Below are 56255 nucleotides of genomic sequence, written 5' to 3' on the forward strand. Positions count from 1 at the left end.
GGTGGCCAACATGCAGCAGGCCGCTGCGTGGATCGGCCGCAATGCGAAGATGGGCGAGGAAGTGATCATCACCGCGCTGCCGCTCTACCACATCTTCGCGTTGACGGCGAACTGCCTGGTCTTCATGAAGTTCGGCGGCCACAACTACCTCATCACCAATCCGCGGGACATGCCCGGGTTCGTGAAGGAAATCAGCAAGGTGCCGTTCACCGCCATCACCGGCGTCAACACCTTGTTCAACGGACTTCTCAATACGCCGGGTTTCGACAAGATCGACTTCTCGCACCTCAGCCTTTCGCTGGGCGGTGGCACGGCCGTGCAGCGTTCGGTGGCCGAACGCTGGAAGCAGGTCACCTGCTGCACGCTCGTCGAAGCCTACGGACTGACCGAGACCTCCCCGGCCGCCTGTATCAACCCGATGGATCTCGCGGCGTACAACGGCTCGATCGGATTGCCCATTCCCTCGACCGACGCCTGCGTGGTCGATGCGGACAATGCGCCCCTCAACGGTGGCGAAATCGGCGAGCTGTGCATTCGTGGCCCGCAGGTGATGAAGGGATACTGGAATCACCCCGAAGACACGGCGAAGATGATCGACGCCGATGGCTGGCTGCACACCGGTGATATGGCGCGCATGGACGAGGCAGGATTCTTCTACATCGTCGATCGCAAGAAGGACATGGTCCTGGTCTCGGGCTTCAACGTGTATCCCAACGAGGTCGAGGATGTCATGGCGCTCATGCCCGGCATTCTCGAAGTCGCTGCGGTCGGCGTGCCTGATGAGAAGTCGGGCGAAGCGGTCAAGGTGGTCATCGTGAAGAAGGACCAGAGCCTGACCGTCGAACAGGTGAAGGCACACGCGCGCGCGAACCTGACGGGCTACAAGCAGCCCAAGTACATCGAGTTCCGGACCGAGCTGCCCAAGAGCAACGTCGGCAAGATTCTGCGCCGCGAACTGCGGGACGAATCGAAGACGTCCTGATCGATCCATCCGGTTTGCGGGTTCTTGACGCAGGCCACAGAAACCAGCGGGAAATCAGGGCGTAATATCCAGATGTGCAGGCTTGCGGGCCTGCACATCCACCCACCTGCGGCGGTCGGTGACCTGACCGCCATATTCGAATCCACGCAGCGGCGCTTTTTTTTAGGCCGAAAATTGAATCAAACGCTTGAATTAATTCCGCCTGCCGAACTTCCAGTTACGGGCATCCGCGTCACGCCCGTGCTCGCATCGACGACAAGGAATCACGATGCCCCAGCACGCAGTCCACGCTGCATCATCCACAGCCGAACTGGCACGCATCGACGAAGATCCGGTCTTCGCGTCCCGGATGGCCCAGCTGATCCGCCTGTCGCGCGACCGACACGTCAACAGTTTTTCGCAGATCGAGTGGCCCGACAGTCTGCCGGACGACGCGTGGTGGCTGTCCCCGGAGCTGTTGAGTGTCCACGGCACCGAGTACGCCGACACACTGTCCGAAGCGCAGCTCAAGCGACTCTCCAAATGGGAGTGCATCAACGCCTTCAGTCTCAATGTCGAGGGTGAGCGCGAGCTGATCCACATGCTGGCTGCCCGGCTGTACGCACCGGATCTTCCGGACATCGATGCCTATATCCATCACTTCATCGACGAGGAGAACAAGCACCTCTGGTTCTTCGGCGAGTTCTGCCGGCGATACGCCGGAAAGATCTACTCGAGCAAGAAGGTCAGCATTGCTGACGAGACGTTCGGCAACGAGATGTCGTTCTTCCTGTTGTTCGCAAGGATCTTCATCTTCGAAGAGATCGGCGGCTACTACAACGTGATCGCCGGCGGAGACGAACGCGTGTCGCCGTTTGTCCGTTCGATCCACCAGATCCACCATGCTGACGAAGCGCGGCACATCACCTTCGGGCGCGCGATCCTCGCGCAGACGAAGGAGATCGCATTCGCAGCCAGTGACGAAGACACACGCGCGGCTGCGGTCGCCCATCTGCAGCGCTATGTACAGATCTCCATCGAGTCCCTGTACCAGCCTGCCATGTATCGCGACAGCGGCATCGAGGGTGGCGTCGCGCTGCGCCGTGCGCTGCTGGCGCACCCGGCGCGACGCGAACACCATGCGGCCGCATTGTTGAAGCGGCCGCTGCGGTTCCTGGCGGATCTTGGAATTCCACTGAAAGGTGATCCTTCGTGAGCGCTGCCACCGCGGGGATCGAAACCTTGCGTGCATGGTTGCTCGCCGTGCATCCCGATCTTGCCGCGATCGACGACGACACCGACCTCTTCGAGCAGAAGCTGATCGATTCGATCAACTTCGTGGAATACATCCTGATCATCGAAGAACTGATCGATCGGGAAATTCCGGTGACACCGGATCTGATTCCCAAGACATCCACGCTTGGACGCGTCCGCGAGCACTTCCTCGCGGACAGCTGATCGACGCACCGGGCACCTGCATGTCCGCCGCGGCATGCAGATCCAGCGCACACCCTACAAGGAGTTCTCCATGCCGCATCCGGTCATTTCCGATCCCACCAGTCTGGTGCCCGCACGCGACGTCGCGCCGATCGTACTCACCGGCGCAACCGGCTTCCTCGGTGGTCATTTCCTGCTGAGGCGGATCGAATGGCCGGGCACGGTCTACGCCATCGTGCGCGGCGAAACGGAAGCGGCTGCCCGCGCCCGGGTGTACGCGCATCTGGCGGAATGTGCAGCCTCGTACCGGAAGATCCTGCCCAAGCACCTGCTCGACACGCGATTGCAGGTGCTGACCGGCGACATCACTCTGCCCCGCTGCGGGCTGTCGGACACTACGATCCAGACGCTTCGCGAGGCCGGGGTCGGCGAGTTCTGGCACTGTGCGGCCAGCCTCAAGTTCGAAGACCGGCACCGCCGGGAGATCTTCGATCAGAACATCGGCGGCACGGGCAACATGCTCGACCTGTTCCACGCCGTATGCCCCCCGTCCCCTACCGGCGATCGCAGGGGCGCGGAGTTCGTGCACATCTCGACGGCCTACACCGCCGGCAAGGCCCAGGGCGACATCGAGGAGGCCCTGCATTCGCTGGAGCGCGAATACAACAACGTCTACGAGGAGAGCAAGAACCTCGCCGAGAACAAGGTCGTCGAATTCTGTGACGGTCATGGTCACAGCTACCGGATCCTGCGCCCCACCGCGGTCATGGGACCTCTGGCGACCCACCACAGCGGCACCACGCGCTTCGGCGTCTACGGCTTCATGAAAGAGGTGTACCGGCTGCGCGAGACCCTGGCCCGCATGCAGCATCCGCTGGAACTGCTGGGCAAGCCGCGCGCCACGATGAACCTCACGCCGGTGGACGCATGCGTCTACGACATGCTCCGGCTGTCGTCGGAAGGCTTCGGCGATCGTCGCTTCGTGCACCTCAGCAATCCCGAAGGCGCGAACATGGCCGAGCTCATCGGCAAGGTCGACCGCAAGACCGGGGCCAATCGCCTTGCCTTCGTAACCGAACGCAGTCCCGACCCGAGTCCGCTGCAGGATCTCTTCGACGAGCGGACGAAGTTCTACGCCGGCTACTACAACGCCGAGAAGACCTTCCTCCGCCACGGGCCACCGCAACCACAGGTGGACTGGGACGATGTGGATGCCTACCTCGAGTCGTTCCTGCAGGAGTTGCAGCAGGAAGAGTCGCGCGGCGTGGGGTTCCGGTCCCAGAATGTCACCGTGCGCGACGGCATCGCGCTGCGGGTGTCCTACTGCGGCAACCCCACACTGCCGCCGCTGTTCCTGGCCAACGCCTACGGCATGCCCGCAGAGTTCATGTGGCCGCTGGCGCAGCGCCTGCAGGACGTCTTCCACGTGGTGACGTGGGAATGCCGCTGGGTGCCAGGCCTCGAGCATCCATTCCCGCCGGAGGATTGCGGATCGCTCGTCCATGCGCAGGACATGGTCGACATTCAGGGCGCGCTCGGTCTGGACACTGCGGTCGTCGTGGGCTGGAGCAGCGGCGCACAGGTCGCATTGCGCGCCATGGGGGCATTCCCCGGGAACATCCGGGCAGGCGTGCTGCTCAACCCCGGCGTTTCGATCAGTCCGTCGGACACCGTCCGGGTGACGCGTTTCGAAGCCGGCATCCGCTCGCTGTTCGACAAGATCGCCGGCAATTACCGCATGGCGGAGAAGTACTGCGAGCTGATCTACGGCGCCACGTCGGCGGATGCCGGTGACAACCGGATGCTCAGCACCATCCTGACGAGCACGGATCCCTATCTGCTCTACATGACCAGCAAGCCGTTCCGCACGCCGGAGTCGCTGTTCCGGTACGCCAACATGATGCGCACGCTGTTCGCGGAGCGGCCTGATGCGTGGACGCACGACGTCGCGCAGCCTGTGCAGGTGTACGTCGGCGACCAAGACGTCGTGACCCATCCCGATATCGGCAAGGCGCTCTGCGACGGGCTGCGCAATGGCGAACTGCAGCGGGATGCCGAAGGCGACCACTTCAGCCATTACTACGATCAGGGCGTCGCAGACCTGATACGCCGTCACCTGGTCCCCGAGCGCAGGATCGTCGCCTGAGCCGGGCGCCATGACGACACCCAACGCGGCCGGGCACTTTTTCGACGCGGTGGCCCGCCATCCCGATCGACCCGCGCTGTGGATCGACGGGGTCACCTATTCCTATCGCCAGTTCGCGGCACAGGTAGAGGCGCTCGCCGCGCGTCTGCGTGCCGTCGACGGCCCCGTCTGCGCAACCGTCGCGGACCGCAGCCTGGTCGCGTACTGCGCGCCTCTGGCCTGCATGCGTGCGGGCAAGATCCATGTACCGCTCGGCACCGGTTTCCCGCACGCACGCATGGTCGACATCCTGTCCAGGACACGGCCGGCGGCCCTCATCTGCGATACCGGCGGTCAGGCGCTCGTGCCGGCGCTCCTGGCCGCGCTCGATGGCCCGGTCGCAGTTCTCGGCCCTGATGCATCTGCGGTGGCTTCGCTCAGCGACCCGGAGATACAGGCCTGCATGCGGGCAGTCGATCGGGCGGGTGACCGGCCCGCCGTCGATCGTGCGATCGGCTCCGGACTTCCCGTCGACGATCTCGATATCGCCTACGTCCTGTTCACTTCGGGCAGTACCGGTCGTCCGAAGGGCGTGGCCGTCGGCCACCGCGCGCTGATCGCCTACGTCGACGCGGTGCGCGCACGCTATCCGGAGCTCGACGCGCACCAGCGCTGCACGCAGCTGTTCGAATCGACCTTCGATCTGTCCATGCACGACATGTTCGTGACCTGGGCCGCAGGTGCGTGTCTGTACTGCGTGCCGAAGACGGCGCTGCTGATGCCGACCGGGTTCGTCAACACGCATCGCATCACCGTGTGGTTCTCCGTGCCATCGCTCGCGGCCACCCTGCAGCGTTACCGGTTGCTGGAGCCCGGCAGCCTGCAGACGCTGGCACTGGCACTGTTCTGTGGGGAGGCATTGCCCGGGCCGCTGGCCGGTGCGTGGCTGGCCGCTGCGCCCAACGCCCGCTGCGAGAATCTCTATGGCCCGACCGAGGCCACGATCGCCTGCACCGCCTACCGTTTCGACACGGCGGACGCGGAGTCCCCCGTCATACCCATCGGCGCTGCGTTCCCGCAGATGGAGATCGCCGTGGTCGACACCGACCGGGCACCCTGCACGGCAGGCACGGCGGGCGAACTCTGGCTTGGCGGCGCGCAGCTCGCGGCGGGCTACTGGCAGGATCCTGCGCAGACCGCATCGCGCTTCGTGGATGTCCGGCTCGACGGCATGCAGGCGTCGCGCTGGTACCGCACGGGCGACCTGGCAAAAATCGGATCCGATGGCGTGGCGATGTTCCTCGGCCGCGTCGATCGACAGGTCAAGCTGCGCGGGTACCGCGTCGAACTGCAGGAGGTCGAAGCGCACCTGCGCGAGGTCTGCGCGTCACCGGGCCACGTCGCAGAGGTGGCGGTGGTGGCGATCGCGAGCGAGGGCAAAGCGCCCACGGGCATCGCGGCATTCGTGGTCTGCGCAACGTTCGATGCGCGCCAGGCACGCGCAGACATGAAGCTGCGGCTGCCTGCTTACATGGTGCCCGCAGAGTTCCACACGCTCGACGCGCTGCCGCTCAACAGCAACGGCAAGGTCGACTATCCGACCCTGGCCGCTCTGCAACGCGCGCGCGCGCCTGAACCCCGCACGCGGCGCAGCGCCGCGACTTCCAGCGCAACGGAGGCATGACCATCGATACGACCCATACCGACTGCATCTTCTGCAAAGTGTCCAGCGGGGATCTCCCGGCCAGCGTGGTGCATGACGATCCTGACTGGCTCGTGGTCATGGATATCCATCCGATCCGCGAGGGCCACGTACTGATCATCCCGAAACGTCATGTCGCGGGACTCTCCGAACTCGCGCCGTCGGCACAGCAGACACTGTTCGTGCTGGCCGAACAGGTGATGCGCGCGCAGTCGTCCACCGGGTATGCCGTGGGTGGTGGCAACCTGCTGTTGAACGACGGCGTCGCCGCGAACCAGCACATCCCGCATCTGCACCTGCACTGCATCCCGCGTCGTCGTGGCGACATGGCAGTATTCGGCCTGCGCCTGCTGGCACGCACCTTCGGCCTGTTCGGGCGCACGCGCGATCGCAAGGCGCTGGATGCCAACGCCAGCGCGCTCGCCCCACATGTCGGATCACAGACAGGTCGAGACGCGACCGCCGTGCCCGGCTGAAGCGGGTCGCGCACGGACACGTACGCGCCGCCGGCATCGCAGATACGAAAAACCCGGCCGGAGCCGGGTTTTTCGCGAACATCGACCGCTGCCGTCAGGTCAGGCAGCGGTCTTCTCGCCCGCGTCCACGTATTCCGGGATCTGGTCGAAGTTCATGTAACGGTAGATCTCGGTCGCCGACGCATCCAGCACGCCGACGTCGGCCATGTACTCGGCCTTGGTCGGAATGCGGCCGAGACGCGAGCAGATCGCGGCGAGCTCGGCCGACCCCAGATACACGTTCGAGTTGCGGCCCAGACGGTTGGGGAAGTTGCGCGTCGACGTGGAGAACACAGTCGCGCCTTCCTTCACCTGCGCCTGGTTGCCCATGCACAGCGAGCAGCCCGGCATTTCCATGCGCGCACCGGCCGCGCCGAAGGTGCCGTAATGGCCTTCCTTGGTCAGCTCGGCGGCGTCCATCTTCGTCGGCGGTGCGACCCACAGCTTGGTGGGAATGTCGCGCTTGCCTTCCAGCAGCTTGGACGCGGCGCGGAAGTGGCCGATGTTGGTCATGCACGAACCGATGAACACTTCGTCGATCACCGCACCCGACACGTCCGACAGCGTCTTGACGTCGTCCGGATCGTTCGGGCACGCGACGATCGGCTCGTGCACGTCGGCCAGGTCGATCTCGATGACCGCCGCGTAGTCGGCATCGGCGTCGCCCTTGAGCAACTGCGGATCTGCAAGCCAGGCTTCCATCTTCTCGATGCGGCGCTGGATCGAACGCGCGTCGGCGTAGCCTTCGCTGATCATCCACTTGAGCATGACGATGTTCGAGGTCATGTATTCGATGATCGGCGCCTTGTCGAGGTGCACGGTGCAACCCGCCGCGGAACGCTCGGCCGAGGCATCGGACAGTTCGAACGCCTGCTCCACCTTCAGATCCGGCAGGCCTTCGATCTCGAGGATGCGGCCGGAGAAGATATTCTGCTTGCCGGCCTTGGCGACGGTCAGCAGACCGGCCTTGATCGCGTACAGCGGAATCGCGTTGACCAGGTCACGCAGGGTCACGCCGGGCTGCAGCTTGCCCTTGAAGCGGACCAGCACCGATTCCGGCATGTCGAGCGGCATGACGCCGGTCGCGGCCGCGAATGCGACCAGACCCGAACCCGCCGGGAACGAGATGCCGATCGGGAAGCGCGTGTGCGAGTCACCGCCGGTACCGACGGTGTCGGGCAGCAGCATGCGGTTGAGCCAGCTGTGGATGATGCCGTCGCCCGGACGCAGCGAGATGCCGCCACGCGTGGAGATGAACTCCGGCAGCGTGTGGTGGGTCTTGACGTCGACCGGCTTCGGATAGGCCGCGGTGTGGCAGAACGACTGCATCACCAGATCGGCGGAGAAACCCAGGCACGCGAGATCCTTGAGCTCGTCACGGGTCATCGGACCGGTGGTGTCCTGCGACCCCACGGACGTCATCTTCGGCTCGCAATAGGTGCCCGGACGCACGCCCTGGCCTTCCGGCAGACCTATCGCACGGCCGACCATCTTCTGCGCCAGCGAGAAGCCCTTGCCGGTGTTGGCCGGCTGCTGCGGCAAGCGGAACAGTTCCAGCGTCGGCAGGCCCAGCGACTCGCGCGCCTTGGCGGTCAGGCCGCGGCCGACGATCAGCGGAATGCGGCCACCGGCGCGCACTTCGTCGAACAGCACTTCGGACTTGACCTGGAATTCGGCAATGACGCTGCCGTTCTTGAGCGCCTTGCCGTCATACGGACGCAGTTCGATGACATCGCCCTGCTCCATCTGCGACACGTCGAGTTCGATCGGCAGCGCGCCGGCGTCTTCCATCGTGTTGTAGAAGATCGGCGCGATCTTCGAACCCAGGCACACGCCGCCGAAGCGCTTGTTCGGAATGAACGGAATGTCCTCGCCGGTCCACCACAGCACGCTGTTGGTCGCCGACTTGCGGCTCGAACCGGTGCCGACCACGTCACCGACATAGGCGACCAGATGGCCCTTGTCCTTGAGGTCGCGGATGGCCTGGATCGGGCCGCGCTTGCCGTCTTCTTCCGGCACGAACGGCGCGTCGTCGCGCCTGTTCTTCAGCATCGCCAGCGCATGCATCGGGATGTCGGGACGCGTGGTCGCATCGGGCGCCGGCGACAGGTCGTCGGTATTGGTCTCGCCCGGCACCTTGAACACCGTCAGCGTCATCGACTGCGGCACTTCCGGCTTGCTGGTGAACCATTCGGCATCGGCCCAGCTCTGGATCACGCCCTTGGCGTTGGCATTGCCGGCCTTGGACTTCTCTTCGACGTCGTGGAACGCGTCGAACACCAGCAGCGTGTGCTTCAGGCCTTCGGCGGCGATCGCGCCGACTTCGGCATCGTCGAGCAGATCGACCAGCGGCTGCACGTTGTAACCGCCGAGCATCGTGCCCAGCAGCTCGGTGGCGCGCGCGCGGGTGATCAGCGCGCTGCGCTCGGTACCGAATGCGATCGCGGCGAGATACGACGCCTTGACCTTGGCAGCGTCGTCGACGCCGGCCGGTACGCGGTGGGTCAGCAGGTCGAGAAGAAACGCGTCTTCACCGGCCGGCGGATTCTTCAGCAGTTCGATGACGGCAGCGGTCTGCTGCGCATCGAGCGGCAGCGGCGGGATTCCCAGCGCTTCGCGCTCGGCAACGTGGTGGCGGTAGGCTTCCAACATGCGGGCAACTCCAGAGTCTTGTTCGTGTAGTACCGGGAAAACCGGTCTCAGGCCGACGGTACGATCAGCTTGAGACCCTTGAAATAGGTGCGGAAAAACGCGTCGTCGCGGGTGATCAGGCCATTGCACTGCAACAGCGCATGCGCCCCGACGAGGAAGTCGCGCGACGGCCGACCGGCGATGTCGCCGCGCTGCCAGGAGCGGCGCTGCATCTCGCCGGCGCGCAACGCGGACTTCGCCTCGATCGCCGAGAACCGCACGCCCATGTCCTCGAGCACGGACATGGTGTCGGCGCCGTCATGCAGCGCGCCGCAGATCTCGGCCAGTGCGACGTCGCAGACGACGACCGGCCCGGCGCTCAGGTACTGGCGCAGGCAGGCCTCGGCGGCGTCGGCCTGCGGGCCGTCGGCCAGCAGGTCCACCAGCACGGGCGCGTCGACGGCGATCACCGGTCGGCGTCTCCGTCAGCAGTGGCGTCGGCGCCGGTTTCACTGTCAGCGACCGGCTGGCCACGCACCGCGCGCATCGCGGCGTCGGTATCGTCGAAGCCTTCCAGCCTGAACCGGCCGCGGGCGCGCGAGACCGCGTCGTCCACGCTCTTGCGCAGCACGATGCGACTGCCTTCCAGCTCGACCTTGAGGATCGTGCCCTTGCTCAGGCCCAGCGCGTCGCGCACGGCCTTGGGCAGGGTGATCTGGCCGCGTTCGGCGACGGTGGCTTCCATGGCGGGCTCCGCTCAAGTATGCGTGAATTATACATACCGGGTCCGACATACCCTAATCCGCCAGCCGTCCGCCGCCCATGTCGGTGCTGCCACGCAGCGGGCGCGGAAGGGCGAAACGCAGCGTCCGGCCGGTATACGGCTGTCATCCCGATGCGATGACATAGTCGCTACGGGCTCCGGCCTACACTTAGCTGAATCGGTTCGGCCGGCAGACCTTCCTGCGGCGGAGCCGACGCGACACCCAGACAGCGCGCACGGCCGCTACCGGCCCTCGCCAGCCACCTGCGACAGGAGCCCCTGCATGACCGATTCCTTCTCCACCCATACCGAGCTCGAGGTTGGCGGCCGTCGTTACGCCTATGCCAGCCTGCCGGCGCTGGGCAAGCAGTTCGACATCGCCCGCCTGCCCTACTCGATGAAGATCCTGCTCGAGAACCTGCTGCGCCACGAGGACGGCGAGACCGTCGCCGCGCACCACATCGAGGCCGTCGCGAAGTGGGACCCGAAGGCCGAACCGGACACCGAAATCGCCTTCATGCCGGCGCGCGTGGTGCTGCAGGACTTCACCGGCGTACCCTGCGTCGTCGACCTCGCCGCGATGCGTGATGCCGTGGTGCGCCTCGGCGGTCGTCCGGAGCAGATCAATCCACTGATCCCGTCGGAACTGGTGATCGACCACTCCGTGCAGGTCGACGTGTTCGGTCGCCCGGATGCGCTGGATCTCAACGGCAAGATCGAATTCCAGCGCAACAAGGAACGCTACGGCTTCCTGCGCTGGGGCCAGAAGGCCTTCGACAACTTCAAGGTCGTGCCGCCCAATACCGGCATCGTCCACCAGGTGAACCTCGAGCATCTCGCCCGCGTGGTGATGACCGCCGAGCGCGACGACGGTGTGCAGTGGGCCTATCCGGACACCGTGTTCGGCACCGATTCGCACACCACGATGATCAACGGCATCGGCGTGCTCGGCTGGGGCGTCGGCGGTATCGAGGCCGAGGCCGCGATGCTCGGCCAGCCGTCGTCGATGCTGATTCCGCAGGTCGTCGGCTTCAAGCTCACCGGCCGCATGCCGGAAGGCGCGACCGCGACCGACCTCGTGCTGACCGTCACCGAGACGCTGCGCAAGCATGGCGTCGTCGGCAAGTTCGTCGAGTTCTTCGGCGAAGGCCTGCAGCATCTGCCACTCGCCGACCGCGCGACGATCGGCAACATGGCGCCCGAGTACGGCGCGACCTGCGGCATCTTCCCGATCGACCAGGAATCGCTGAACTACCTGCGCCTGTCAGGTCGCAGCGAAGACCAGATCGCGCTCGTCGAGGCCTACGCCAAGGCGCAGCAGCTGTGGCACGAACCCGGCGCACCGGAAGCCGAATACAGCAGCGTGCTGGAACTCGACATGGCCGACGTGCGCCCGTCGCTGGCCGGTCCGAAGCGTCCGCAGGACCGCGTGCTGCTGGAGAAAGTGCAGCAGAATTTCCGCGACAACGTCGGTCCGCTGGTCGCCAAGCGCAACAAAGCGAGCGCGGAAGATCCGCAGGTCGACCGTTTCGAGAAGGAAGGCGGCGGACAGCCGCAGGCCGAGCGCCTCGCCGCGCGTCCGGTGTCGAAGATCACGCTCGATGATGGCGAGCACGAATTGACCGACGGCTCGGTGGTCATCGCCGCGATCACGTCGTGCACCAACACCTCGAACCCGGCGGTGATGCTCGGCGCCGGCCTGCTCGCGCGCAACGCGGCAGCCAAGGGCCTGAAGGCCGCGCCGTGGGTCAAGACCTCGCTCGGACCGGGTTCGCTGGTGGTCACCGATTACCTCGAGAAAGCGGGCGTAATGGACGATCTGGAGAAGCTCGGCTTCTACGTCGTCGGCTACGGCTGCACGACCTGCATCGGCAATTCCGGCCCGCTGCCGGACGCGGTGTCGAAGGGCATCGCCGAGAACGATCTCGCGGTCGCCGCTGTGCTGTCGGGCAACCGCAATTTCGAAGGCCGCATCCACGGCGAAGTGAAGATGAACTATCTCGCCTCGCCGCCGCTGGTCGTCGCTTATGCGATCGCCGGTACGGTCGACATCGACCTGACCGACGATCCGCTGGGCAAGGACCAGGACGGCAACCCCGTCTACCTTCGCGACATCTGGCCGACCAACAAGGAAATCGGCGACTTCATCGCCAAGACGATCGGGCCGGAGATGTTCGCCAAGAACTACGCCGACGTGTTCAAGGGCGACACCCGCTGGAACACGATCGAATCGCCCGATGGCGATCTCTACGCGTGGGACGAAGCGTCGACCTACATCAAGAACCCGCCCTACTTCGACGGCATGACGATGGACGTCGGCAGCATCGACGACATCCACGGCGCGCGGATCATGGGCCTGTTCGGCGACTCGATCACCACCGACCACATCTCGCCGGCCGGCAACATCAAGGGCGACTCACCGGCCGGCCGTTTCCTGCAGGAACGCGGCGTGCAGCCGACCGACTTCAACAGCTACGGCTCGCGCCGCGGCAACGACGACGTCATGGTGCGCGGCACCTTCGCCAACATCCGCATCAAGAACCTGTTCTTCGGCGGCGAGGAAGGCGGCAACACGCTGTACTTCGGCGACGGCGAACCGGAGAAGCTGTCGATCTACGACGCGGCGCAGAAGTACAAGGCCGCTGGCGTGCCGCTGGTGGTGTTCGCAGGCAAGGAATACGGCACGGGTTCTTCGCGCGACTGGGCGGCCAAGGGCACCAACCTGCTGGGCGTGAAAGCCGTGATCGCCGAGAGCTTCGAGCGCATCCACCGCTCGAACCTCGTCGGCATGGGCGTGCTGCCGTGCAGCTTCCGCGACGGCGACAACGCGCAGAGCCTGGGCCTGGACGGTTCGGAGACGGTCGAACTGACCGGCCTCGCCAACGGCAAGTCGAAGACCGCGCAGATCGTCGCCAAGCGCGCGGACGGCACCGAGATCCGTTTCGAAGTCGACGTGCTGCTGCTGACGCCCAAGGAAGTCGAGTACTTCCGACATGGCGGTCTGTTGCATTACGTGCTGCGGCAGTTGGCGGCGAAGAAGACCGCCTGACTGTGTAACAGGTGGAATCCCGGCCCGCCGTAGCGAGGCGGGCGTTCGACGACATCGCGCGGCAGGGCCGCGCGATGTCGTTTTTTCCGGACGGTCTGATGGCTCGACGCCTGTCGAAACCGGTAACCACGAAACGTTCCTGAAGTCGCCGACGGTGGAGCGGGCGAGACGCTACAGCGCCGCGACCCACTCCGCGTCCAGATGCAGATGCGGCACGCTGCCGTCGTGCAACGCATCGACGAACGGCAGCACACCCAGGCAGGGCGCGGGGAGCGCGGCCTCGAGCAGACCGATGTAATCGTCGGCACGGCCGAAGTCGGGATCGATGCGGTTGCCGACCCATCCCACCAGACGGCACCCATCGGCGGCAATCGCGCGCACGGTCAGTCGCGCGTGGCTCAGGCAACCGAGTTTCAGGCCGACCACCAGCACCACGGCGCCGCCGAGGTGATGCGCCAGATCGCGATGCTCCAGACCCTGCGCCAGCGGCGCGTCCCAGCCGCCTGCCCCTTCGACAAGCACCACATCGGCGCCTGCCGCCAGCCGCGCATGCGCGGCGAGCAGTGCGGCGATGTCGACCGTCACACCGGCAGCGATTGCGGCCAGTGTCGGCGCAGTCGGTTCGGGCAGCGCCACCGGATTGACGTCCGCATAGGCGGGTCGCGGATCGCTGGCGCCCTGCAGCGCCAGCGCGTCCTCGTTTCGCCAGCCACCGTCCCGCCAGTCGCAACCGCTGGCGATCGGCTTCATGCCGACCGCGCGCAGCCCGCTGGCGCGCAATGCGTGCAGCAGTGCGACGCTCGAATGGGTCTTGCCGATGCCGGTGTCGGTACCGGTCACGAGAAAACTGCGGGCGCTCATCCGGCCTCGACTCCAGCGCGGACGCGCGCGAGCTCGCGGGCGCTGCGCACGCCGTACCACGGCATCAGCACGGCCAGCGTGCAGTAGACGATGCCCGGCAGCCCCTGGAACAGGGTGCGTGGCGGCATCGGCAGCAGTGCGAGCACGATCGATGCGACCGTGGGAATCAGCAGCCATGCCATCGCGCCGGCGTCCTGGCGCAGCAGGCAGCGTTCGACCGGATCGAGTCCGAGCATGTCGGCGCGTGCGAGGCCATGGCGGTTGAGCAGCAGCATCGTGATGCACATCGCAGCGAAGCCGAGCCCGTAGATCACGTACAGACTGCGGAATTCGCCCGCATTGAATCCGATCGGAATCGGTGAGGGTGCCCAGCCCGCGGTCAGGAAATGCAGGCCGACGCCCATGATCAGACGCAGCGGATACACGTACAGCAGCGCAACCGCGATCAGCAGCAGGCCGAGCGTGGTCACCCGCGCATCGCTCAATCCGGTGCGGCGACTGAAGCGATGATGGGTGGCCCAGAACATCGCGAGGATCGCGAAGCCTGCGAGGAACGCAGGCGCGCGTCGCAGCGCCTCGTGCAGTTCGGGCAGGCTGGCCGGCATCGCGTCGAACGACACCACCAGCAGCGTCACCGCGAAGGCGAATGCCGCATCGACGAAGGTCTCCAGACGCGAGGCCTGCGTGCCGCGGAGGCGGAAGCCGTCGGCATCGCGCGGCAATGCGTCCAGGCGGTCGGAGCCCGATGGGGCCGCTGCTACACTGCGTGGCATGTTCACGTCCTCACCCCTCGACGGCCCGAAGCCGGAACAGTATGCCGCGCTCGCGGCGCAGGCACGCGCCCTGATGCACGGCGAACGCGATGCGATCGCCAATGCGGCGAATCTGTCGGCGCTGGTCTTCCACGCGTTGCCGGACCTCAACTGGGTCGGCTTCTATCTGTTCGACGGTACCGAACTCGTCGTCGGTCCGTTCCAGGGGCTGCCGGCCTGCGTGCGCATTCCCCTCGACAAGGGCGTGTGTGGTGCAGCGGCCCGCACGCGCGAAACGCAACGCATCGACGACGTCCACGCGTTCCCGGGACACATCGCCTGCGACAGCGCATCGCGCTCCGAACTGGTGGTGCCGCTTTACGTCGGTGAGCGTCTGGTCGGCGTGTTCGACATCGACAGTCCGCTGCCCGCGCGTTTCGACGTTGAAGACCAGGCCGGCATCGAAATCCTGGCCTCCCTTTACCTCGAATCGCTGCAATGACCGCACCGACGCCGCTCAAGCTGCGCAACATCGGACCCAAGTCCGCAGCCTGGCTGCGTCAGGTCGGTCTGCGCACGCGCGAGGATCTGCATGCCGCAGGCGCCGTGGACGCGTTCGTCAAGGTCCGCCGCGCCGGCTTCAAGCCCAGCCTCAACCTGCTGTACTCGCTGGAAGGCGCCCTGCTCGACTGCCATTGGCAGGACGTGCCCGAGGCCCGTCGCCTGGAACTGGTCGAGGCCGCGGAGGCGGCGACCGCACTGCTGCCCGACCCGCGCGCGCGCCAGGCTGCCGGCCCGGTCACGACGACCGTCACCGCGACGGTCGAAACCGATTCGCCGCTCGACAGCCTCTTCGACCGTCGCGACGACTGATCGCAGCGCACCGCTGCCTGGCTGCGCTGCAGCCTCCCCGCTCACGTACAATCCGCGCCAGCTTCATGGTGACCCCGACAGCGGAATGCCGTCCGGGTTTAAACGGGAAGCCGGTGACGCGCCTCTGGCCGCCAGTCCGGCACTGCCCCCGCAACGGTAAACGTGTTCAAGCGTCGCATCCGCCACTGTGCTCCGGCATGGGAAGGCGCGACGCCCGGGAGCCCTGCTCCCACGCGCAAGTCCGGAGACCGGCCACGAAGTCTTCCTCGATTGCGATGCGGCGGGCATTGCGGCGGCGTTCCGGACGGCTTCGTGCCTGACCGGTCGGCAGCCTGTGTCCGCCTTCGCGATCTCCAGACCGACCGATCCGCGTGCGTGGGTGCACGCGCCAAGGAGACCGCAATGCCGTTCCGAATTCTGACCGTGGCGATCGTCGCTGCCCTCGCCTCGCCATTGGCCGTCGCTGCGACCGCTACCGGTGCGCGCGATCTCGACACTGTGCTCGTCACCGCCAACCGCGGTGAGAGCACGCTCGGCGACACCATCGTGCCGGCCCAGGTTATCGACCGCGCCGAAATCGAGCGCACCCAGGCGCGCGACCTGCCCGAACTCCTGCGCGGTCGCGCCGGCATCCAGATCGGCAACTCCGGTGGTCCCGGCAAGCAGACCTCGATCTTCATGCGCGGCAGCGAATCCGACCATGTGCTGGTGCTGGTCGACGGCGTGCGCATCGGTTCGGCGACGGCCGGCCTCGCCGCGTTCCAGGACATTCCGGTCGACCAGATCGAGCGTGTCGAAATCGTCCGCGGCCCGCGTTCGAGCCTCTACGGTTCGGAAGCCATGGGCGGCGTCATCCAGATCTTCACCCGCCGCAATACTGGCGCGATCAGCCCGCACGCGCGTATCGGTGTGGGCAGCCACAACCTGCGCGAGGCCAGCGCCGGCATCGGTGGCCGCGCCGGCCGCGGCTGGTTCGGCGTCGACGCCGCATTCCAGCGCACCGACGGCATCAATGCATGCCGGGGCCGCGGTCCGCTGAACGATGACTTCGGCGCCGGCTGCGGCGTCGACGAGCCCGATCGCGACGGGTATCGCAACGCCTCGCTCAACCTGCGTGGCGGCGTGGAGCTCGCGGACGGGCTCACGCTCGAGGGCAATGCACTGCATGCCAGCGCCTTCAACGAGTACGACGGCGGCCCCTTCGGCGGCAACGAAGCCGACATCGTGCAGCAGGTCGCAGGCGGCAAGCTGACCTATGCGCCGACCGATGTGGTCACGCTGACCGCCCAAGCCGGCCGCAACTACGACAAGGCGAAGAACTACTACCGCAACCAGGACACGCTGGAACGCAGCGACGTCAGCCGGTTCGACACCCGACGCGACACCGCGTCGCTGCAGGCGGACTTCGGTCTCGCGCCGGCACAGCGTTTCTCGCTCGGCTTCGACTGGATGTCCGACAACGTCGAAAGCACCACTGCGTACGCCCTGACCGCGCGCGACAACTTCGCGGTGTTCTCCGAGTACGCAGCCCGTTTCGGCGCGCACCGCGTACAGGCCGGCGTGCGTCACGACGACAACGAACAGTTCGGCGGCCACACCACCGGCAGCCTCGGCTGGGGCCTGGATCTCGCCCACGGCCTGCGCCTCAATGCCAGCGCAGCGACCAGCTTCAAGGCGCCGACGTTCAACGATCTCTACTTCCCCTGGGGCAGCGGCAACCCGGAGCTCGAACCCGAGCGCGCGAAGACCGCCAATCTGGGCCTCGCGCAGTACGGCGACACCTGGAACTGGTCGATCAACGCGTTCGAAAGCCGCGTCGACGATCTGATCTTCCTCGACGGCAACTTCGTGCCGCAGAACATCCAGGAAGCCCGCATCCGCGGCGCCGAGCTGACCTTCGCGACCACGCTCGCCGGCTTCGAGCTGTCGACCGAACTGAGCCATGTCGATCCGCGCGACCGCAGCGACAATGCCAACCACGGCAACCTGCTAGCCCGTCGCGCGCGCAACAGCGGTCGTTTCGACATCGACCGCAGCTTCGGCGATGTCCGCATCGGCACCACGTTGCGCGCCAGCAGCAGCCGCTTCGACAACGCCGCCAACACCGCGCGCGTCTCCGGACACGGCACGCTGGATCTGCGTGCGGCCTGGGCGTTCAACCCCGACTGGACCCTGGAAGCCCGCGCCACCAACGTGCTCGACAAGCACTACGAGACCGTGAACTGGTACTACCAGCCCGGCCGCGAGTACGGTCTGGCACTGCGCTGGTCGCCGGTCACGCGCTGACGCATGCGCCGGCACAGGGCTTCGGACGAAGCCAGGCCCTTGCCGACCGCATCGCCTGACGAACAAGCCCCGCATGGCGGGGCTTCTTTTTTGCGGCAACGCGCTGGACCGTGCGGCAACGGGGATGTCCGTGCGGTCAGTCTCCGGACCGCGCAGCCGGGCACGCCGCACGCCGTTCGCTCATGCCGCGAGCAATGCGCGCAGCAGGGACGGAATGCCGGAGGACGCCGCCGCGACGTTGTCGAGCACGTCTTCGAACGTGATCACTTCGTCCACCTGCGGGCCGGCACCGGCCGCCCAGTTCGCGACGATCGCCAGGCAGGCGTAGTCGAGTCCGAGTTCACGCGCGAGGCCCGCTTCCGGCATACCGGTCATGCCGACGAGGTCGCAGCCGTCGCGACGCATGCGCGCGATCTCGGCACGCGTCTCCAGGCGCGGACCCTGCGTCGCGCCGTAACAGCCGCCATCCACGAGCGCGACGCCGGCGGCGCCGGCCGCATCCAGCACGCGCCTGCGCAGCGAGGGCGTGTAGGGATCGCCGAAGTCGACGTGCATCACATCGGTGCCCTCTTCCTCGCAATAGGTCGAGACGCGGCCCCATGTGTAATCGATCAACTGGTCCGGACACGCCAGCACGCGGGGTCCGAAGCGTTCGGTGATGCCACCCACGGTATTGAGCGCCAGCACCCGCGTCGCGCCCAGCGCCTGCAGCGCCGAGAGATTGGCCCGGTAGTTCACCCGGTGCGGCGGCACCGAATGCCCCTCGCCATGCCGCGCGAGAAATGCGACGCGCCGGCCATCGAGCATGCCGATGCGGACGGGGCCCGACAGCGCGCCATAGCGCGTGACCGGCTGGTGCGGTTCGACGTGCTGGAGGTCGGCCAGCTGATACAGGCCGGTACCGCCGATGACGGCGAGGTCGATGTCCAGTTTCATGGGCGTCTCGGAACCAACTGAAAGGGATGGCTGCCATTGTCGGCGGTGGCGCTGTGAAAGGGCAGTGCGCCGTGAGGTGCCCCGTCCAATCGCACACCGGGCTGTCGACAACCGGCCCAAGAAAAAACCCGGCTTGCGCCGGGTTTCTTCCTGCTCCGGACCAGTGAGGTCAGAGCGGCGTGACAGCGTCGGCCTGCAGGCCCTTCTGGCCCTGCACGACTTCGAACGAAACCTGCTGGCCTTCCTGCAACGACTTGAAGCCGGTGCCTTGGATGGCGCGGAAATGCACGAACACGTCTTCACCACTCTCGCGGCTGATGAAGCCGAAGCCCTTGGCGTCATTGAACCACTTGACGGTACCGGTCTCGCGATTTGCCATGTTGCTCTCTCTCCCTGGAACGATTCGATTGCTGATCGATGGAACGCCTGTCTAGGCGGCTGGTTGCAAGGAGAACACGGGTGCGACGATGCAGCGGACCGGGTGGCACAAGCCGACACGAATCTACTTCATGCAGGGTCACGGTTCACGGTGACCTTGACAAACACAGCGATCGCAAAGTACCCCGCTGTTTATGAAAATGCAATCCGGGGTCTCCCCATCTTTTACCGACCGTCGAAGCCGTGTTCCGGCACCGTCACACGAGGCTGCAACATGGAAATGACCGCGCTGTTCTACGTCCTTGCGACACTGCTGGTGCTGGTCGGCCTGGCCGGTGTGGTGCTGCCCGCCCTGCCCGGTGTGCCGCTGATGTTCGCCGGCATGCTGCTCGCCGCGTGGGCCGATGGATTCGAGCGCGTCGGGGTCTGGTCACTGGTGACGCTCGGCGTGCTGACGGTCGTGTCGTTCGTGGTGGATTTCTGGGCGACGGCCGTCGGAGCCAAACGCGTGGGCGCCAGCCGGCTGGCGTTGATCGGCACCATCGTCGGCACTTTTGTGGGTCTGTTCTTCGGTCTGCCCGGACTGTTCGCCGGCCCGTTCGTCGGTGCGGTGGCCGGTGAACTGATCAGCCGCCGCGACCTGCGTCCGCGCGGACTGGGCCAGGCAACGCGGGTCGGCATCGGCACGTGGATCGGCATCGCACTGGGCGTGGCGCTCAAGCTCGCGCTGGCCGTGCTGATGCTCGGCATCTTCGCATTCGCGTGGTGGTGGTGAGTGCACTATCGTCGCGCCTGAGCCTCATCAAGACCGCCCGCGACATGCCTGATTCCGAACTGCGTTCCGCCGCCCCGCCCCGCGTCATGTCCATGCTCGCCGGCCTGTTGCTCGCCCTCGTGGCGTGTCTCCCCGTCGCGTCGCTGCATGCGGCCGCGCCCGTCGCGCAATCCGCACCGGCCGCAGCGGACGTCGCGTCACCGGCCGCGACCGCGCCGGATACCGCGGTGGCACCGGCGGACACCATCGAGGAGATCGACGTGCGCGGTCGCTTCGATCGGGTCTACGACGAAGCCGAGGCCCGCGTCCTGCGTCTGGTCGCGAATCTGCCGCTGCTGTTCGCCGCTGCGCTGATCGTCTTCATCGCGTCGTGGATCGGCGGCTTCGTCTCGCAGCGGCTGCACTGGTTGCGGCTGCGCACGCGCAACCCCTATCTCGACGGGCTGATCCGGCGCGCGGTGCGGGCGGTGATCCTGCTGATCGGCATTCTCGTCGCCCTCGACCTGCTCAACGCGACTGCGCTGGTCGGCGCGATGCTCGGCTCGGCCGGCGTGCTGGGCCTGGCGCTGGGCTTCGCGTTCAAGGACATCGCCGAGAACTACATCGCCGGCATCCTGCTGAGCCTGCGGCGTCCGTTCGAACCGGGCGAGATGGTCAAGATCGACAGCTACGAGGGCAAGGTCGCCGCGCTCAGTGCACGGGCGATGACGCTGATCACGCTGGAGGGCAACGAACTGCGCCTGCCCAACGCGCTGGTGTTCAAGGCGGTGATCCTCAACTACACCAGCAATCCGAAACGCCGCTTCGATTTCACCTTCAACATCGATGCCAGCCAGTCGATCCGCAGGGCGCATGCGATCGCCATGCAGGAGATCGCCAGCATCGACGGCGTGCTCACCGATCCCGGCCCGTCATGGACGGTCGTGGAGTTCGGCGCCAATGGCAGCGTGCTGCGCTTCTTCGGCTGGGTGGACCAGCGCCACAGCGATCTGGGCAAGACCCGCAGCGAGGCGATCCGCCTTGTGAAGGGCGCGTTCTGGCGCGAAGGGATACAAGGGCCGAAGACCACGACACATGTGGTGCTGGCCCGGGAAGAGGAGACCGCCACACCGACGGCCATCGACCACGAGCCGGCCACCAGCGCCGGCGTCGATACCTCGGTCAACCGGGATATCGACCGCCAGGTCGCCGAGGTGCAGAGTACCGACGAAAGCAACCTCCTCACGCTCAAGGACGCGACCTGATCATGCGACCCGCTTATCTCCTTCCTGCCGCTCTGGCCGCAGCCACGGGCCTTGCCCACGCGCAGACGCCCGAGGTGCCGACCGCCGCGCCGAATGCGCCCGCGACCATGGAAGCCTGCGTCGCGCTCGAGCAGGACGCCCAGCGTCTGGCCTGCTTCGACTCGATGACCGGCCGCGGCGCGCGCACGCCGCAGCAGGCCGACACCGAGGCTGCCGTGGCGCGCGAGCTGCGCAGCAACCCCGCGGTGCGTGCCGACGCGCTGGCCGAAGGCACCGCCTCGCGCAGCCTGTATGCCCACGATGGCGGCGACCGGCTGACTGATGCGATCGCCAATGCCGGCCAGGGTTCGCTGCTCGACAGCCGCTGGGAACTGGCCAAGGATTCCAAGCTCGGTATCTTCAATTTGCGGGCCTACAAGCCGGTCTATCTGCTGCCGGCGTTCTGGACCTCGGACGTCAACCAGACGCCGTCCTCGCCCAACCCCGACAACACGGTCACCACGTCGCAGGGCCTCGACAGCCTGGAAGCGAAGTTCCAGCTGAGCTTCAAGACCAAGGCGGTGGAGAACCTGTTCGGCACCAATGGCGACATCTGGATGGGCTACACCCAGAGCTCGCGCTGGCAGGTCTACAACACCGAGGAATCGCGCCCGTTCCGCGAGACCAACTACGAACCCGAAGTGCTGATGGTGTTCCGCAACGGTTACAGCCTGCCCGGCGGCTGGCACGGCCGCATGGCCGCGATCGGCGTCAACCACCAGTCCAACGGCCGCGGCGATCCGCTGTCGCGCAGCTGGAACCGGGTGATGTTCAACTTCGGTTTCGACCGCGAGGACTGGGCGCTGGTCGTGCGCCCGTGGGTGCGCATCTCGGACGGCAGCGAGGACGACAATCCGGACATCGAGGACTACATTGGGCGTGGCGACATGACCCTGACCCACGTCCGCGGTGGTCACGTGTACACGCTGATGGGCCGGCACACGCTGCGCGGCGGCGAGCGTTCGCGCGGCGCGCTGCAGTTCGACTGGGGCTTCCCGATCCACCGCAATTTCCGTGGCCACCTGCAGGTGTTCAACGGCTACGGCGAAAGCCTGATCGACTACAACCACAAGGCCACCTACGTCGGCCTGGGCATCTCGCTACTCGACTGGTTCTGAGTCCGACGGCGCGTCGCGGCGGGGCCGCGGCGCGCGTCAGGTCCAGTCGGTAAGGCCTTCGCGCCGGTAGACCTCGGCAAACGATGGACGCGTCTTCATCAGGCGCGCATGCACTGCGAGCGCAGGCCAGTCGTCGCTGGGTCGCGGCATCGCACGCGACCAGCGCATCAGCATCGTCAGCACGAAATCGGCCGCCGACACCGCATCGCCGAGCAGGTACGGCCCCTGCGCATCGAGGTGGTCGGCAATCTGCTGCCAGGCGGCCTCGATCTGGATGCGCGCGCGGTCCTTGACCGCGTCCGCGTGTGCCTCACCGGCGGGTTCATGCGGATAGAACCAGGCACGGTAGGCCGGCATCAGCGTGTACACGCAGATGCACATCCAGCGGTAGTAATCGCCCCGCGCAGGCGCGCCGGGCGGCGGCGCCAAGCCGGTCTCCGGATACAGGTCGGCAAGATGCATCGCGATCGCGGCCGACTCGGTCAGCACCTGACCGTCGATCACGAGCGTCGGCACACGGCCGGCAGGATTGAGCGCCAGATAGGCGGCCGACTTCTGCGCCTGCACCGCGAAATCCAGCTGATGCAGTTCGTGTTCGATCTCCAGCTCGATCAGCAGCCAGTGGACCACCAGCGACGCGGTGCTCGGGGCACCGTAGAGCACGACGGACATGACGACCTCCGGTCTGGAGCTGGAATGCACCGCCGGCGATGTGGCCGGCGGTGCGCGTGGATCAGGCGATCTCGACTACCGGAATCCCGCCGATGCGCGCCTTCCACTCTTTTGGACCGGTCTCGTGCACCGAGGTGCCGGCCGAATCGACGGCGACGGTCACCGGCATGTCCTGCACTTCGAACTCGTAGATCGCTTCCATGCCGAGGTCTTCGAACGCGAGCACCTTTGCCGCCTTGATCGCCTTCGACACCAGATACGCCGAGCCGCCGACCGCCATCAGATACACCGACTGGTGCTTCTTGATCGCCTCGATCGCGGTGGGCCCGCGCTCGGCCTTGCCGACCATGCCCAGCAGGCCGGTCTGTTCGAGGATCTGGTCGGTGAACTTGTCCATGCGCGTCGCGGTGGTCGGGCCCGCGGGGCCGACGACTTCGTCGCGCACCGGATCGACGGGGCCGACGTAATAGATGAAGCGGCCCTTGAGATCGACCGGCAGCGTCTCGCCGCGGTCGAGCATCTCGACCATGCGCTTGTGCGCGGCGTCGCGGCCGGTCAGCAGCTTGCCGTTGAGCAGCAGCACCTCGCCCGGCTTGAAGGTCGTGACCTCTTCCGGGGTGATCGTGTCGAGATCGACGCGGCGCGCGCCGGTCGGGTTGTAGGTCAGCTCAGGCCAGTCGGCCAGCGACGGCGGATCGAGCATCACCGGGCCGCTGCCATCGAGCGTGAAATGTGCGTGGCGCGTGGCCGCGCAGTTCGGGATCAGCGCGACCGGCAGATTCGCCGCGTGGGTCGGGAAATCCTTGACCTTGATGTCGAGCACCGTGGTCAGGCCACCCAGGCCCTGCGCGCCGATGCCGAGCGCATTGACCTTGTCATAGAGCTCAAGACGCAGTTCTTCGGCGCGGTTCGACGCGCCACGGGCCTGCAGCTCGACGATGTCGATCGGCTCCATCAGCGCTTCCTTGGCCAGCAGCATCGCCTTCTCGGCAGTGCCGCCGATGCCGATGCCGAGCATGCCCGGCGGGCACCAGCCGGCGCCCATCGTCGGCACGGTCTTGAGCACCCAGTCGACGATCGAGTCGGAGGGATTGAGCATTGCGAACTTCGACTTCGCTTCCGAACCGCCGCCCTTGGCCGCGACGATCACGTCAACTTTGTTGCCCGGCACGATCTTGACGTTGACCACGCCCGGCGTGTTGTCCCTGGTGTTGATGCGCTTGCCGGCGGGATCGGCCAGCACCGAGGCGCGCAGCTTGTTGTCCGGATGGTTGTACGCGCGGCGCACGCCCTCGTGGACCATGTCCTCGACGCCCATCGTCGCGTCATCCCAGCGCACCGACATGCCCACTTCGAGGAACACGGTGACGATGCCGGTGTCCTGGCAGATAGGCCGGTGGCCCTCGGCGCACATGCGCGAATTGATCAGGATCTGCGCGATCGCGTCCTTCGCTGCCGGCGACGCCTCGCGCTCGTAGGCGGCGGCGAGGTTCTTGATGTAGTCGACCGGATGGTAGTAGCTGATGTACTGCAGGGCGTCGGCGACGGACTGGATGAAGTCGTCCTGGCGGATCGACACGGGGGTCGACGACACGAAAGAAGCGGAATGGCTGGCGGTCACGGCTGGCTCGAAGGCTGGCGGAAAACCCGCCCATTCTAGGCCATCGGCCCGCCTGCGGCCCCGTCCGGGGCTGCAGGCCTGGCGCGCGCCGCGCACACTAGGCGGATGGACATCCTCGTACTCGTGCTGGATCTGGTCGGCACCTTCGTCTTCGCCCTCAGTGGCGCGATGCTCGGCGTACGCCGCCGGCTGGACCTGTTCGGCGTGCTGGTGCTGGCCTTCGCCGCCGCAACCGCCGGCGGCATGACCCGCGACGTGCTGATCGGCGCGACGCCGGTCGCCGCGCTGAGCGACTGGCGCTATCCGGCGATCACGCTCGCCGCCGGCCTGATCACTTTCGTCTGGGCGCCGCTGATCGAGCGGCTGCAGCAACCGGTGCGCATGTTCGACGCGATGGGGCTGGCGCTGTTCGCCGTCGTCGGCGCGCAGAAGGCGCTCGATTTCGGCATCGCCCCGCCGATGGCCGCCGCGCTGGGCATGTTGACCGGCATCGGCGGCGGCATCGCCCGCGACGTGCTGATGGCGCAGGTGCCGCTGGTGCTGCGCGCCGAACTCTATGCGGTTGCGGCGCTGGCCGGCGCGGCCGTAGTCGCCGTCGGACACTGGCTGCACTGGCCGCCCGCGCCCTGCGCGATCGCGGGCGCCCTGCTGTGTTTCGGCCTGCGGATGATGGCGTTGCGCTTCGGCTGGCAGCTGCCGGTCGCGCTGCAGTCTGGCGGCGAAGGCGAACCGCCCGACGCGATGCGCTGACCGTCGCAGCGGCCTGCCCCGCACGCGCATACGATATCGCCCATGTCGACACCCTCCCCCAGGCGCGCCGCCGCGAGCGCGCAACGCCCCAGCCTGCGCGAACGCTTCGACGCGATGCGCAATCTGCGGCCGTTCCTGAAACTGATCTGGCAGACCAGCCCCGGCCTGACGCTGACCAGCCTCGGCCTGCGCCTGATCCGCGCGTTCCTGCCGGTGGTGATGCTCTACATCGGCAAGCTGATCATCGACGAGGCGATCCGCCTGGTCGGCGCGGGCGTGGCCTTCGACGATCTCGCTACCGCCTGGCACGGCGGCGCGCTGGACCATCTGGCGTGGCTGCTCGCGCTGGAGTTCGCCCTGGCGATCAGCTCCGATCTGCTCGGCCGCATGGTCAGCTACGCAGACAATCTGCTGTCGGAGCTGTTCACCAATGCGACCAGCGTGCGCCTGATGGAACACGCGGCGACGCTCGATCTCGAGGATTTCGAAGACCCCGAACTGCAGGACAAGCTCGACCGCGCACGTCGGCAGACGATGGGCCGCATGAACCTGATGGGCCAGCTGTTCGGCCAGGTGCAGGACGCGATCACGGTGGTGAGTTTCGCGATCGGCCTGATGGTCTACGCGCCGTGGCTGATCCTGCTTCTGGCGATCGCGCTGATCCCGGCCTTCATCGGCGAATCGCACTTCAACGCGCTCGGCTACACGCTCAACTTCCAGTGGACGCCCGAGCGCCGCCAGCTGGAATACGTGCGCCAGACCGGCGCCAGTCTGGAGACCGCCAAAGAGGTCAAGATCTTCGGCCTGCACCGTTTCCTGATCGACCGCTACCGCACGCTCGCCGATGGCTTTTTCCTGGCCAACCGCTCGCTGGCGCGGCGGCGCGCGATCTGGGGCACGCTGCTGGCTGCGCTCGGCACGCTGGGTTACTACGTCGCCTACGCCTACATCGCCTGGCGCACGGTGCGCGGCGATTTCACGATCGGCGACCTGACCTTTCTGGCCGGCAGCTTCCGCCGCCTGCGCCAGTTGCTGGAAAGCCTGCTGGTCGGTTTCTCGCAGGTCGCCGGGCAGGCGTTGTATCTCGACGACCTGTTCTCGTTCTTCGCGATCGAGCCGGAGATCACGTCGCCTGCCGATCCAGTGCCGTTTCCGCAGCCGATCCGCGAAGGTTTCGTGTTCGAGAACGTCGGCTTCCGCTACCCGGGCGCCGAGCGTTGGGCAGTGCGGCATCTCGATTTCACACTGCAGGCTGGCGAAGTGCTGGCACTGGTCGGTGAGAACGGCGCGGGCAAGACCACGCTGGTCAAACTCCTGGCGCGTCTCTACGACCCCGACGAGGGCCGGATCCTGCTCGACGGGCGCGATCTGCGCGACTACGACCTCGACGCGCTGCGCGCGAACACCGGCGTGATCTTCCAGGACTTCGTGCGCTACCACCTGACCGCCGGCGAGAACATCGGCGTCGGGCGCATCGAGGCGATGGGCGACGACGCGCGCATCCAGGACGCAGCACGCCGCTCGATGGCCGACGAGCTCATCGCCGGCTTGCCGGGTGGCTATGACCAGCTGATCGGCCGGCGTTTCAAGACCGGCGTCGATCTGTCGGGCGGCCAGTGGCAGAAGATCGCAATCGCCCGCGCCTACATGCGCGAGGCGCAGGTGATGATCCTCGACGAGCCCACTGCCGCGCTGGATGCGCGCAGCGAGTTCGAAGTGTTCCGCCGCTTCAAGGAACTGTCGGAAGACCGCACCGCCGTGCTGATCTCGCACCGTTTCTCCAGCGTGCGCATGGCCGACCGGATCCTCGTGCTCGAACAGGGCCGCATCGAAGCCAGCGGCACGCATGCCGAGCTGATGCTGCAGGGCGGGCGCTATGCGGAGCTGTTCGAATTGCAGGCGGCCGGGTACCGCTGAGGGCGTATCCGTGGGAGCGTGCTCACGCGCGATGGGGTACTGCCCCGAGCGCCCTTCGCGCGCGAGCGCACTGCGACAGTCGCCGCAGCCGTGAGTGGGCGTTGACGGCCGCTTGCGTACGCTGCAGGTGACCAATGGAGTGCACCGAATGACCGATACCAGCCGCGCGCTTGCGCGTCACGCGCAGATCCTGCGATTCCTGATGAAGTATCGCAGCGCGGGGGTGTTGTCGGGTTTCGAGTTCGATCCGTCCACGGCGGACGCAGCGCCCGAGGGCGAACCGGGCAAGCCCGAAGCCTTCGTCGACGATCTCGAAGCATTGGGACCGACCTTCATCAAGATCGGCCAGGCGCTGTCGACACGGCCTGACATGGTGCCGCCGGCCTATCTCGCCGCGCTGGAACGCATGCAGGACGATGTGGCGCCCCTGCCTTTCGAGGTCATCCACGAGGCGGTCGAAGACGCACTGGGCGTGCGCATCAGCAAGATATTCGAAAGCTTCGACGAGAAGCCGATCGGCGCCGCCTCGCTGGCGCAGGTGCACCGTGCGACCCTGCGCGACGGCCGCAAGGTCGCGGTGAAGGTGCAGCGTCCCGGCATCACCGAACAGATCCGCGACGATCTCGACACCCTCGCCCGCCTCGCAGGCGGCGTGGACCGCGTTACGGAAGTCGGACGCCGAATCCGCTTCGCCGACTGGGTGCACGAGTTCCGCCGCACGCTGCTGGCCGAACTCGACTACCGCGTGGAAGCGGAGAACCTCGACCGCTTCGACGCGCATTTCGTCGCCTATCCCGCGCTGTTCGTGCCCAAGCCGATCTGGGATCTGACCCGCGCCCGGGTGCTGACGATGGAACTCGTCGAAGGCACCAAGGTCACCGACATCACCGGCCTGCAGCGCACCGAGCGCGACATGGCGCCGCTGGCGACCGAACTGCTGCACGGCTATCTCGACCAGGTGTTCGTGCACGGTGAGATCCACGCCGATCCGCATCCGGGCAATCTGCTGTTCACCCGCGACGGGCGCCTGGCGCTGCTCGATCTGGGCATGGTCGCGCACGTGCCGCCCCGCACGCGCGAACGCCTGCTGAAACTGCTGTTCGCGGCCGTCGACGGCCGCGGCGAACAGGTCGCGGCAGAAGGCATTGCGATGGGCACGCGGCTGGAGGATTTCGACGAGGCGCGCTACTACCGCGATGTCGGCCAGCTGGTCGCGCGTTATGCCGCGCAGTCCGGCGCGACGGGTCAGACCGAAGGCCGGCTGATGCTCGACCTCGTGCGGTTGGCGACGTCATGCGGCCTGCGCACGGCGCCGGAGATGAGCCTGCTCGGCAAGACGCTGCTGCATCTCGAATCGGTGGTGCAGGCACTCGATCCCGATCTCAACATGAAGCGCGTCGTCGAGGACCACCTCAACAACATGATGCGCCAGCGCCTGCGCAAGTCACTGTCGCCGGCCAATCTCGCCAGCGAACTGATGGACATGCAGGAGCTGGTGCGCGACGCGCCGCGCAAGGTGTCGAACGTGCTCTCGCTGCTGTCGGAGAACCGCCTGCGCGTGCGGCTGACCGGGCTCGAGGAATCGCACCTGCTCGAGAGCCTGCACAAGATCGCCAACCGCATCGCGGCCGGCATCGTCACCGCGGCGCTGATTCTGGCCTCGGCGATGATGATGGACAACCCCGGCGGGCCGCGCCTGTTCGGCTATCCGGCGATCGCGCTGCTGCTGTTCCTGACCGGCGCCGGGCTCGGCATCGCGATCGTGCTCAGCGCGTTGCTCGGCGACAAGCGCGCCAAACCCAACGAGGAACGCGGGCCGAACTAGGCCCGCCTGGCGGCTAGCACCTGCGCGCGCGGCGCAGGTGGAACGGCGTGTCCGGCGCCACCCGCATGCTCAAAATGAGAACCGGTCTCATCGCTGGTATCATGCCCGGCTTTCCCGCGTCGCTTCTTCCGCATATGTCAGCCGCCTTTGGCACCGAAACGGTGTTGGACGTCCGTCACTGGACGGACGCCTACTTCAGCTTCACCACCACCCGCGACGATGGCTTTCGCTTCGAGAACGGCCAGTTCGTGATGATCGGACTGGAGACCGAGGGCAAGCCAATCCTGCGCGCGTATTCGATCGCCAGCGCGAACTGGGAAGAGCAGCTGGAGTTCTTCAGCATCAAGGTTGACAACGGCCCGCTGACCTCGCGCCTGCAGCACATCAAACCAGGCGACCAGGTGCTGATTGGCCGCAAGCCGACCGGCACGCTGCTGATCCACGATCTGCATCCGGGCCGGAACCTGTATCTGCTGGGCACCGGCACCGGCTTTGCGCCGTGGCTGTCGGTCATCAAGGATCCCGAGACCTACGAGCGCTTCGACAAGGTCATCGTGACTCACGGTGTGCGCACCCCGCAGGATCTGGCCTACCGCGACTACATCGTCAACGAACTGCCGCACCACGAGTTCCTCGGTGAGCAGATGGCGAAGCAATTGCTCTACTACCCGGCGGTGACCCGCGAGGACTTCGACTTCAACGGTCGCAGCCACCGTGGCCGTCTGACCGAACTGCTCGACAGCGGTCGCATGGCCGGCGATCTCGGCCTGCCGCCGCTCGACGCCGAACACGACCGCGCGATGATCTGCGGCAGCCCGCAGATGCTGGCCGATTTCCGCCAGCTGCTCGACGCCCGCGGCTTCGAAGCCGCCCCGCGCATCGGCACGCCGGGCCAGTACGTCTTCGAGCGCGCATTCGTCGAGAAGTAGTCCGACGCGGGCGATTCGATCCCGCTCCCCTTCGGAAGCAGGTTTTGAGCGATGCGGCAGCGACCGGTGAGCGGTGAGCGGTGACGCGTTCATCGTCGCGCTGCCGCTCGGTATACCTCACCCCAACGCTGCCTCGATCGGCTTGCGCAGACTCTCCGGCTTGGCCGACGGCGCGAACCGGTCGATGACCTGCCCGTCACGCCCCACCAGGAACTTGGTGAAATTCCACTTGATCGCACGCGTGCCCAGCACGCCGCGCTTCTGCGCCTGCAGCCAGGTCCACAGCGGATGCGCGTCCGCGCCGTTGACGTCGATCTTGGCGGACATCGGGAAGTCGACCGCGTAGTTGAGCGCGCAGAAATCCCGGATGTCGGCCGCCGCGCCCGGTTCCTGATGTCCGAACTGGTCGCAGGGAAAGCCCAGCACCACCAGTCCCCGGTCGCGGTAGTCGCGCCACAGCTGCTGCAGACCGGTGTACTGCGGGGTGAATCCGCATTTCGAGGCGACATTGACGATCAGCAACACGCGGTCGGCGTAATCGGACAGCGGCTGGGGCGAACCGTCGAGGCTGGTGGCCTGGAAATCGAACGCGCTGGTCATCGCGGCTCCGGCTTGGAATACGGATCTGCAGTCTGACCGAGCATCCCGCAACACGCGATACATGCCTTCGCAATCCGTCCCGGGTTCCGCATGCAAGTGCCTGTCCGGGCGCGGAATTCCGCGTCCGGATGTCCGGTATGAGCCACGTCCACACCCGATCGGCTAGCCTAGTGGGTCATGTCACCGGGAGAATCCCCTTGCTGAAGCACCCGCTCGCCGTCGCCTTGTGCGCGGCCCTCGCCGTGTCCGCCCTGCCCGTTTTCGCGCAGTCCACCGGCACCGCCACCGCCACGCCCGCCGCGAGCGCCCAGCGCCCCGCCGACAATCCGCTGTTCGTCGAGAGCACGCTCGATCTGCGCTATCCGCACTTCGACCAGATCCAGGACGCGCACTTCGGCCCCGCTTTCGATGCGGGCATGGCCGAGAACCTGCGTGAGATCGAGGCGATCGCCGGCAATCCGGACGCCCCGACCTTCGAGAACACGATCATCGCGCTGGAGAAGTCCGGTGAAATCCTGTCACGCGCCCGCGTGATCTTCAGCAGCCTCAACGGCACCGACACCAACGACGCCCGCAAGAAGATCGACGCGGACTACGCGCCGAAGTTTGCCGCGCACCGCGATGCGGTCATGCTCAACCCCGCCCTGTTCGCCCGCGTCGATACGCTGTTCAAGAACGTCGACTCGCTGGACCTCGACGCCGAAGGCAAGCGCCTCGTCGAGCGTTACCACACGATGTTCGTCCGCGCCGGTGCCAACCTGACCGAAGCGCAGAAGGAAGAGATGCGCCGCATCAACGCCGAGTCGGCAAAACTCGGCACCACCTTCAGCCAGAACGTGCTCAACGAGGTCAATGATTCGGCGGTCGTGGTCGACACGCTCGAGGAACTCGACGGCCTGTCCGAGGCGCAGATCGCGGCGGCGTCTGCCGAAGCCACCACGCGCGGCCTGGAAGGCAAGTACGTCATCACCCTGCTCAACACCACCGGCCAGCCGGTGCTGCCGCAGGTCAACGACCGTGGGCTGCGCGAACGCATCCACAAGGCCTCGGTGAACCGCGGCAGCCGTGGCAACCAGTACGACAACACGACGGTCATCTCCGACATCCTCAAGCTGCGCGCCGAGCGCGCCAACCTGATGGGCTACCCGAACCAGGCGACCTTCATCCTCGAGGATTCGACCGCCGGCACCGTGGAAGCCGTCAACGGCATGCTCGGCCAGCTCGCGCCGGCAGCGGTGGCGAATGCCAAGCTCGAAGCCGCCGAACTGCAGGCGATGATCGATCGCGAGCAGGCCGCCAAGGGCGAGCCGAGCTTCCAGCTCGAGGCCTGGGACTGGGCGTACTACTCGGAGAAGGTGCGCCAGGACAAGTACAGCTTCGACGACGCGCAGATCAAGCCGTACTTCGAGATGAAGAACGTGCTGGAGAACGGCGTGTTCTTCGCCGCGAACCAGTTCTACGGCATCACGCTCAAGGAGCGGACCGACCTGCCCAAGTACCACCCCGACACCTGGACCTACGACGTGTTCGACGAGGACGGTTCGCAGATCGCGATCTTCATCTTCGACCCCTACGCGCGTGCGTCGAAGCGTGGCGGCGCGTGGATGAACTCCTATGTGTCGCAGTCGGAGCTGGACGGCACGCTGACCGTCACCGCCAACCACCAGAACATCCCCAAGCCGCAGGCCGGCCAGCCGACGCTGCTGACCTGGGACGAAGTGACGACGATGTTCCACGAGTTCGGCCACTCGCTGCACGGCATGTTCTCGGACGTGAAGTACCCGTTCTTCAGCGGCACCAGCGTGCCGCGTGACTTCGTGGAATTCCCGTCGCAGGTCAACGAGATGTGGGCCGACTGGCCGACGATCCTCGCCAACTATGCGAAGCACTACCAGACCGGCGCGGCGATGCCGGCCGAACTGATCGAACGCGTGCAGGCAGCTGCGAAGTTCAACCAGGGATTCGCGACCACCGAGTATCTGGGTGCTGCGATGCTCGACCAGTACCTCCACCAGCTCCCCGCCGACCAGCTGCCGGCAGGCCCCGAGGTCATGGCTACCGAAGCTGCCGCGCTGCAGGCGGCCGGCCTCGACTACGCGCCGGTGCCGCCGCGTTACCGCACCCCGTATTTCAGCCACATCAATGGCGGCTATGCGGCCGGCTACTACGCCTACATCTGGTCGGAAGTCCTCGACGCGAACACGGTGCAGTGGATCGAGCAGAACGGGGGCCTGACCCGCGCCAATGGCGACCGTCTGCGCAGCACCCTGCTCTCGCGTGGCGGCAGCAAGGATGCCAAGCAGCTGTTCCTCGACTTCACCGGGGCGGAGCCGCAGATCGAGCCATTGCTGATCAAGCGCGGCCTGGCGCCGGATCCGGGCGAAGCGGCGAACTGATCGCCCGCGTCACCAGGTGATCCGAAACGCCCGGCCTTGCGCCGGGCGTTTTTGTGACGGGACCGCGTGAGCACTGCGCGCGGTAGCATGACCGGATGTCCGCCCTCGCCCCCGTCAGCACCGATGCCAGCCAACGCCTTGGCGACTGGCTCCGGCCCTTCCGTCGGGTGTTCGTGCTCACCGGTGCCGGCATCAGCACCGGATCGGGGATTCCCGACTACCGCGACGCCAGCGGTGCGTGGAAGCGCCCGGCGCCGGTGACCTGGCAGGCGTTCACCGGCGATCCGGCGGTCTACCGGCGCTACTGGGCCCGCAGCTTCGTCGGCTGGCCGAAGTTCTCGCATGCGCTTCCGAACCGCGCACACCGCGCACTCGCGGTGCTCGAACGCGAAGGCCCGGTCGCCACGGTACTGACCCAGAACGTCGACGGGCTGCACCAGGCCGCAGGCAGCCGTCTGGTCATCGACCTGCACGGCCGGCTCGACCAGACCCTCTGCCTGTCGTGCGGCGCACTGACGCCGCGTGACTCGCTGCAGCCGCGACTGGAGGCCGACAATCCGGGATGGCATCCCGGTGCGGCGGCGATGGCCCCCGATGGCGACGCGGACATCGACCCGGGCGCCGAACTGGCGTTCGTGCCACCGCACTGCCTGCGCTGCGGCGGTCTGATGAAGCCCGACGTGGTGTTCTTCGGTGAGAACGTCCCCAAGGCCCGGGTCCAGGCTGCGCAGGCGGCGCTGCAGGCGAGCGACGCGATGCTCGTCATCGGCTCGTCGCTGATGGTCTATTCCGGCTTCCGCTTCACCCGGACGGCAGCCGATGCGGGCCTGCCGCTCGCAATCCTCAACGGCGGCACCACCCGCGCCGACGCGCTCGCGGACCTGCGGCTCGATGCGGAGATCGGAGCGACGCTGGACACGCTGGTCACCGGCTGGAGCGGCTGAGCGGCTCTCAGGTGCGCACGAAGAGGTCGCGGTACTCCGCAGCCACATGCGGCAGCAGCACCTGCACGGGCACCTCGACGGTCTGGATTCCGTCGGAATACGGTCCGACCTGGTACGGCGGGAATACGAACCGCAGGCCCGACAACTTGCCGCCTGCGCCGCCGATCGGCTCGAACTGCTGGTAGTTGGCGACGTCCGGCCCCGACCCCTCGTCGATCATCCGGCCGGCCGAGCGCATGAGTCTGCTGCGCTCGTCGGGCTCGACCTCATCGGCGTCGAGCCGCTGGGACAGCGCCGCATGCAGCTGCTCGCGGACGTAGGCGGAAATGGCCTTCCAGTCACCCTCGTCACCGATCAGCGCCTCGGCGGTCAACAGCTTCTGCTCACGGACCAGCCAGACGAAGCGTTCGATCAGCGGATTGTCGTGCGCCCCACCGGTATAGGTGCTGCCGTCGGCGGCGATCGCGAGCATGTCCGGCGTATCGAGCAGCGTGCTGAAATTCAGCGACAGGTCGTACATCGTGCCCGGCTGCACCACGGCACCGTCGCCCACCGCCTCCATCAGCTCCCCACGCGCGGCCTGCGCGTAGCGGTGCAGTTCGGCGGCCAATCCGGGGTACCGGTTGGCTTCCGGCGGATAACTGATGCCGATGATGAACTTGGGATCCATCTCGACGACGTCCTCGAGCTCGGACGGCGTTTCTTCCAGAGGCTGCACGTCTTCGGCCGCAGGCGTCGTGGCAACCGGAACCTGCGCGTCGGCCGGCACATCGCGTTGGCACGCGGTCAGCGCCAGCGCGAGCAGCGGCAGGCAATACAGAGACCGGATCGGTGCGGACATCGTCGCTCCAGAGAACGTGGCAAAAACGAAAAACTAATGGGAGGACCGTGCGATCGCCGTGATGGCACCGGATCACGGACCCCAGATGCAAAAAGCCCCGGACGTTTCCGTCCGGGGCCAGGTATTACAGTTGCAGCTCGACTCAGTCGGGCTGAACTTCGTCAGCCTGCAGGCCCTTCTGGCCCTGGACGACCTTGAAGGTCACCTTCTGGCCTTCCTGCAGCGACTTGAAGCCGGTGCCCTGGATCGAACGGAAGTGGACGAACAGGTCCTGGCCGCTTTCCGGGGTGATGAAGCCGAAGCCCTTGGCATCGTTGAACCACTTGACGGTACCGCTCTGACGATCGCTCATTGTGTTACTCCTTGAAGCAGTTTAAATGGGAACACGACATCCGCTGACGCTTGGGTCCGGATGTCGCGACTGTCGAGCAAGGGGTAACGCGAAAGCGATGGAGCGGATCGTCCCGACCGGCGAACCGGGCGTTCAACTTGGATCTACCGCATCGGAGCCACGATGTACCGTGATCCCGCCTTGAACAGTCCGCGCACGATACCGCAATTACCGAAGAAAAGGTGAATGGGCGGAATGGCGCACTAGTCGCTGGCATGCCCGTCAGTCCCCTTGTGCCGTGAGGCGATGTGCCGGCTCGCGAAGTCGCACTCGGAATGGAGTTCCAGACCACTGGCCGACGCGTAGGCGACGGCTGCGTCCACGAGCGCGCCGCCAAGGCCACGGCCGCCCAGCGCCGGCGGCACGATGGTGTGCAGGATCGTCAGACGACCCTGTGCTTCCCGATATTCGAGGTGGGCGGTCTTCCCGTCGAGCGTGATCTCGAACAGGTGGCTGGCCCGCGTATGGACGATGTCTGGCGATGTCATTTCAGAGTTTCCTGACAACAGAATCGGATTCCAGTTGCCCATCCAGCGCAGGCTGCGGCACCGCGCTTGGATAGGCCTGACGCACCAGGAAAGGCACGCGACGGTGTCGAGGCTTGCCGCACGCCTGCAAGACCGAGCGTATGTCGCTGCAGCATCACCCGAGTCGTGGACGCCGCATTACGGGCACGCGTCGGCCTACAGCCGGTGCGCGCCCGCGACGCCATCAGCCCTCGCCGCCCTGGTGGTCACGCTTGCGCTGGTTGCGACGGTCACGCGTACTGATGCTGCCGTTGATCGGCGCCTGCCGGGTTTCGGCCTCGTGCAACGCCAGCGCCTTCGAGCGCGCCTGCGGCGACTGGTAGCCGGGCGCGTCGACGGCAGCGCTCTCGGTACCGAGTGTTTCCCAGGGCTTGCTGGCTTTCGCTTCCGCCTCGTGCTGTGCGAGCAGCTTGCGCGTGTTCTCCAGCGCCTGTTCCGGCGTGATGCCCCGCTTGCCACGGCCGGCCGCTTTCTTTCCGGCCTTGGCCGCAGGCGCCTTGACCTGGGTGGCCTTCGCGGCACTGCGACGGGCAGGCTTGGCTGTGGCATCCGGCTTGGTTGCCGGCTTTCGGGCGGTCTTCTTCGCAGCCGCCGTCCTGGCGACCGGCTTTTTCGCAGCCTGTGTCGATGCTGCGGACGGCTTCGCCGCCTTCGTGGTTTTCTTTGTCGCCTTCGCGGTCTTCTTCGCAGCCTTCGGGGTGCTGTTGGCCGCGGCCGCAGATGGTGGAGCCTTCTTCGCGGCTACCTTCTTTGCCGGCTTCGATGTCTTTGCGGCCTTCGCAGTCTTCGTCACCGCCGTCTTTGACTTCGTGGTCTTGCCGGCCGCCTTTGCGGCCTTGGCCGGCGCACGCTTCGACGCAGCGGTCTTCGCGGTCTTTGTCTTCGCGGATGCCTTCGCGGCCTTGGCCGCATCGCGCTGTCGGGTTTCGAGTCGCGACAGGATGTCGGCCAGCAGTTCGGCCTTCTCGCCGGTGCGTGCATTGGCCAGGCCCGTGCGGCCCGACTTGCTGCCGCTGGTCTTGCGCGATGCCAGACGCTGACGCTTCTCGAGATCACGCGCGCGATCGCGCGCCGTGCGTGCACGCGACACCAGTTGGGTCAGGCGCGCGTCGCTGTGATCGCGGAGGGCATTCGCACGACTGTCGTCGTAGAGGCCCATTTCCGTCTTGTTGAGCAGGGCGGTGGCTTTCGCTCGCGTAACTGCCATGAGTCGCACTCCGTTGTTGGACGTGCGGCCAGAATTATCACGCGTTACATGCAGATGCGGTGAGCAGTCATCGTGAAACGCGTTGTCAGAACGAAGGCGACATCAGGCGATCGAGGAACGCGCCGATGATCCGCGGCTCCATGATCACGGTGAACAGGATGCCGTAGCCGGCGCCCCACAGATGCGCGCTGTGATTGATGTTGTCGCCGCCGCGCTTGTCCATCCAGATGCTGTAGCCGATGTAGCAGACGCCGAACACGATGGCCGGCATCGGAATGAAAAGCACCAGCAGCAGCTGCCAGGGATTGATCAGGATCGATGCGAACAGCACGGCGGACACAGCGCCGGATGCGCCGAGACTGCGGTAGTTCGGATCATGCCGGTGACGCAGATACGTCGGCAGGATCGCGACCAGGATCGCCGACAGGTAGAACAGCAGGAAGCCGACCGGACCGATGTAGGGACCGAACGCGCGCTCGATGCCGGCACCGAAAAAGAACAGCGTGATCATGTTGAAGAGCAGGTGCTGCCAGTCGGCGTGGATGAAGCCGTGTCCGATCAGCCGGTCGTACTGCTTGTGTCGATCGATGGCCGGCGGCCAGAGGATCAAGCGGCCGAGCAGCTGCGGCTTTTCGAATGCCTGCCACGACACCAGTACGGTCACGGCGATCAGGAAAAGGGTGACGGGTCCAAAGTTCATCGAAAGTCCTCCGCGTCAGGCGACGCGGTAGTTGTCCTGCATGGGATAGCGGCGCGCGTAGAGACCGAACGCCAGGGCCGCGACGAAAGCGAACGCCGCGAAGAAGAACATCAGGAAGGCGTTCTCGCTCATGCCGGTCGAGGCGATGTACGCCGTGACCGCCTCGTTGCGTACACCCGCGTTGGTCAGCAGCACCCACAGGCTGCCGAAGGTGCTGGTGAGATACCAGAGCGCCATGATCACGCCCTTCATCGCCTGCGGCGCCTGGCTGTAGGCGAACTCCAGCGCGGTCGCCGATACCAGAACTTCCCCGAAGGTCAGCAGCAGATACGGCACCGACTGCCACGCGAGCGAGACCTCCTGGCCGCCGTCGAGCCACAGCTGCAGGCCACCGGCGACGATCCACGAGGTGCCGGAGATCGCGATGCCCCAGCCCATGCGCCGCAGCGCGGTCGGTTCGAACCCCATGCGACGCAGCGCCGGGTACAGCACCAGGTTGTTGAAGGGGATCAGCAGCATCACCAGCAACGGATTGAGCGCCTGCATCTGCGCCGCGTCCTGGATCAGCCAGCTGGGCCACCACGCCGACGCGTGTGGAATCACCATCTCGCGGCCCTGGATGATCCAGGTCGAGGCCTTCTGGTCGAACAACGACCAGAACGGAGTCACCAGTGCGAACACGATGAGGATGCGCAGCACCGCGCGTACGCCGTCGACGGCCGCGTCAGGATGCAGACCACGCGCACGCTCGAGCTGCATCGACGCGCCCCAGCCGCCCAGCGCGATGATCACGCCCAGCGCCAGACACGCGGTGATCACGAAACCGAAATGGGTCGGCCACCACGACAGCGACACCGTCGCCGACAGCAGCCACAGCAGCAGCATGACGACGGCCGACACCACGCCGACCATGGCCACGGCGAAACCCGGCCGCCATTCGCCCGCACGCCGCGTGCGCAGCGCGGTCTTGACCACTTCGAAGAACGCGTGCGGATCGCGGCGCGTCGGCGGCACGTTGACATATTCCTTGCGGCCCAGCCAGAACACGAAGGTCGCGATGAACATCAGGATGCCCGGGATGCCGAACGCGACGGCGGGCCCGTAATGACGCAGGAACAGCGGCGCCAGCAGTGAAGCGAAGAACGAACCGAAGTTGATGATCCAGTAGAAGGCGTCGAAGACCACCTTCGCCTTGCTCTTGTTGGTCTGGTCGAACTGATCCCCGCAGAACGAGACCACCAGTGGTTTGATGCCGCCCGAACCCAGCGCGATCAGGAACAGACCGGTGTAGAACCCGGTCGCATTGTTCTCGAAGGCGGCCAGACACGCGTGGCCGGCGCAGTAGATCAGCGAGAACCAGAGGATGGTGTGGTACTTGCCGAAGAAGCGGTCGGCCAGCCACCCGCCGAGCAGCGGGAAGAAGTACACGCCGATGACGAAGGTATGGAAGATGTCCTTCGCCGCCGCGTCCCGGTCTGCGCCCTGCGGCAGATAGCCCAGCAGCACCGAACTGATCAGGAACGGCACCAGGATGTTGCGCATGCCGTAGAAGCTGAAGCGCTCGCAGGCTTCGTTGCCGATGATGTAGCCGATCTGGCGGGGCATCGGCCCACTGGTGGTCTGCGCGGTCGTCATCGGCGTGTCGAGGGGGCTGGAAGCCGCACAGATTACCCGATCAGGATGCGTCTCCAGCGGGTTTGCGCGCATGTCCGGAGCGCGTCGGCACATGCCACCGATTCGCCGTCCAGCCCTTCTGCTTGGGCGCGCCGGGGGCACGCGGCATCATGGGCGATCGCCTGACCGGACACCGCCATGCCGTCGCCCCGCCTGCCGCTCGCCCTCGCCCTGCTGCTGTCCGCCCTGCCCGTCGCGGCGGCCGACGACCCGCGCATCACCATCGCTGAGCGCAGCGGCTTCGTCGAGACCGGCCGCTACGACGAGGTGATCGCGCTGTGCGACACCTTCGCGCGTCTGCATCCCGATGCGGTGCGCTGCATCCGCTTCGGCACCTCGCCCGAAGGCCGGCCGATGCAGGCGCTGGTCGCCAGCCGCAGCGGTGCGCTGGATCCCGAAGCCGCGCACGCGGCCGGCACGCCCGTCGTGCTGGTCCAGGGCGGCATCCACGCCGGCGAAATCGACGGCAAGGACGCGGGCTTTCTCGCGCTGCGCGAGTTGCTTGACGGCAGCGCCGCACCCGGCGCGCTGGACGATGCGGTGCTGGTGTTCGTGCCGGTGTTCAGCGTCGACGGCCACGAGCGCTTCGGCGCGTGGAACCGGCCCAACCAGCGCGGCCCACGCGAGATGGGCTGGCGCACGACCGCGCAGAACCTCAACCTCAATCGCGACTACGCCAAGGCCGACGCGCCCGAGATGCAGGCGATGCTCGCCCTGGTCGAGGCATGGGATCCGATCGCCTACATCGATCTGCACGCTACCAACGGCGCGCAGTTCGAACACGACATCTCGATCCAGGTCGAACCGGTGCACGCAGGCGATGCCGCGCTGCGCGAGGTCGGGCGCACGTTCCGCGATGCGGTGATGGCCGATCTCGCCGGGCAAGGCTCGCTGCCGCTACCCTACTACCCCTCGTTCGTCGAACACGACAATCCAGAGTCCGGTTTCGAAGACGGCGTGTCGCCGCCGCGATTCTCGACCGGCTATTTCCTGCTGCGCAACCGGCTCGGCATGCTGGTCGAGACGCACTCGTGGAAGGCATACCCGGTCCGAGTGCGCATCACCCGCAATACCGTGGTCTCGGTGGTCGAGCAAGTCGCGCGCCATGGCCGCGACTGGATGCGCATCGCGCGTGAAGCCGATACCCGTGCCGCAGCGCTCGGCGGCACGCGCGCGCCGCTGGCATGGAAGGCGACCGACGCCAGCCACACCGTCGATTTCCGTGGTTACGCGTACACGCGCACGCCGTCCGAGGTCTCGGGCGCGCTGATGACCCGCTACGACGAAACCACGCCGCAGCTGTGGCGGGTGCCGATGCGCGACACCCTGCTGCCGTCGGTCGAGGTCACCCTGCCGCGCGGCGGCTATCTGGTACCGGCCGCGCATGCGGTGTGGGTGGGCGAGAAACTGCGCCAGCACGGTATCGTCTTCCACACGCTTGCCGCGGCGCAGCCCGCAGGCGCGGTCGAGGTGTTCCGCGCGACGACCGCATCGCCCGCAGCCGCATCGGTCGAAGGCCACCAGCGCCTCGACCTGCAGGGCGGGTGGGCGGTCGAGCAGCACGCGGTCGCCGCCGGTGCGCTGTTCGTGCCGATCGCGCAGCCCAAGGCCCGCCTCGTCGCCGCGTTGCTGGAGCCACAGGCGCCGGATTCACTCGCGGCCTGGGGCCGGTTCAACACGCACTTCGAGCGCAAGGAATATATGGAGGACTACGTCGCCGAACAGGTCGCGCGCGAGATGCTGACGCGCGACCCGGTGCTGCGCGCCGAGTTCGAAGCCAGGCTCCGCGACGATGCCGCATTTGCAGGTAACGCTGCCGCGCGGCTGGAGTTCTTCTACCGCCGCCACAGCGCATGGGACGACCGCTACAACCTCTATCCCGTGCTGCGCACCGACAGCGTGCCGACCCATGGAGACACTGCCCGATGAAGCGCCTGTCCGCCGCCCTGCTCGTCCTGTTCTTCGTCGCCTGCGCAGCTTCGCCACCGCGCGATACCACGGCGCCCGGGCTGCGTGTCGCGACGCTCAACATCTATCACGACGCGGCCGAGTGGCCGAAGCGGCTTCCGTTGATCGTCGAGCAGCTGCGCGCGCTCGATGCGGACGTCATTGCCCTGCAGGAAGTGCTGCAGACCGCCGATCTGCCCAACCAGGCACAGACGCTCGCTGACGCGCTCGGCTATTCGGTGCAGTTCGTGTCGACCGACCCCGAAGGCCAGGCACACCGCTACGGCAACGCCCTGCTCACCCGTCTGCCGGTGATCGAGCAGGACTGGACGCGGCTGCAGCCGTTCGACGATTCACGCAGCCTCGGCCATGCGCGACTGCGCTTCGACGGCGAGCCGGTCGATGTCTACTTCACCCACCTGCACTGGCGCCTCGAAGGCGGTGCGATCCGACGCAAGCAGCTCGAAGACGCACGCAGGTTCATGGCACGGCGCGACGCTGCCGTGCCGTCCTTGGTGCTGGGCGATTTCAACGCGCCGGCCACGGCGCCGGAACTGGCGCTCCTCGACGGTTTCGTCGACACCTACGCCGCGCTGCATCCCGGGGCCGATGCAGCGGGCGCGACCACGCTCAATCCGCATTTCTTCGACTATCGCGCCCGGATCGACCTGGTGTTCGCGCAAGCCCGCCGTTTCGAGGTGCGCGAGGCGCGCATCGTGCTCGATACGCCCGGCGCGGACGGCACCTGGCCATCGGACCACTTCGGCACCTTCGTCGTGCTGCGCCCGACCGGGCGTTGACCCCGCGTTCCACCACATCGGCGCATGCTGCGCCCCGACACCATCCATCAGGACGCCAGACCATGCCCCGTGCCCTGCTCCGCCTCGCCGCGCTGCCGCTGTGCGCGTGCGCCCTGCTCGCCGCCTGCCAGACCGCCCCCTCCACGCCTGCTTCTGGAGCCACGCCGATGACCGAATCCACCGAACGCGTGCGCATCCAGGGCGAGGCGATGTACTTCGAAAAGATCCTGCTGCCCGAAGGCGCGCAGTTGCGCCTGCAGGTGCTCGACAACCAGCTCGCCGACACGCAACAGGCAGTGCTCGCCGAGCAGGTGACCACCGTCGGCCCGGGGCCTTACGAGTTCGCGATCGACGTGCCGCGTGCGAAGTTGCGCGCCAACGGCCAGTACGGCCTGCACGCCTCGGTGTCGATGCCCGATGGCAGCCTGCGCTTCGTCACCGACACACGCGTGCCGGTGAACATCGCAGCCGATACGGTGGATGTGCACGTGGGCAGCATCCGTCTGCGCCACGTACAGCCCTGACGCCATCTCCGCGTGAGCCACGGCACCGGCCCTCAGGTCGGTGCCGCACCTGCACAAGCAGACGGTGGCGCGGACATGGCAGAGCGTGCCGACGGATCGGATCGCTCCACGCCTCACACGAAACTGGCCGCTCTGCGCGCCCTTATTCGAAGCTGCCGATCGAATCGTGCGACAGGTTGTCGAAACGTGTGTACTCGCCGAAGAACTTGAGCTTCACCGAGCCGGTAGGACCGCTACGCTGCTTGCCGATGATGATCTCGGCCAGGCCCTTGTCCGGCGAGGTTTCCTTGTTGTAGTAGTCGTCGCGGTAGATGAAGATGATGATGTCGGCGTCCTGCTCGATCGCGCCCGATTCGCGCAGGTCGGCCATCACCGGACGCTTGTCGGCACGCGTTTCCAGCGATCGGTTGAGCTGCGACAACGCCATCACCGGCACGTTGAGTTCCTTGGCGAGACCCTTGAGCGAACGCGAAATTTCCGAGATCTCGGTCGCGCGGTTCTCGCTGTTGCCCGGCACCGACATCAACTGCAGGTAGTCGATCACGATCAGGCCCAGATCGTGCTCGCGCTTGAGGCGGCGACACTTCGCGCGCAGCACGTCGGGACCGAGGCCCGGCGTGTCGTCGATGAAGATCTTGGTTTCCTTGAGCATGCGGATCGCGCTGCTGACCCGGCTCCAGTCCTCGTCCTCGAGCGCACCGGTACGCAGACGCGTCGCGTTGATGCGCCCGTTGGATGAAATCAGGCGCAGCGCGAGCTGGCTTGCCGACATTTCCATCGAAAACACGCCGACGGCCTTCTTGGTCTTGATCGCCGCGTATTCGGCGATGTTGAGCGCAAAGGTCGTCTTGCCCATCGCCGGACGCGCGGCGAGGATGATCAGATCGGTCGGTTGCAGGCCGGCGGTCATCTCGTCGAATTCGGTGTAGCCGGTCGGCAGGCCGGTGACGCCGCCGCCGTTGGTGTAGCGGGTCTGCAGCACGTCGAAGGCGTCGGCCATCGCCTTGTTGATCGCCGTGAAGTCGGTGCGCCCTTGGGCGCCGGCCTCGGCGATCTTGAACACCTGCTGCTCGGCCTTGGCGAGGATCTCGCTGCTGTCGCGGCCTTCGGGCTGGAAACCGTCGTTGACGATTTCGGTACCCACTTCGATCAGCTGTCGCAGAATCGCCTTGTCGCGGACGATCTCGGCATACGCACGGATGTTGGCCGCGGACGGCGTGGTGCTCGCCAGCTCGCCCAGATAGGCGCCACCTGCGACGAGCTCCGACAGCCCGTTGGACTCGAACCACTCGCCCAGGGTGACGGCGTCGAATGGTTTGCTCTTCTCGGCCAGTTCCTGGATCGCGGCGTAGATCTTCTGGTGGTCGCGGCGATAGAAATCGTCCGGCACCAGAAGGTCTGCGATGCGGTCGAACGCATCGGGCACCAGCATCAGGCCACCGAGCACCGCCTGCTCGGCCTCGACCGACTGCGGCGGCACACGCAGCTGCTCGACGCGCGGATCGCTGCGTTCGCGATCATGACGGTCGTTGCGGTCGTGCTTGCGGAAGTCGGAGCGTGTGGACATGTCAGGGTGTCGGGCAGCGGAACGGAATGCGGCAGATGGATGCTAGGCGGTGCGCCTGTGGACACGCGACCCCACAACCTGTGGATAACCACACAAGGGTCGACGATGCATCAGGTTGGTACAGGTGGATCGCGCAGGTTGCGACGATCCGGTGGCACAAACGAAAACGGGCGCCTCGCGGCGCCCGTTCCAGGTCAACCCGATCCGATGGATCAGGCGACCTCACCTTCGATGATCACCTTGACGGTGGTCTCGGCGTCGGCGTGCAGATGCACCACGACGTCGAACTCGCCGGTGTTGCGGAACGCGCCTTCACCCAGCACGACTTCCGACTTGTTGACCGGCGTGACAGCCTTGGTCAGCGCATCGGCGATTTCGCGCGGGCCGACCGAGCCGTACAGCTTGCCTTCGGTCGACGCGTTGGCGTAGACCGTGACGCTGGCACCTTCGAGCTTGGCCAGACGCTGGGTGGCTTCGTCGAGCTGCGACTGGGCCTTGGCTTCGTACTCGGCGCGGCGCGCTTCGAAGTCGGCCAGGCTCTTGGTGGTGGCCGGCACGGCCTTGCCCTGCGGCACCAGGTAGTTGCGGCCGTAGCCCGGCTTCACATTGACCTTGTCGCCAAGGTTGCCGAGGTTGGTGACCTTCTGCAGAAGAATCAGTTGCATGGTGTTGCTCCGTATCCGTTAGCGGCGCCGGAGCGCCGCAACGAGTGCTGTCCGAATCGGACGAGAACGCGTAAAGCCCGAAGGGCTCAGACGTTGTGGTTGTCGGTGTACGGGATCAGCGCGAGGAAACGTGCGCGCTTGACGGCCGTGGCCAGCTGACGCTGGTACTTCGACTTGGTGCCGGTGATGCGGCTCGGCACGATCTTGCCGTTCTCGGTGAGGTTCTGGCGCAGGGTGTTGAGATCCTTGTAATCGATCTCCTTGACACCCTCGGCGGTGAACTTGCAGAACTTGCGGCGGCGGAAGAACTTGGACATGTGCGTGATCCTCAGGCGGCTTCGGCGGAGTTGTCGGACTTGTCGGCTTCGGCATCGTTGCCGCCAGTCGATTCGCCTTCGTCGTCACGGCGACGACGCTCGCCACGCTCGGGCTTGTCGCCCTTCTCGTCCTTGTTCTTCATGATCAGGGACTGCTCGGTGTCCGCCTCGTCGCGGCGCACCACCAGGTGACGCAGCACAGCGTCGTTGAAGCGGAACGCTTCGACGAGCTCATCGAGACCGGCCTGGCCGACTTCGATGTTGAACATCACGTAGTGGGCCTTGACCAGGTTGTTGATCGGGTACGCCAGCTGACGGCGGCCCCAGTCTTCGAGACGGTGGATCTTGCCTTCGGCGGTTTCGATCAGCGACTTGTAGCGCTCGATCATCGCGGGCACTTGCTCGCTCTGGTCCGGATGGACCAGGAACACGACTTCATAATGACGCATGGTGGTTTCCTTTCGGATATCGACCGCGCTTTCGCAGCGGCCTGGATAGCCCCCCGGATCCGCGGCGTGGCCGCGCGGTGGGGCAAGGGTCTCCCGACGACGGACGCCGCAGGGAGCCGGGCATTCTCACAGAAGCTGCCCGCCCGGGCAAGCGGGCCGGTGCAAGGGTCGAGAAGCGGGATGCGCACGCTGCGACATTCGGTCGCAGTCTCACGGACCCGCGCGACGTGGTGAAATGCACGTGCCGGGGCGCAGGCTTCATTTATAGCGCCAGCCGACCGGATCCACACCTTGATCAGAGACGTGCACCGCCGATACGGCGCCGAGGACCGCTCCCGTGCAATCCCCCCGCCTTCGCATCACGCACGCCCCCCGCGGGGAGACGTGCGTGCGCGCAAAGCGGCGACGGGTGTCAGCGCACCGTTTCGAGCGTGCGGCTGAAGCCCAGCGCGGCCAGCGTGACCACGGCGCCGGACAGCAGGTAATAACCGACGTAGGCCAGACCGAACTCGCTGCACAACCACAGGGCAACCAGTGGCGCGAAGCCGGCGCCGACCAGCCAGGCAATATCGGACGTCACCGCCGCACCGGTGTAGCGGTAGATGCTCTCGAAACGGGAGGCGATCGCGTTGCTCGCCTGGCCGAGCGACAGGCCCAGCAGGGCGAAGCCCACCACGACATAGGCGGTGCGGCCACCGGTTGTGTCGCTGCCCAGCAGGGGCGCGGCGAAGAAGCTGAAGATCGCGATCAGTACCGCCGCGATCGCCAGCTGTCCACGGCGGCCGACGCGGTCGGCGAGGATGCCCGACAGCATGATGCCCAGGCCACCGACGATCGAACCGAGGAACAGGCTGCCGAGAAAATCGGCGGCGTTGTGATCGGTATAGAGCGTGGCCCAGCTCAGCGGGAAGATCGTCACCAGATGGAACATCGCGTAGGTGGCCAGCGGAATCAGCGCACCGACGAACACCTGGCGGGGATGCGTGCGGATGGTTTCGATCACGCGCCGCGGCTGCAGCTCCTTCTCGTCGAACAGACGCTTGAACTCCGGCGTGACCACCAGACGCAGACGCGCGAACAGCGCGACCACGTTGAGTGCCAGCGCGACGAAGAACGGGAAGCGCCAGCCCCAGGCCATGAAATCCTCCTGGCTCAGGACGCGGGTGAAGATCAGGAACATGCCGCTGGCGAGCATGAAGCCGAACGCGGCACCCAGCTGCGGGACCATCGCGTACCAGCCGCGGCGTTCTCGCGGCGCGGTCAGCGACAGCAGCGAAGGCAGGCCGTCCCAGGCGCCGCCCCAACCCAGACCCTGGCCGAAGCGGAACACCGCCAGCAGGATCGGCGCGAGCATGCCGACCTGCGCGTAGCTGGGCAGGAAGGCGATCGCCATCGTGGAACCGCACAGCAGGAACAGCGCGCCGATCAGCTTGGCCGCGCGACTGAAGTTGCGGTCGATCGCCATGAAGATGATCGAGCCGATCGGTCTTGCAATGAAGGCCAGCGAGAACACCGCGAACGATTTGAGCGTCGCCTGCACCGGATCGCTGTCGGGAAAGAACAGGTACGGAAACACCAGCACCGCGGCGATGCCGTAGACGAAGAAGTCGAAGAACTCCGACGTCCGCCCCATGACGACGGGAAACGCGATCTTGCCTGGCGAGATATCCAGGTCGTCGGATTCCGGTGCGTCGTCGAGGCCGGTGGTGGCTTGCTGTGCGTGTTCGCTCATCTGCGCGCTCTCTCCGGTCGTTATGGGGGATAATGCACCGCATTGTGAACCCGAAACGGGCCCGCCAGGCAAGGTGCGAAGCAGCAAGGTCCGGTGCCCCGCTACACCCCAACGCTAACGGCCGCGCCGTAGCGTCTCCGTCAAGTCGTTTTCCTCTCCCGTTGTCGTCGATCCCCCCAATGAAATCCATTCTTCGAGTCTCCGCGCTGCTCCTGGCAGCCATGCTGCTGTCGAGCTGCGACTGGGTCGTCATGTCGCCGGCCGGCGATATCGCCGTCCAGCAGCGCGACCTGATCGTGCTCTCCACGGTCCTGATGCTGCTGATCATCGTCCCGGTGATCTTCCTGACGTTCTTCTTCGCCTGGAAATACCGGGAGTCGAACAAGGACGCGGAGTACGCGCCCGACTGGCACCACTCCACGCGCCTGGAACTGATCATCTGGCTGTCGCCGCTGGCGATCATCCTGGTGCTCGGCACGGTGACCTGGATCGCGACGCACAAGCTGGATCCGTATCGCCCCCTCGACCGCATCGACGCCAGCACGCCGCTCGCCGAAGGCGTCGAGCCGCTGGTCGTCGAAGTCGTCGCGATCGACTGGAAGTGGCTGTTCTTCTATCCCGAGCAGGGCATCGCGACGGTCAACGAACTGGCTGCGCCGGTGAACACCCCGATCCAGTTCAAGCTCACGTCGTCGTCGATCATGAACTCGTTCTTCGTGCCCGCGCTGGCCGGACAGATCTACGCGATGCCCGGCATGGAGACCAAGCTGCACGCGGTCATCAACCAGGAAGGCGTCTACAAGGGCTTCTCCGCGAACTTCAGCGGTGACGGCTTCTCGCACATGCGCTTCGACTTCCATGGCCTGAGCCAGGACGGATTCGACGCCTGGGTCGAGCGCGCACGCAGCGAAGGCGTGGCGCTGGGACGCGAGGAATATCTGGAGCTGGAGAAGCCGTCCGAGCGCGAGCCGGTGCGCTACTTCAACGACGTCGACCCGTCCCTGTACGAGGCGATCCTCAACATGTGCGTCGCCCCGGGCTCGATGTGCGTGCACGAGATGGCGCACATCGACCGCAGCGGCGGCGGCGGCGTGGACAGCCACGCCAACTACGATCGCCTGCGCTACGACAACCGTCACGCCGACGAGCCCGTGGCCGCACCGGCCGCGACGTTCCCAGATGCGGGCCGCGAGGCACGTGGCGACGAGCCGCAGGGCCACCAGCCGCGCGCCGTGTCGCCGGAAGACGAGACCCCGCAGCCGACGCCCTCCAACGAGGACGACGACGAGGGCGTCAAGCCGATCCCGCCGGGACAGGCGCCGCAGCAGGAAGGCGCGCCCGGCAAGCCGGACAACGACGGCGGCCAGACCGGCCGCTGATCGTCCGCAACGCATCCAAGCAGCAATCTTAAGTACCAGGCAGGAACCCCATGTCCGCACCCCAGGACCAGATCACATCACCGTGGATCGGGCGACTCTCGCTCGATGCACTGCCGTTTCTTCATGACCCCGTGGTGGGCGTCACCTTCGTCGGCGTCGTGCTGGGCGGTATCGCCCTGCTCTTCCTGCTGACCAAGTACCGCCTCTGGGGGTACCTGTGGAAGGAATGGTTCACCAGCATCGATCACAAGAAGATCGGCATCATGTATTGCATCCTCGCAATCGTGATGCTGCTGCGCGGCTTCTCCGATGCGGTGCTGATGCGCGCGCACCAGGCGATGGCGGCCAGCGGCAGCGAAGGCTTCCTGCCACCGCACCACTACGATCAGATCTTCACCGCGCACGGCGTGATCATGATTTTCTTCGTGGCCATGCCGCTGGTGACGGGCCTGATGAACTACGTGGTGCCGCTGCAGATCGGCGCGCGTGACGTCTCGTTCCCGTTCCTCAACAACTTCAGCTTCTGGATGACCACCGCGGGCGCGGTGCTGATCATGATCTCGCTGTTCGTCGGCGAGTTCGCGCGCACCGGCTGGCTGGCCTACCCGCCGCTGTCGGGCGCCGATTACAGTCCGGGCACCGGCATGGACTACTACCTGTGGGGTCTACAGGTGGCGGGTGTCGGTACCACGCTGTCGGGCATCAACCTGATCGTGACCATCGTCAAGATGCGCGCGCCGGGCATGAAGCTCATGCGCATGCCGATCTTCACCTGGACCTCGCTCTGCACCAACATCCTGATCGTCGCCTCGTTCCCGATCCTGACGGCGACGCTCGCGCTGCTGACGATGGACCGCTACGTCGGCACGAACTTCTTCACGAACGATCTCGGTGGCAATCCGATGATGTACGTGAATCTGATCTGGATCTGGGGTCACCCGGAAGTCTATATCCTGATCCTGCCGGCCTTCGGCATCTTCTCCGAGGTCGTCGCGACGTACTGCGGCAAGCGCCTGTTCGGCTACACGTCGATGGTCTACGCGACCGCGGTGATCACGATCCTGTCGTACCTGGTGTGGTTGCACCACTTCTTCACCATGGGCTCGGGCGCGAGCGTCAACGCGTTCTTCGGCATCACGACGATGATCATCTCGATCCCGACGGGCGCGAAGATCTTCAATTGGCTCTTCACGATGTACAAGGGCCGCATCCGCTTCGACGTGCCGATGCTGTGGACGGTCGGTTTCATGTTCACCTTCGTCATCGGTGGCATGACCGGCGTGCTGCTGGCGGTGCCGCCGGCGGACTTCGTGCTGCACAACAGCCTCTTCCTCGTCGCGCATTTCCACAACGTCATCATCGGCGGCGTGGTCTTCGGCCTGTTCGCCGGCATGGTGTACTGGTTCCCGAAAGCCTTCGGCTTCAAGCTCGACGAGTTCTGGGGCAAGGTCTCGTTCTGGTGCTGGCTGGTCGGTTTCTGGCTCGCGTTCACCCCGCTCTACATCATGGGTCTGATGGGCATCACGCGCCGTCTGAGCCAGTTCGAGGACACCTCGCTGTCGCTGTTCTTCATCATCGCGGCGGTGGGTGCTGCGCTGGTGGGCATCGGCATCCTGGCCTTCCTGATGTCGATCGCGGTCGCGGTCAAGAACCGCAAGAAGCTGGCCGACACCACGGGCGATCCGTGGAACGGCCGCACCCTGGAATGGGCGACGTCCTCGCCGCCGCCGAGCTACAACTTCGCGTTCACCCCGGTCATCCACGAGATCGACGCGTGGCATGACATGAAGAAGCACGGCTACCAGCGTCCGACGACCGGCTTCGTGCCGATCCACATGCCCAAGAACACGGGCGCGGGCGTGGTGCTGTCGGCGATCAGTGTGGTCCTGGCCTTCGGCCTGGTGTGGCACATCTGGTGGCTGGCCGGCGTGTCGTTCGTGGGTCTGATCGTCGCGGCGATCTGGCACACCTTCAACTACGACCGCGAGTTCTACATCCCGGCCCAGGAAGTGACGGACACCGAGGACCAACGGACGCGCGAACTCGCGCAGCAGGCGCTCTGAACATGGCACACACGATTCAAACCGAGAGCGGGACCACCGAACGCGTCTACCACGTGATCGAGGATCCGCACGCCCACGACGACGGGCACGAGCACCATCCGGAAACTGGTACAAACCTCGGTTTCTGGATGTACCTGATGAGCGACTGCCTCATCTTCGCGATCCTGTTCGCCGTCCACGCCGTGCTCGGCCGCAACTACGCGGCCGGCCCGTCGCCGGCCGACCTGTTCGACCTGAAGCTGATCCTGGTCGCGACGTTCATGCTGCTGTTCTCGTCGATCACCTACGGGTTCGCGATGCTGAACTCGTACCGGAACAACGTGCGCGGCACGATCATCTGGCTGCTGGTCACGGGCCTGTTCGGCCTGGCGTTCCTGTGCATCGAACTCTACGAGTTCCATCACCTGGCGCACCTGGGTGCGACCCCGCAGCGCAGCGCGTTCCTGTCGTCGTTCTTCACTCTGGTCGGCACCCACGGCCTGCACGTGACCTTCGGCCTGATCTGGCTGGTGACGCTGGTGTTCCAGCTGAAGAAGCACGGTCTCAACGCCGCCAACAACCGCCGCCTGATGTGCCTGTCGATGTTCTGGCACTTCCTCGACGTGATCTGGATTGGCGTGTTCTCGTATGTGTACCTGATGGGAGTCGTGGGATGAGCACCGAGACCAATACCCCGGCGCAGCACCACGCGGCCCACGAGTCGGCGCACGACGCGCACGGCCACGGCAGCATGCGCGACTACGTGATCGGCTTCGTCCTGTCGGTCATCCTCACCGTGATTCCGTTCTGGCTGGTCATGGGCGAGGTGCTGGAAAGCCGCGTCTGGACGGTTGCGCTCATCATGCTGTTCGGCGCCATCCAGATCGTCGTGCACATGGTCTACTTCCTGCACATGAACCGGAAATCGGAAGGCGGCTGGATCCTGATGTCGCTGCTGTTCACCGGCATCATCATCGTCATCGCGCTGGTCGGTTCGCTGTGGGTCATGCACCACCTCGACACCAACATGATGCCGATGTCGCCCGAGCAGATGCGCGTCGCGCCCTGACGCAAGACCTGTCGTGAGCGAGGCCCCTCGCGCCACCGCACGCCCGGTCATCCGCTGGGTGCTGCTGGCCTTCCTGATCGCCGCCACCGTGGGCTTCATCGCCCTCGGTGTGTGGCAGGTGGAACGCCTGCAGTGGAAGCGCGACCTGATCGCACGCGTCGACGCACGCGTGCATGCGACGCCGGCGCAATTGCCGGCGTCCTCGTTCCGCTCGGCACCTGACCCGGCGGACGACGAATACCGCCGCGTCACCGCCACCGGGCGGCTGCTGCACACGCAGGAAGTCGCGGTGTACGCCACCACCGAGCGCGGTCCCGGCTACTGGATCATGACGCCGCTGGTCACCGGTGACGGCACGATCTGGATCAATCGCGGCTACGTCGACAATGCGCACCGCGCCCGCGAGAGTCGCGCCCGTCACGACGAACGCGACACGGTCACCGTGACCGGCCTGCTCCGCCTACCCGAACAGCACGGCCTGTTCCTGCGGGCCAACGTGCCCGGCGAAGACCGCTGGTACACACGCGCACCGGCCGAGTTCTCCGCCGCGCGCGCCATCGACGGTCCGGTCGCCCCGTTCTTCATCGACGCGCAGGACCGCATCGACACCGGCAACTGGCCAGTACCGGGTCTGACGATGGTGCAGTTCCGCAACAACCACCTCAGCTATGCGCTGACCTGGTTCGGCATGGCCCTGCTGGGCCTGCTGGCGGCAGGCTTCGTCGTGCGGAGCGAGTTCCGGCGCAAGACGACCTGACGACCACGCTTCTTCAGCACTTGGTGTGGACCCGGGATCGTTTCACGCGGGCTTGCAGACGGATCCCACAGGCAAGGCGGCAAAGATAGGTCTGCCGCCGGCAGCCGTTCCGGCCTACTTCGTCGAATCGGTCGTGAAGCTCTCGCCACATCCGCAGGCGGCAGCCGCATTCGGATTGCGGAACACGAATTCCTGGTTCAGACCCTTCTGCGCGAAGTCGATCTCGGTGCCGTCGACGATCGGCTGGCTCTGCGCGTCGACGTAGATGCGCACGCCTTCGTATTCGCTGATCGCATCGCCGGGTTGTTCCTCGCGGGCGATGTCGACGACGTAACCCCAGCCCGAGCAGCCGGTCCTGGTCACGCCGAAACGCAGACCGAGCGCGCCCGGACTGGCCGCCAGAAACCGACGGGCGCGTTCGAGTGCTGCAGGGGCAAGTGCGATGGCCATGACGTAATTGTACTCCCGTGTAACCGAACGCCCGCTGGCGCAGGGATGCGCCGGCGCGCAGTCCGCGTCCGGTAGACTGTGCTGCCGCGTGTTATCGGACCGGATTACCAGGATTCAAGGCATGACCACGATCAGCGTCCAACAGGCCCTTGCCGGGCACATTCCAGAAGGCGGCGAAGTCACCGTCCGTGGCTGGGTCCGCACCCGCCGAGATTCCAAGGCCGGTCTGAGCTTCGTCAACGTCAGCGACGGGTCGTGCTTCGCGCCGATCCAGGTCGTCGCGCCGGACGCGCTGGGCAATTACGAATCCGAGATCAAGCGCCTGACCGCCGGTTGCTCGGTCATCGCCACCGGCACGCTGGTGAAGTCGCAGGGCCAGGGCCAGAGCTTCGAGATCCAGGCGGAATCGCTGGAAGTCGTCGGCTGGGTCGAGGATCCGGAAACCTATCCGATCCAGCCCAAGGCGCATTCGCTGGAGTTCCTGCGCGAGGTCGCACATCTGCGCCCGCGTACGAACCTGTTCGGCGCGGTCACGCGTATCCGCCACTGCCTGGCGCAGGCGGCGCACCGCTATTTCCACGAGAACGGCTACTACTGGATCAACACGCCGATCGTGACCACGTCCGACGCCGAAGGCGCGGGCCAGATGTTCCGCATCTCGACGCTGGATCTGGCGAACCTGCCGATGCGCGAAGGCAAGGTCGACTTCAGCCGCGACTTCTTCGGCAAGGAAGCGTTCCTCACCGTGTCCGGCCAGCTCAACGTCGAGGCCTACTGCCTGGCGATGAGCAAGGTCTACACCTTCGGCCCGACCTTCCGCGCCGAGAACAGCCACACCACGCGCCACCTGGCCGAGTTCTGGATGATCGAGCCGGAGATCGCGTTCGCCGATCTCGCCGAGAACGCGCGCATTTCCGAAGAGTTCCTCAAGCACCTGTTCCGCGCGGTGCTCGACGAGCGCGGCGACGACATGGCGTTCATTGCCGAGCGCGTGCAGAAGGACGCGATCACCCGCCTGGAAGCCTTCGTCAACGCGCCGTTCGAACGCATCGAGTACACCGACGCGGTCGAGCTGCTGCGCAAGTCCGGCCACAAGTTCGAGTTCCCGGTCGAATGGGGCCTGGACCTGCAGACCGAACACGAGCGCTGGCTGACCGAGCAGCACGTCGGTCGCCCGGTCGTGGTGACCAACTATCCCGAGCACATCAAGGCGTTCTACATGCGCCTCAACGACGACGGCAAGACCGTCGCGGCGATGGACGTGCTGGCGCCGGGCATCGGCGAGATCATCGGCGGCGCGCAGCGCGAGGAACGTCTCGACGTGCTCGATGCGCGCATGGACCAGTTCGGTCTCGATCGCGAGCACTACAGCTGGTACCGCGATTTCCGTCGTTACGGCACCGTGCCGCACGCCGGCTTCGGTCTCGGCTTCGAGCGCCTGATCGTCTACATCTGCGGCCTGTCGAACATCCGCGATGCGATTCCGTATCCGCGCGCGCCGGGCCAGGCGGAGTACTGAGACATCGTGATCCGGGGCTCTGCGTCCGTCGTGGCTGACCGCGCTGCATCGACGTTCGATGCAGCGCCCCGCTCACGTGGCGCGTGCGTGCGGATCGCGAAATCCGGGCTACCAGTCCGGGCCGTCCCATGACCCTCTTCCTCGCCCTGTGTTTCTTCGGCGTCGCGATCGGCGGATTCACCGCCTTCGTGATCTTCTGGCCACTGTCGCTGGTGCATCTCCGCGATCGTCATCCCGCAGTGCGCGAGCGCTTCGGCGAGAACGCCTTCATGCACCCCAGGGCGCTGCACTGGCTGCTGACCGGCGGCTACTACGAAGTGCCCGACCGGCAGTTCACGGGCCTGGCGACGCCGGCCCGCATTTCATTGATGGTGATCCTCGCCGCAATCACCGCTTCGGCCGTGTTGTGGCTGTGGTCGATCGCCCCCTGACCCGGAGTCCCGTTTCATGACCCACGCGCACACGACCCACGACCAGTGGTGGCTCGCGTCCATCGCCCGCACCGTGATCTGGGCGCGCCTGCGCGTGCTCGATGCCGGCGTCGCCGAAGTGCTCGACAGCGATGGCAACACCCTCGTCTACGACAGCGAGGACACCGCGCGCAGCATGCTGCTCGATGCCGAATTCGTCGAATGGGACGGCCTCGATCCCGAAGACGCGCTCGACCGCGGATTCGCGCTCGACGAGATCGCACCGCCGCAGGCCGACGACGATGCGCAGCTGCGCGACCGCATGGTGCAGTCGCTCGGCAAGCGCGCCTGAACCTGCACACCTGACACGCGGCAGACGATGTACACGCCCCGCGCTTTCGCCGTCGATGACCTGCAGTCGCTGGACGCGCTGTTCGCGCGCGATGCTTTCGTCACGCTGGTGACGACAGGCGCCGATGGCGCGCCGCTCGCCAGCCAGTTGCCGGTGCTCTACCGGCGCGGCGGCGACACACTGCACATCGAAGGCCACTGGGCGCGACCGAATCCGCAGGCGTCGCACGACGGTGTGGCGCTGATGATCGTCCACGGTCCACACGCCTATGTGTCGCCGGGCTGGTATCCGGACAAGATCGAAGCCTCGCGCGTGCCGACGTGGAACTACGCCACCGCGCATCTGCGCGGCCGGCTCGAACGCTTCGACGACGAGGCCGCACTGGCCGATCTGGTCGCGCGCACCAGCGATGTCTTCGAGGCCCGCGTCGGCGGTGGTTGGCACTTCGAGCCCGACGACGATCGCCAGCGCCGGCAACTGCGCGGCATTGTCGGCTTCCGCTTCCACGTCGATGCGGTCGAGATCAAACACAAGCTCAGCCAGAACCATCCGGCCGCCAATCGCAGCGCGGTCGCCGATGCGCTGTCTGCCGGTGACACGAATGCCCGCGAGATCGCCGTGATGATGCGCGCGATCGCATCCTGATTCCGCACCGGAGCCTCGCATGGACCTCGATCTCACCGGTCGCCACGCCCTCGTCTGCGGCGCCTCCGAAGGCATCGGCCGCGCCACCGCGCACGAACTGGCCCAGCTCGGCGCACATGTGACCGTGCTCGCGCGCCGCGCGGATGCACTGCAGGCCGTCGTCGATGCGCTGCCCACCGCGCAGGGCCAGAC

At 66.2% G+C, this 56255-nt stretch carries 54 protein-coding genes and 1 riboswitch (2 of these 55 only partly in view); of the genes, 32 read left to right on the top strand and 22 right to left on the bottom strand.

Annotated elements, in window-relative coordinates; genetic code table 11:
• From AC3A4E_RS09955 to AC3A4E_RS09980, 6 genes are all read left to right on the top strand, one after another.
• On the top strand, positions 1–982 hold the 3' portion of the coding sequence (locus tag AC3A4E_RS09955; RefSeq protein ID WP_487631322.1) for a long-chain fatty acid--CoA ligase. It extends 698 nt beyond the left edge of the window; 982 of the gene's 1680 nt are visible here — the last part of the coding sequence; the start codon falls outside the window, past its left edge; its stop codon occupies positions 980–982.
• 268 nt (positions 983–1250) lie between these two features.
• Positions 1251–2177 (top strand): diiron oxygenase, encoded by a 927-nt coding sequence (locus AC3A4E_RS09960; RefSeq protein ID WP_487631323.1) that lies wholly within the window; start codon positions 1251–1253, stop codon positions 2175–2177.
• The gene (locus tag AC3A4E_RS09965) at positions 2174–2419 is read left to right on the top strand and encodes a hypothetical protein (RefSeq protein ID WP_487631324.1); all 246 of its coding nucleotides are present in this window, start codon (positions 2174–2176) and stop codon (positions 2417–2419) included. The genes AC3A4E_RS09960 and AC3A4E_RS09965 overlap by 4 nt, the downstream gene beginning before the upstream one ends.
• Positions 2420–2489: 70 nt before the next feature.
• Complete coding sequence (locus AC3A4E_RS09970; protein WP_487631325.1) at positions 2490–4544, top strand: alpha/beta fold hydrolase; 2055 nt, start codon at positions 2490–2492, stop codon at positions 4542–4544.
• Between the two features lie 10 nt (positions 4545–4554).
• The gene (locus AC3A4E_RS09975) at positions 4555–6207 is read left to right on the top strand and encodes an amino acid adenylation domain-containing protein (protein ID WP_487631326.1); all 1653 of its coding nucleotides are present in this window, start codon (positions 4555–4557) and stop codon (positions 6205–6207) included.
• Complete coding sequence (locus tag AC3A4E_RS09980; RefSeq protein WP_487631327.1) at positions 6204–6701, top strand: HIT family protein; 498 nt, start codon at positions 6204–6206, stop codon at positions 6699–6701. Before AC3A4E_RS09975 ends, AC3A4E_RS09980 begins: the two co-directional genes overlap by 4 nt.
• Before the next feature lie 99 nt (positions 6702–6800).
• On the opposite strand, the gene acnB is transcribed toward AC3A4E_RS09980, so the two are convergent.
• Genes acnB through AC3A4E_RS09995 form a run of 3 tightly spaced genes read right to left on the bottom strand, consistent with a single transcriptional unit; the run spans position 6801 to position 10116 of the window.
• On the bottom strand, positions 6801–9392 hold the full coding sequence (gene acnB, locus AC3A4E_RS09985; protein ID WP_487631328.1) for a bifunctional aconitate hydratase 2/2-methylisocitrate dehydratase: 2592 nt from the start codon (positions 9390–9392) through the stop codon (positions 6801–6803).
• Positions 9393–9439: 47 nt separating this feature from the next.
• Positions 9440–9841 (bottom strand): type II toxin-antitoxin system VapC family toxin, encoded by a 402-nt coding sequence (locus AC3A4E_RS09990; protein WP_332077238.1) that lies wholly within the window; start codon positions 9839–9841, stop codon positions 9440–9442.
• Entirely contained in the window at positions 9838–10116 is a 279-nt protein-coding gene (locus AC3A4E_RS09995) for an AbrB/MazE/SpoVT family DNA-binding domain-containing protein (RefSeq protein WP_487631329.1), read from the bottom strand. The genes AC3A4E_RS09990 and AC3A4E_RS09995 overlap by 4 nt, the downstream gene beginning before the upstream one ends.
• 301 nt (positions 10117–10417) lie before the next feature.
• On the opposite strand from AC3A4E_RS09995, the gene acnA reads away from it, so the two are divergent.
• The gene (acnA, locus tag AC3A4E_RS10000) at positions 10418–13183 is read left to right on the top strand and encodes an aconitate hydratase AcnA (protein WP_487631330.1); all 2766 of its coding nucleotides are present in this window, start codon (positions 10418–10420) and stop codon (positions 13181–13183) included.
• A gap of 171 nt (positions 13184–13354) precedes the next feature.
• Here acnA and bioD read toward each other — a convergent pair whose 3' ends face one another.
• Both bioD and AC3A4E_RS10010 read right to left on the bottom strand, forming a co-directional pair.
• The gene (gene bioD, locus AC3A4E_RS10005; protein WP_487631331.1) at positions 13355–14044 is read right to left on the bottom strand and encodes a dethiobiotin synthase; all 690 of its coding nucleotides are present in this window, start codon (positions 14042–14044) and stop codon (positions 13355–13357) included.
• The gene (locus tag AC3A4E_RS10010) at positions 14041–14817 is read right to left on the bottom strand and encodes a TMEM175 family protein (protein ID WP_487631332.1); all 777 of its coding nucleotides are present in this window, start codon (positions 14815–14817) and stop codon (positions 14041–14043) included. The genes bioD and AC3A4E_RS10010 overlap by 4 nt, the downstream gene beginning before the upstream one ends.
• Between AC3A4E_RS10010 and AC3A4E_RS10015 the strand changes: the two genes are divergently transcribed.
• The 3 genes from AC3A4E_RS10015 (at position 14816) to btuB (ending at position 17955) form a co-directional block, all read left to right on the top strand.
• The gene (locus AC3A4E_RS10015) at positions 14816–15298 is read left to right on the top strand and encodes a GAF domain-containing protein (protein WP_487631333.1); all 483 of its coding nucleotides are present in this window, start codon (positions 14816–14818) and stop codon (positions 15296–15298) included. The two genes, AC3A4E_RS10010 and AC3A4E_RS10015, sit on opposite strands and share 2 nt — an antisense overlap.
• Positions 15295–15669, top strand: coding sequence for a TfoX/Sxy family protein (locus AC3A4E_RS10020; RefSeq protein ID WP_487631334.1), 375 nt, complete (start codon positions 15295–15297; stop codon positions 15667–15669). Before AC3A4E_RS10015 ends, AC3A4E_RS10020 begins: the two co-directional genes overlap by 4 nt.
• A 49-nt stretch (positions 15670–15718) precedes the next feature.
• Positions 15719–15940, top strand: a riboswitch (cobalamin riboswitch).
• Positions 15941–16071: 131 nt separating this feature from the next.
• Positions 16072–17955, top strand: a complete 1884-nt coding sequence (gene btuB, locus AC3A4E_RS10025; RefSeq protein WP_487631335.1) for a TonB-dependent vitamin B12 receptor — start codon at positions 16072–16074, stop codon at positions 17953–17955.
• Between the two features lie 180 nt (positions 17956–18135).
• On the opposite strand, the gene AC3A4E_RS10030 is transcribed toward btuB, so the two are convergent.
• Both AC3A4E_RS10030 and AC3A4E_RS10035 read right to left on the bottom strand, forming a co-directional pair.
• On the bottom strand, positions 18136–18891 hold the full coding sequence (locus tag AC3A4E_RS10030; RefSeq protein ID WP_487631336.1) for an S-methyl-5'-thioinosine phosphorylase: 756 nt from the start codon (positions 18889–18891) through the stop codon (positions 18136–18138).
• A 169-nt stretch (positions 18892–19060) separates the two neighbouring features.
• Complete coding sequence (locus AC3A4E_RS10035; protein WP_487631337.1) at positions 19061–19270, bottom strand: cold-shock protein; 210 nt, start codon at positions 19268–19270, stop codon at positions 19061–19063.
• A 273-nt stretch (positions 19271–19543) separates the two neighbouring features.
• Between AC3A4E_RS10035 and AC3A4E_RS10040 the strand changes: the two genes are divergently transcribed.
• From AC3A4E_RS10040 to AC3A4E_RS10050, 3 genes are all read left to right on the top strand, one after another.
• Complete coding sequence (locus tag AC3A4E_RS10040; protein WP_487631338.1) at positions 19544–20044, top strand: DUF456 domain-containing protein; 501 nt, start codon at positions 19544–19546, stop codon at positions 20042–20044.
• 86 nt (positions 20045–20130) lie between these two features.
• Positions 20131–21288: a mechanosensitive ion channel family protein gene (locus tag AC3A4E_RS10045; protein WP_487631339.1), complete on the top strand. Its 1158-nt coding sequence runs from the start codon at positions 20131–20133 to the stop codon at positions 21286–21288.
• A 2-nt stretch (positions 21289–21290) separates the two neighbouring features.
• Entirely contained in the window at positions 21291–22445 is a 1155-nt protein-coding gene (locus tag AC3A4E_RS10050; RefSeq protein WP_487631340.1) for a phospholipase A, read from the top strand.
• A 36-nt stretch (positions 22446–22481) separates the two neighbouring features.
• On the opposite strand, the gene AC3A4E_RS10055 is transcribed toward AC3A4E_RS10050, so the two are convergent.
• Positions 22482–23117, bottom strand: a complete 636-nt coding sequence (locus AC3A4E_RS10055; protein WP_487631341.1) for a glutathione S-transferase family protein — start codon at positions 23115–23117, stop codon at positions 22482–22484.
• Between the two features lie 61 nt (positions 23118–23178).
• Entirely contained in the window at positions 23179–24696 is a 1518-nt protein-coding gene (locus tag AC3A4E_RS10060) for a fumarate hydratase (RefSeq protein ID WP_487632047.1), read from the bottom strand.
• Positions 24697–24843: 147 nt separating this feature from the next.
• Here AC3A4E_RS10060 and AC3A4E_RS10065 point away from each other — a divergent pair, with 147 nt between their 5' ends.
• The 4 genes from AC3A4E_RS10065 (at position 24844) to AC3A4E_RS10080 (ending at position 30159) form a co-directional block, all read left to right on the top strand.
• Positions 24844–25488, top strand: coding sequence for a trimeric intracellular cation channel family protein (locus AC3A4E_RS10065; protein WP_487631342.1), 645 nt, complete (start codon positions 24844–24846; stop codon positions 25486–25488).
• Positions 25489–25530: 42 nt separating this feature from the next.
• A complete protein-coding gene (locus AC3A4E_RS10070; RefSeq protein ID WP_487631343.1) occupies positions 25531–27405 on the top strand; it encodes an ABC transporter ATP-binding protein in 1875 nt (624 codons plus the stop codon).
• 148 nt (positions 27406–27553) lie between these two features.
• The gene (locus AC3A4E_RS10075) at positions 27554–29230 is read left to right on the top strand and encodes an ABC1 kinase family protein (RefSeq protein WP_487631344.1); all 1677 of its coding nucleotides are present in this window, start codon (positions 27554–27556) and stop codon (positions 29228–29230) included.
• A 134-nt stretch (positions 29231–29364) separates the two neighbouring features.
• Positions 29365–30159, top strand: a complete 795-nt coding sequence (locus tag AC3A4E_RS10080) for a ferredoxin--NADP reductase (protein WP_487631345.1) — start codon at positions 29365–29367, stop codon at positions 30157–30159.
• A gap of 117 nt (positions 30160–30276) precedes the next feature.
• Here the strand turns inward: AC3A4E_RS10080 and AC3A4E_RS10085 are convergent, their stop codons facing one another.
• The gene (locus tag AC3A4E_RS10085) at positions 30277–30759 is read right to left on the bottom strand and encodes a glutathione peroxidase (protein WP_487631346.1); all 483 of its coding nucleotides are present in this window, start codon (positions 30757–30759) and stop codon (positions 30277–30279) included.
• 200 nt (positions 30760–30959) lie between these two features.
• Here AC3A4E_RS10085 and AC3A4E_RS10090 point away from each other — a divergent pair, with 200 nt between their 5' ends.
• Positions 30960–33155, top strand: coding sequence for a M3 family metallopeptidase (locus AC3A4E_RS10090; RefSeq protein WP_487632048.1), 2196 nt, complete (start codon positions 30960–30962; stop codon positions 33153–33155).
• A gap of 95 nt (positions 33156–33250) precedes the next feature.
• Positions 33251–34099 carry an NAD-dependent protein deacetylase gene (locus AC3A4E_RS10095; RefSeq protein WP_487631347.1) on the top strand — a complete coding sequence of 283 codons (849 nt, stop codon included), beginning with the start codon at positions 33251–33253 and terminating at the stop codon, positions 34097–34099.
• Positions 34100–34106: 7 nt separating this feature from the next.
• On the opposite strand, the gene AC3A4E_RS10100 is transcribed toward AC3A4E_RS10095, so the two are convergent.
• The 6 genes from AC3A4E_RS10100 to AC3A4E_RS10125 form a co-directional block, all read right to left on the bottom strand.
• The gene (locus AC3A4E_RS10100; protein WP_487631348.1) at positions 34107–34940 is read right to left on the bottom strand and encodes an RsiV family protein; all 834 of its coding nucleotides are present in this window, start codon (positions 34938–34940) and stop codon (positions 34107–34109) included.
• A gap of 142 nt (positions 34941–35082) precedes the next feature.
• Positions 35083–35292 carry a cold-shock protein gene (locus tag AC3A4E_RS10105; protein ID WP_487631349.1) on the bottom strand — a complete coding sequence of 70 codons (210 nt, stop codon included), beginning with the start codon at positions 35290–35292 and terminating at the stop codon, positions 35083–35085.
• Between the two features lie 242 nt (positions 35293–35534).
• A complete protein-coding gene (locus AC3A4E_RS10110) occupies positions 35535–35861 on the bottom strand; it encodes a GNAT family N-acetyltransferase (protein WP_487631350.1) in 327 nt (108 codons plus the stop codon).
• Positions 35862–36042: 181 nt separating this feature from the next.
• A complete protein-coding gene (locus AC3A4E_RS10115; protein WP_487631351.1) occupies positions 36043–37065 on the bottom strand; it encodes a hypothetical protein in 1023 nt (340 codons plus the stop codon).
• An 85-nt stretch (positions 37066–37150) separates the two neighbouring features.
• A complete protein-coding gene (locus tag AC3A4E_RS10120; RefSeq protein ID WP_487631352.1) occupies positions 37151–37765 on the bottom strand; it encodes a rhomboid family intramembrane serine protease in 615 nt (204 codons plus the stop codon).
• Positions 37766–37780: 15 nt separating this feature from the next.
• Positions 37781–39400: a POT-type proton-dependent oligopeptide transporter gene (locus AC3A4E_RS10125; RefSeq protein WP_487631353.1), complete on the bottom strand. Its 1620-nt coding sequence runs from the start codon at positions 39398–39400 to the stop codon at positions 37781–37783.
• Positions 39401–39577: 177 nt separating this feature from the next.
• Here AC3A4E_RS10125 and AC3A4E_RS10130 point away from each other — a divergent pair, with 177 nt between their 5' ends.
• From AC3A4E_RS10130 to AC3A4E_RS10140, 3 genes are all read left to right on the top strand, one after another.
• A complete protein-coding gene (locus AC3A4E_RS10130) occupies positions 39578–41368 on the top strand; it encodes a M14 family metallopeptidase (RefSeq protein ID WP_487631354.1) in 1791 nt (596 codons plus the stop codon).
• Positions 41365–42186, top strand: coding sequence for an endonuclease/exonuclease/phosphatase family protein (locus tag AC3A4E_RS10135; protein ID WP_487631355.1), 822 nt, complete (start codon positions 41365–41367; stop codon positions 42184–42186). Before AC3A4E_RS10130 ends, AC3A4E_RS10135 begins: the two co-directional genes overlap by 4 nt.
• 167 nt (positions 42187–42353) lie before the next feature.
• Positions 42354–42710 (top strand): YbaY family lipoprotein, encoded by a 357-nt coding sequence (locus tag AC3A4E_RS10140; protein ID WP_487631356.1) that lies wholly within the window; start codon positions 42354–42356, stop codon positions 42708–42710.
• 142 nt (positions 42711–42852) lie between these two features.
• Here the strand turns inward: AC3A4E_RS10140 and AC3A4E_RS10145 are convergent, their stop codons facing one another.
• The 5 genes from AC3A4E_RS10145 to AC3A4E_RS10165 all read right to left on the bottom strand — a co-directional run bounded on the left by AC3A4E_RS10145 (position 42853) and on the right by AC3A4E_RS10165 (position 47440).
• The gene (locus AC3A4E_RS10145; RefSeq protein ID WP_487631357.1) at positions 42853–44277 is read right to left on the bottom strand and encodes a replicative DNA helicase; all 1425 of its coding nucleotides are present in this window, start codon (positions 44275–44277) and stop codon (positions 42853–42855) included.
• Between the two features lie 212 nt (positions 44278–44489).
• Positions 44490–44942 (bottom strand): 50S ribosomal protein L9, encoded by a 453-nt coding sequence (rplI, locus tag AC3A4E_RS10150; protein WP_487631358.1) that lies wholly within the window; start codon positions 44940–44942, stop codon positions 44490–44492.
• 86 nt (positions 44943–45028) lie between these two features.
• Positions 45029–45259 (bottom strand): 30S ribosomal protein S18, encoded by a 231-nt coding sequence (gene rpsR / locus AC3A4E_RS10155; RefSeq protein WP_055247656.1) that lies wholly within the window; start codon positions 45257–45259, stop codon positions 45029–45031.
• Between the two features lie 11 nt (positions 45260–45270).
• The gene (gene rpsF, locus AC3A4E_RS10160) at positions 45271–45708 is read right to left on the bottom strand and encodes a 30S ribosomal protein S6 (protein ID WP_487631359.1); all 438 of its coding nucleotides are present in this window, start codon (positions 45706–45708) and stop codon (positions 45271–45273) included.
• A 412-nt stretch (positions 45709–46120) separates the two neighbouring features.
• A complete protein-coding gene (locus AC3A4E_RS10165; RefSeq protein WP_487631360.1) occupies positions 46121–47440 on the bottom strand; it encodes an MFS transporter in 1320 nt (439 codons plus the stop codon).
• Between the two features lie 179 nt (positions 47441–47619).
• Here AC3A4E_RS10165 and cyoA point away from each other — a divergent pair, with 179 nt between their 5' ends.
• From cyoA to AC3A4E_RS10190, 5 genes are read left to right on the top strand one after another with little or no spacing between them, the layout of a single operon-like run.
• Positions 47620–48819 (top strand): ubiquinol oxidase subunit II, encoded by a 1200-nt coding sequence (gene cyoA / locus AC3A4E_RS10170; protein WP_487631361.1) that lies wholly within the window; start codon positions 47620–47622, stop codon positions 48817–48819.
• 50 nt (positions 48820–48869) lie between these two features.
• On the top strand, positions 48870–50882 hold the full coding sequence (gene cyoB / locus AC3A4E_RS10175; protein WP_487631362.1) for a cytochrome o ubiquinol oxidase subunit I: 2013 nt from the start codon (positions 48870–48872) through the stop codon (positions 50880–50882).
• 2 nt (positions 50883–50884) lie between these two features.
• Complete coding sequence (gene cyoC, locus AC3A4E_RS10180; protein WP_487631363.1) at positions 50885–51538, top strand: cytochrome o ubiquinol oxidase subunit III; 654 nt, start codon at positions 50885–50887, stop codon at positions 51536–51538.
• Positions 51535–51930: a cytochrome o ubiquinol oxidase subunit IV gene (gene cyoD, locus AC3A4E_RS10185; protein ID WP_487631364.1), complete on the top strand. Its 396-nt coding sequence runs from the start codon at positions 51535–51537 to the stop codon at positions 51928–51930. The genes cyoC and cyoD overlap by 4 nt, the downstream gene beginning before the upstream one ends.
• A gap of 13 nt (positions 51931–51943) precedes the next feature.
• On the top strand, positions 51944–52687 hold the full coding sequence (locus AC3A4E_RS10190; RefSeq protein WP_487631365.1) for an SURF1 family protein: 744 nt from the start codon (positions 51944–51946) through the stop codon (positions 52685–52687).
• 114 nt (positions 52688–52801) lie between these two features.
• Here the strand turns inward: AC3A4E_RS10190 and AC3A4E_RS10195 are convergent, their stop codons facing one another.
• Positions 52802–53137 (bottom strand): HesB/IscA family protein, encoded by a 336-nt coding sequence (locus tag AC3A4E_RS10195; RefSeq protein WP_487631366.1) that lies wholly within the window; start codon positions 53135–53137, stop codon positions 52802–52804.
• A 121-nt stretch (positions 53138–53258) separates the two neighbouring features.
• Between AC3A4E_RS10195 and asnS the strand changes: the two genes are divergently transcribed.
• From asnS to AC3A4E_RS10220, 5 genes are all read left to right on the top strand, one after another.
• Positions 53259–54656: an asparagine--tRNA ligase gene (gene asnS, locus AC3A4E_RS10200; protein WP_487631367.1), complete on the top strand. Its 1398-nt coding sequence runs from the start codon at positions 53259–53261 to the stop codon at positions 54654–54656.
• 128 nt (positions 54657–54784) lie between these two features.
• Complete coding sequence (locus tag AC3A4E_RS10205) at positions 54785–55087, top strand: hypothetical protein (protein ID WP_487631368.1); 303 nt, start codon at positions 54785–54787, stop codon at positions 55085–55087.
• A gap of 16 nt (positions 55088–55103) precedes the next feature.
• Positions 55104–55418 carry a hypothetical protein gene (locus AC3A4E_RS10210; RefSeq protein ID WP_487631369.1) on the top strand — a complete coding sequence of 105 codons (315 nt, stop codon included), beginning with the start codon at positions 55104–55106 and terminating at the stop codon, positions 55416–55418.
• Positions 55419–55445: 27 nt separating this feature from the next.
• Positions 55446–56063 carry an FMN-binding negative transcriptional regulator gene (locus AC3A4E_RS10215; protein WP_487631370.1) on the top strand — a complete coding sequence of 206 codons (618 nt, stop codon included), beginning with the start codon at positions 55446–55448 and terminating at the stop codon, positions 56061–56063.
• 19 nt (positions 56064–56082) lie between these two features.
• A protein-coding gene (locus AC3A4E_RS10220; RefSeq protein ID WP_487631371.1) for an SDR family NAD(P)-dependent oxidoreductase crosses the window boundary here: on the top strand, positions 56083–56255 show its 5' end (the start). Its footprint extends 613 nt past the window's final position; only the first 173 of its 786 coding nucleotides appear in the window; the start codon lies at positions 56083–56085; the stop codon falls past the right edge of the window.

It is taken from the genome of Luteimonas sp. Soil_N_1 (assembly GCF_057656255.1).

What these genes read in the sequence shown, in the direction of transcription:
- AC3A4E_RS10210 (WP_487631369.1), top strand. Translation starts at nt 55,104, where the DNA reads ATGACCCACGCGCACACGACCCACGACCAGTGGTGGCTCGCGTCCATC.
- AC3A4E_RS10075 (WP_487631344.1), top strand. Translation starts at nt 27,554, where the DNA reads ATGACCGATACCAGCCGCGCGCTTGCGCGTCACGCGCAGATCCTGCGA.
- rpsR (WP_055247656.1), bottom strand. Translation starts at nt 45,259, where the DNA reads ATGTCCAAGTTCTTCCGCCGCCGCAAGTTCTGCAAGTTCACCGCCGAG.
- AC3A4E_RS10115 (WP_487631351.1), bottom strand. Translation starts at nt 37,065, where the DNA reads ATGGCAGTTACGCGAGCGAAAGCCACCGCCCTGCTCAACAAGACGGAA.
- AC3A4E_RS09995 (WP_487631329.1), bottom strand. Translation starts at nt 10,116, where the DNA reads ATGGAAGCCACCGTCGCCGAACGCGGCCAGATCACCCTGCCCAAGGCC.
- AC3A4E_RS10040 (WP_487631338.1), top strand. Translation starts at nt 19,544, where the DNA reads ATGGAAATGACCGCGCTGTTCTACGTCCTTGCGACACTGCTGGTGCTG.
- AC3A4E_RS10140 (WP_487631356.1), top strand. Translation starts at nt 42,354, where the DNA reads ATGACCGAATCCACCGAACGCGTGCGCATCCAGGGCGAGGCGATGTAC.
- AC3A4E_RS10070 (WP_487631343.1), top strand. Translation starts at nt 25,531, where the DNA reads ATGTCGACACCCTCCCCCAGGCGCGCCGCCGCGAGCGCGCAACGCCCC.
- AC3A4E_RS10195 (WP_487631366.1), bottom strand. Translation starts at nt 53,137, where the DNA reads ATGGCCATCGCACTTGCCCCTGCAGCACTCGAACGCGCCCGTCGGTTT.
- AC3A4E_RS10065 (WP_487631342.1), top strand. Translation starts at nt 24,844, where the DNA reads ATGGACATCCTCGTACTCGTGCTGGATCTGGTCGGCACCTTCGTCTTC.
- AC3A4E_RS10030 (WP_487631336.1), bottom strand. Translation starts at nt 18,891, where the DNA reads ATGAAACTGGACATCGACCTCGCCGTCATCGGCGGTACCGGCCTGTAT.
- AC3A4E_RS10130 (WP_487631354.1), top strand. Translation starts at nt 39,578, where the DNA reads ATGCCGTCGCCCCGCCTGCCGCTCGCCCTCGCCCTGCTGCTGTCCGCC.
- AC3A4E_RS10050 (WP_487631340.1), top strand. Translation starts at nt 21,291, where the DNA reads ATGCGACCCGCTTATCTCCTTCCTGCCGCTCTGGCCGCAGCCACGGGC.
- AC3A4E_RS10205 (WP_487631368.1), top strand. Translation starts at nt 54,785, where the DNA reads ATGACCCTCTTCCTCGCCCTGTGTTTCTTCGGCGTCGCGATCGGCGGA.
- acnA (WP_487631330.1), top strand. Translation starts at nt 10,418, where the DNA reads ATGACCGATTCCTTCTCCACCCATACCGAGCTCGAGGTTGGCGGCCGT.
- AC3A4E_RS10135 (WP_487631355.1), top strand. Translation starts at nt 41,365, where the DNA reads ATGAAGCGCCTGTCCGCCGCCCTGCTCGTCCTGTTCTTCGTCGCCTGC.
- AC3A4E_RS10045 (WP_487631339.1), top strand. Translation starts at nt 20,131, where the DNA reads ATGTCCATGCTCGCCGGCCTGTTGCTCGCCCTCGTGGCGTGTCTCCCC.
- AC3A4E_RS09960 (WP_487631323.1), top strand. Translation starts at nt 1,251, where the DNA reads ATGCCCCAGCACGCAGTCCACGCTGCATCATCCACAGCCGAACTGGCA.
- AC3A4E_RS10105 (WP_487631349.1), bottom strand. Translation starts at nt 35,292, where the DNA reads ATGAGCGATCGTCAGAGCGGTACCGTCAAGTGGTTCAACGATGCCAAG.
- AC3A4E_RS09980 (WP_487631327.1), top strand. Translation starts at nt 6,204, where the DNA reads ATGACCATCGATACGACCCATACCGACTGCATCTTCTGCAAAGTGTCC.
- btuB (WP_487631335.1), top strand. Translation starts at nt 16,072, where the DNA reads ATGCCGTTCCGAATTCTGACCGTGGCGATCGTCGCTGCCCTCGCCTCG.
- AC3A4E_RS10165 (WP_487631360.1), bottom strand. Translation starts at nt 47,440, where the DNA reads ATGAGCGAACACGCACAGCAAGCCACCACCGGCCTCGACGACGCACCG.
- cyoC (WP_487631363.1), top strand. Translation starts at nt 50,885, where the DNA reads ATGGCACACACGATTCAAACCGAGAGCGGGACCACCGAACGCGTCTAC.
- AC3A4E_RS10015 (WP_487631333.1), top strand. Translation starts at nt 14,816, where the DNA reads ATGTTCACGTCCTCACCCCTCGACGGCCCGAAGCCGGAACAGTATGCC.
- AC3A4E_RS10080 (WP_487631345.1), top strand. Translation starts at nt 29,365, where the DNA reads ATGTCAGCCGCCTTTGGCACCGAAACGGTGTTGGACGTCCGTCACTGG.
- AC3A4E_RS10110 (WP_487631350.1), bottom strand. Translation starts at nt 35,861, where the DNA reads ATGGGCAACTGGAATCCGATTCTGTTGTCAGGAAACTCTGAAATGACA.
- AC3A4E_RS10020 (WP_487631334.1), top strand. Translation starts at nt 15,295, where the DNA reads ATGACCGCACCGACGCCGCTCAAGCTGCGCAACATCGGACCCAAGTCC.
- AC3A4E_RS10085 (WP_487631346.1), bottom strand. Translation starts at nt 30,759, where the DNA reads ATGACCAGCGCGTTCGATTTCCAGGCCACCAGCCTCGACGGTTCGCCC.
- AC3A4E_RS10055 (WP_487631341.1), bottom strand. Translation starts at nt 23,117, where the DNA reads ATGTCCGTCGTGCTCTACGGTGCCCCGAGCACCGCGTCGCTGGTGGTC.
- rplI (WP_487631358.1), bottom strand. Translation starts at nt 44,942, where the DNA reads ATGCAACTGATTCTTCTGCAGAAGGTCACCAACCTCGGCAACCTTGGC.
- AC3A4E_RS09970 (WP_487631325.1), top strand. Translation starts at nt 2,490, where the DNA reads ATGCCGCATCCGGTCATTTCCGATCCCACCAGTCTGGTGCCCGCACGC.
- AC3A4E_RS10010 (WP_487631332.1), bottom strand. Translation starts at nt 14,817, where the DNA reads ATGCCACGCAGTGTAGCAGCGGCCCCATCGGGCTCCGACCGCCTGGAC.
- bioD (WP_487631331.1), bottom strand. Translation starts at nt 14,044, where the DNA reads ATGAGCGCCCGCAGTTTTCTCGTGACCGGTACCGACACCGGCATCGGC.
- asnS (WP_487631367.1), top strand. Translation starts at nt 53,259, where the DNA reads ATGACCACGATCAGCGTCCAACAGGCCCTTGCCGGGCACATTCCAGAA.
- AC3A4E_RS10120 (WP_487631352.1), bottom strand. Translation starts at nt 37,765, where the DNA reads ATGAACTTTGGACCCGTCACCCTTTTCCTGATCGCCGTGACCGTACTG.
- AC3A4E_RS09975 (WP_487631326.1), top strand. Translation starts at nt 4,555, where the DNA reads ATGACGACACCCAACGCGGCCGGGCACTTTTTCGACGCGGTGGCCCGC.
- rpsF (WP_487631359.1), bottom strand. Translation starts at nt 45,708, where the DNA reads ATGCGTCATTATGAAGTCGTGTTCCTGGTCCATCCGGACCAGAGCGAG.
- AC3A4E_RS10215 (WP_487631370.1), top strand. Translation starts at nt 55,446, where the DNA reads ATGTACACGCCCCGCGCTTTCGCCGTCGATGACCTGCAGTCGCTGGAC.
- acnB (WP_487631328.1), bottom strand. Translation starts at nt 9,392, where the DNA reads ATGTTGGAAGCCTACCGCCACCACGTTGCCGAGCGCGAAGCGCTGGGA.
- cyoB (WP_487631362.1), top strand. Translation starts at nt 48,870, where the DNA reads ATGTCCGCACCCCAGGACCAGATCACATCACCGTGGATCGGGCGACTC.
- AC3A4E_RS10035 (WP_487631337.1), bottom strand. Translation starts at nt 19,270, where the DNA reads ATGGCAAATCGCGAGACCGGTACCGTCAAGTGGTTCAATGACGCCAAG.
- AC3A4E_RS10100 (WP_487631348.1), bottom strand. Translation starts at nt 34,940, where the DNA reads ATGTCCGCACCGATCCGGTCTCTGTATTGCCTGCCGCTGCTCGCGCTG.
- cyoD (WP_487631364.1), top strand. Translation starts at nt 51,535, where the DNA reads ATGAGCACCGAGACCAATACCCCGGCGCAGCACCACGCGGCCCACGAG.
- AC3A4E_RS10145 (WP_487631357.1), bottom strand. Translation starts at nt 44,277, where the DNA reads ATGTCCACACGCTCCGACTTCCGCAAGCACGACCGCAACGACCGTCAT.
- cyoA (WP_487631361.1), top strand. Translation starts at nt 47,620, where the DNA reads ATGAAATCCATTCTTCGAGTCTCCGCGCTGCTCCTGGCAGCCATGCTG.
- AC3A4E_RS10095 (WP_487631347.1), top strand. Translation starts at nt 33,251, where the DNA reads ATGTCCGCCCTCGCCCCCGTCAGCACCGATGCCAGCCAACGCCTTGGC.
- AC3A4E_RS10125 (WP_487631353.1), bottom strand. Translation starts at nt 39,400, where the DNA reads ATGACGACCGCGCAGACCACCAGTGGGCCGATGCCCCGCCAGATCGGC.